We start from the raw sequence: 55,912 nt of genomic DNA, 5'->3' as shown, positions 1-55,912 counted from the left end.
GGTCGCCTGAGGACATCCAGCGGCTCGTGCGCGAGGCTGCCCAGGAGGACGTCGCGGACGGCTCGGGGTGGCTGGAGATCCAGGTCGACCCCACCTCGTACGCCCCGCTGCTGGGCGGGCTGATTCCGGCGATCGAGATCATCCTCGACGCCGTGGACTCCGCGGCGCGGGACACCGGGCTCGGCATCCGGGTCGTGATCGCGGCCAACCGCATGAAGCATCCGCTGGACGCGCGGACGCTGGCGCGGCTGGCCGTGCGGTACGCGGACCGAGGCGTCGTCGGCTTCGGGCTCTCCAACGACGAACGCCGCGGCATGGCCCGTGACTTCGACCGGGCCTTCGCCATCGCCCGCGAGGGCGGGCTGCTCGCGACCCCGCACGGCGGCGAACTCTCCGGGCCTTCGAGCGTGCGGGACTGCCTGGACGACCTCGAAGCGTCCCGTATCGGGCACGGCGTGCGGGCCGCCGAGGATCCGCGGCTGCTGCGCAAGCTGGCGGAGAGCGGGGTGACCTGCGAGGTCTGCCCGGCCTCCAATGTGGCGCTCGGGGTCTACGAGAAGCCGATGGACGTCCCCATTCGGACCCTGTTCGAAGCGGGGGTGCCGATGGCGCTCGGCGCGGACGACCCGCTGCTCTTCGGCTCCCGGCTGGCCGCCCAGTACGACCTCGTACGGCGGCACCACGCCTTCACCGACGAGGAGCTGGCCGAGCTGGCGCGGCAGTCCGTACGGGGGTCGGCGGCGCCGGCGGACGTACGGGAGAAGCTGCTCGGCGGGATCGACGACTGGCTCAGCTGATTCCGCGCAGCAGGGTACGGGCGAGCGAGGCGGCGAATGCGTCCAGCGGCTGCGGTGGTGTGCCGCCGGGGGCCATGTCGTAGGCGAAGGCGCGCTGGGAGCAGGCCCCGATGAGCAGGGACGCGGCCGCGTAGGTGTCCGCTTCGGCGTGGATGCGGCCCGCCTTCTGCTCGGCGCGGAGGTAGGCGTCGACGCCCTGGATCGGCTTGTGCGGGCCCGTGTCCATCTCGCGCATGGCGGCTTCGTGGCGGCGCTTGAGCTGGGGTTCGGCGTACAGGGACGCGGCCATCGGGAACGTCTGCTCGTAGAAGAGTGCGGCCCGGCGGGCGATCTCGGTCAGATTCTCCTCGACGGTGCCCTCGCCCGGCTCGGCGGTGAGGTGGCTCAGGAGGGTGCCGAGCCTGGGGAGCCGCTCGGCGAGCACGGTCACGAAGAGCTCTTCCTTGCTGCTGAAGTACTTGTACAGCGCCGCCTCGGAGCAGCCCGCCGCCTTCGCGATCTCCTTGGTCGTCGCGCGTGCGAGACCGATGCCGAGCATGAGCTCGTGGGCGGCCTCGACGATGCGGACGCGGGCCGGCTTCTGCTCCATGCGTGCTCCAACCAACCTTGACGAGCGGTGAGTGTCCACTCACTCTAGAGGTGAGTGAATACTTACCCACCCACACCCATCTGGAAGGCGTGCCATGAGACTCACAGTGTTCGGGGCCACGGGAGCCATCGGCCGGCAGCTCGTGCGGCAGGCGTCGGAGGCGGGGCACGAGGTGACGGCCGTGGTCCGAGACCCCGCCCGGCTGCCGGAGGGGCTGAGCGCGGCGGACCTCCACGCGGTTGTGCGGCTCGACGACGCGGAGGCGGTACGCGGGGCGGTGGCGGGACGGGACGCCGTGCTCTCGGGCCTCGGCTCGCGCGGCCGGAAGGCCGACGGGGTCGCCGAGCGGCTGACCGGGCAGGTGCTGCGGGCCATGGAGGCCGAGGGCGTACGGCGGCTGCTGGTGGTGAGCGCGGCGCCGGTCGGCCCGGAGGCGGCGGACGAACCGCTGCTGGACCGGGCGATGCGCAAGGCGATCGGGGCGGTCCTCAAGGAGGTGTACGCCGATCTGACGCTGATGGAGGCCGCGTTGGCGCGCAGTGCGACGGACTGGACGTCCGTACGTCCGCCGAAACTGACCGAGGGGCCGCGCACGGGGACGTACCGGACGGTCGTGGGCGGTACGCCCCGCAGTGGCCGGTCCATCTCGCGGGCCGATGTGGCGCACGCGATGCTGGCGCTGATCGACGATCCGGCGGCGGTGAAGCAGGGCGTGGGCGTGGCCTATTGAGCGAGCCGCGCCCTACAGGCTGACGCCGACCGTCACGGGCTCGTTGACGAGCGTGACACCGAACGCCTCGTGGACGCCGGCCACGACGTCGCGGGCGAGGGCCAGGAGGTCTTCGGTGGTCGCGTCGCCCCGGTTGGTGAGGGCGAGCGTGTGCTTGGTGGAGATACGGGCCGGTCCCACGCCGTACCCCTTGGTGAAGCCGGCCTTGTCGATCAGCCAGGCCGCGGAGGTCTTGGTGCCGCCGTCGGCCGCAGGAAAGGCGGGCGGCGTCACGGCGTCGCCCAGGCGGTCCTTGGCGCGGGCGAGGAACGCCTCGTACTGCGCCGGGCCGAGGATGGGGTTGGTGAAGAAGGACCCGGCCGACCAGGTGTCGTGGTCCTCGGGGTCGAGGACCATGCCCTTGCCCGCGCGGAGCCGGAGGACCGTTTCCCGGGCAGCCGTCGCGGGAACGCGCTCGCCCTGCTCCACGCCCATGGCGCGTGCCGTCTCGGGGTACCGCAGGGGGGCGGACAGGCCGCCGGCGTCCTCCAGCTCGAAGCGGACGCGGAGCACCACGTAGCGGTCGGGTTCGGCCTTGAAGCGGCTGTGCCGGTACGAGAAGGCGCACTCGGCGTTCGCGATGGTGACCGTTTCGCGGGTGCGGCGGTCGTAGGCGACGACCTCCGAGATGGTGGAGGACACCTCCTGGCCGTACGCACCGACGTTCTGGATCGGTGTCGCGCCGGCGGAGCCCGGAATTCCGGCGAGGCACTCGATGCCCGCGAGGCCCGCCTCGACCGTGCGGGTGACGGCGTCGGTCCAGACCTCACCGGCGGCCAGCTCCAGCGTCGTACCGGACAGGGCGAAGCCCTTCGTCGCGATACGCAGCGCGGTGCCCTCGAAGCCCTTGTCGCCGATGACCAGATTGGAGCCGCCGCCGATCACCAGGAGCGGGGTGGCCGTCTCGTCGGCCTCGCGCACGGCGGTGACCACCTCGGCGTCGGTGGTGGCCGTGAGGAGGCGGGTCGCGGGTCCGCCGAGCCGGAAGGTGGTCAGGGGGGCGAGGGGGGCGTCGTGGAGTTCCTGCACGGGGACAAGAGTACGGTCCGCGGCCCCACCGCTCGGGCGGGGCCACGGACCGTACAGGCGGAGCGGCCGGTCAGGCGGCGACAGGGGTCCGGTCCTCGGCCGGCTCGGGGTCCGGGGTCGCGGCGGTGCGGCGGCCGGGGATCAGCAGGGCGACGAGCGCGGCCAGGGCCACCGCTCCGGCGCCGATCCAGAGGGCCGGAACGGTCCCGTCCGAGAACCCCTGGGGGGATTCGTACCCGCCCTGGGCGGCGAAGACGGACCCGAGCACGGCGACGCCGAGCGCGCCTCCGACCTCCCGCAGCGCATTGTTGGCCCCGGAGGCGATGCCCTGCTCGCCGCTCCGGACGCTGGACATCACGAGGCTGGCGGCGGGCGCGAAGTACATCGCCATGCCGATGCCGCCGATGATCAGGCCCGGCAGCTGGGCTGCGTAACTCACATCGGGGGCGAGGACCGTCGCGAAGAGCCCGAGGCCGAGTGCCTGGAGGGCGAGCCCGGTCACGACGACGGGGCGGCCGCCGTAGCGGTCGGAGAGATATCCGGCTATCGGGGCGACCAGCATCGGCATCCCGGTCCACGGAAGCATCCGGAGACCGGCCTCGGTGGGCGAGTAGCCGAGCGCGCTCTGCAGGAACTGGCTGAGCAGGAAGATCGACCCGAACATCCCCAGGAACATCAGCAGGCTGGCGATATTGATCCCGAAGAAGGCGCGGTCGCGGAACAGCCGCATGGGGAGCATCGGGTTCTTCGCCGTGAAGCCGTGGTGCACGAACCCGGCCAGGAGTGCGGTCCCCACGAGCAGGCCGGTCAGGACGGTGGGGCTGGTCCAGCCGTCTCCGGTGGCGCTGACCAGCGCGTAGACGATGCCGAAGAGTCCGCCGCTGACGAGAAGGGTGCCGGGGACGTCGAGCCGGGAGTTCGGGGCGTACGACTCACGGAGGCGCAGCCGGGCCACCGGGAGCAGGATCAGTCCGATCGGGACGTTCAGCCAGAAGATCCACTGCCAGGAGATGTGCTCCGTGAGGCTGCCGCCGATGAGCGGCCCGCTGGCGACGGCGAGGCCGGTGACGGCGCCGAAGATGCCGAGGGCCATGCCACGCCGGGCGGCCGGGACGGCGGCGGTGAGCAGGGTGAGGGTCAGCGGCATCATGATCGCCGCGCCGATGCCCTGGACCGCGCGGAAGGCGATGAGTTCGTTGATCCCCGGTGAGAGGGCGGCCGCGGCGGAGGCGCCGGTGAAGACGGCGAGGCCCACCAGGAAGAGCCGGCGGCGGCCGAACCGGTCGCCGAGTGCGGCGCCGGTCATCAGCAGGACGGCGAAGGTGAGTGTGTAGGCGTTCACCGTCCATTCGAGCTCTTCGAGTCCGCCGCCGAGGCTGTCGCGGATGGACGGCAGCGCGGTGGTCACGACGAGGTTGTCCAGAGCGGCCATGAAACTGGCGACACTGGTGATGACGAGGGCCCAGACCGCTCGCGAGCGGTCTGATCTGTGCTGGTCCACTGCTCCCCCTGAGGATTAGTTATCAATGACTAACTTTTCTGGGCAGGAAACCGGGCAGAGCCCCGGGCCGCACTGTTCAGGCGATCGGCCTGGTGTCGCCGTAGAACCCCGACCAGACCCGGTGCTCGGCCGGGAAGCCGAGCGAGGCCAGTGTGTTGATGAGCATCCCGTACGCGAAGAACGACGTCGTCTCCTCGATGTCGGCACCGAGAGCGAGGTGGACCTCGTCCCACATCCCGACCCAGGCGGTGCGCACCGCGTCCCCGAACCCGTGATCCCCCGCAGCCCTGGCACTCGCCACGGCCGCGTACGTCTGCATCTGCATCTGGAGCTTGTCGGGGTCGCTGACGATGAGCCGCTGGTACGCGGCGCCCATCGCCGAGACCGCCGCCTCGCCCTCCAGCCCCTCGGCGGCATCCATGAACACCCTCCGGGTGTCCTCCAGGCAGCGCTCGGAAGCGGCGAGGAACATGGCCTGCTTGTTCGGGAAGAGGCGGAAGAGGTACGGCTGCGAGACGCCCACCCGCTTGGCGATCGCCTCCGTGGAGGTGCCGTTGTAACCCCCGCGGGCGAACTCGGTGATCGCCGCCCGCACGACGCTCTCGCGCCGGTCCTCCGCACTCATCCTTGCCATGAAGCTAAGTTATTGCTCAATCACTAACTTGGCAAGTGGGTACCCGGAACGCAGTAAGGGGCGCCCCTCCAGGAGGGACGCCCCTTACTCACAGCTACGAGACTCAGGCGAGCCGGACCACGGCGCGGGACATGCCCAGCACCTTCTTGCCGTCGCTCATGGCCGTCAGATCGACCCGCACCTGGTTGTCGCCCAGCAGAGCGGCCACCTTGCCACTGACCTCGACCAGCGCACCCTTGTCGTCGTTGGGGACGACGACCGGCTTGGTGAAGCGCACCCCGTACTCGACGACGGCTCCGGGGTCGCCGACCCAGTCCGTGACCACGCGAATCGCCTCGGCCATGGTGAACATGCCGTGCGCGATCACATCCGGCAGGCCGACCTCGCGCGCGAACTTCTCGTTCCAGTGGATCGGGTTGAAGTCACCGGAGGCGCCCGCGTACTGCACCAGCGTCGCGCGGGTGACCGGGAAGGACTGCGCCGGCAGCTCCGTACCGACCTCGACCGACTCGTAAGAGACCTTGGCCGTCATCACGCCTCCTCGGCGGCGCGGGCCACCAGCTTCGTCCAGGCGGTCACCACGTGCTCGCCGGCCTCGTCGTGGACCTCGCCGCGGATGTCCACGATGTCGTTGCCCGCGAGGGACTTGATGCCCTCGATCGTCGAGGTGACCGTCAGCCGGTCCCCCGCCCGCACCGGACGCACGTACGCGAACTTCTGGTCCCCGTGCACCACACGGCTGTAGTCCAGCCCCAACTGCGGGTCCCTGACAACATCTCCCGCGGCCTTGAACGTGATGGAAAAGACGAAAGTCGGCGGGGCGATCACATCGGCGTGACCGAGCTCTGCCGCGGCCTGCGGATCGGTGTACGCGGGATTCGCGTCGCCCACTGCCTCGGCGAACTCACGGATCTTCTCGCGGCCGACCTCGTACGGCGCGGTGGGCGGATAGGTCCGCCCCACGAAGGTCTGGTCGAGCGCCATGGGCTCGCTCCCTCCTGGTGTAAAGACGAATGGGCCGCAGTGCGGCCCTCGCAAACGACACGAGGCCGCCCCCAATGGGGACGGCCTCGTGTACGAGCCTGTTTAGCGGGTTTCGCGGTGCGCGGTGTGCGAGTTGCAGCGCGGGCAGTGCTTCTTCATCTCAAGACGGTCCGGGTTGTTACGCCGGTTCTTCTTGGTGATGTAGTTCCGCTCCTTGCACTCCACGCAGGCCAGCGTGATCTTCGGGCGGACGTCGGTGGCAGCCACGTGAGTGCTCCTTGGACGGACGGATGGACGGATGAACGCAAAAAAGAGTAGCCGATCGAAGGACCGACCCCACAATCGGCTACCGTAAGTAGCGGTGACCGGACTTGAACCGGTGACACAGCGATTATGAGCCGCTTGCTCTACCGACTGAGCTACACCGCTTTGATGACGAGTTCCCCCGCCGAAGCAGGGTTTCCCGATCACCAGAGCCCCAATGCGGAATCGAACCGCAGACCTTCTCCTTACCATGGAGACGCTCTACCGACTGAGCTATTGGGGCGAGCGATGAAGACATTACACGGTCTGTCGCCGTCGCCCAAATCCGTTTCCATGGCCTTCTTCCCGGCGCCGACCGGACCCGCGTCCGACCCCTTGATCAGGCCCCTGACCAGGGCCTTGAGCAGGCTCTTGATCGGACAGTCGTACAAGGCGTCGACCCGTGTGACGGACAGCGTCCCGACCGGCACACGGACCACTCCGCTCCCTGCCGTTCACATCGGCCCCGTACGCCCCACCAGGCCACGCCGGTACGACTATTTCGCTCCTCATCGAAGCGAACCGGCCACCGCCCTAGGCTCGACTCACTCTGTGTGATCTTGACCCGTCTTCAGGAGCGCGATGCCCGACAGCCAGCCGCGGCGGCCCGACGACAGCGCTGCCGACGGCGCCGGCGCGGCCGGCCCCGCGAGCAGCCCCGACGCCGGCGCGACTCCCGACGCAGCGCTCGTGCTGTGCGGCGCCAGGCTCACCGACGGCCGCATCGTGGACGTACGGCTCAGTGGCGGCCGTATCGAAGCCGTCGGCACCGCGGGCAGCCTGACCGCCCGGGGCCCCCGTGTGGACCTGCGTGGCTACCTGCTGCTGCCGGCACCCGCCGAGCCTCACGCGCACAGCGACACGGCGCTCACCGCCGACAGCGCCGGGCCGGACAGCCCGGGCCCCGCGTCCCATCTCGCCGAGGACATCCAGCGCCGCGCCACCGAGGCGGCCCTGCTCCAGGTCGGCCACGGCGCGACCGCACTGCGCTCCCACGTACGCATCGGGGACGTCCAGGGGCTCGCCCCGCTCGAAGCCGTCCTCCAGGCCCGGCGCGCACTGCGCGGGCTCGCCGACCTCACTCCAGTCGCCGTACCCCGCCTGCTCACCGGCATCGCGGGCGCCGGCAACCTCGCCATGCTGCGCGACGCCGTGAAGATGGGCGCGGGCGTGGTCGGCGGCTGCCCCGACCTCGATCCCGACCCGGCCGGTTACGCCGAAGCCGTCCTGGAGATCGCCGCCCAGCACGGCTGCCCCGTCGATCTGCACACGGACAGTGACGATCCGGCGCGGCTGGCCCGGCTCGCCGCCATGGCCGGCGGGCTGCGTCCCGGCGTCTCCATCGGTCCCTGCGGGGGCCTGTCGCAGCTGCCCCTCGAAGCCGCCGTCCGTGCCGCCGACCAGCTGGCGGCCACCGGAGTGACCGTCATCTGCCTCCCCCAGGGCGGCTGTTCCGGTGCCGAGCGCCGGGGCGCCGCGCCCGTACGGCTGCTGCGGGCCGCCGGAGTCCGGGTCGCGGCGGGCAGCGGGGCGCTGCGGGACGTCGCCAACCCCGTAGGCCGCGGCGACCCCCTCGAAGCCGCGTACCTCCTGGCCTCCCAGCACGGCCTGCGCGCCGAGCACGCCTACGAGGCCGTCTCCGCGGCCGCCAGGGCGGCCATGGGGCTGCCCGAGGTACGCGTCGAGGCGGGCTTCCCCGCCGAGCTGCTGGCGGTGCGCGGGGAACGGCTCTCGGGCGTGCTCTCCCTCGCGTACAGCAGGATCGTGATCCACCGGGGCCGGGTGGTCGCGCGGACCAGCGCGGTGCGCGAGTACTGCGACTCGGAAGCGGCCGTCGCGCTCGACCTCCCCCGCCAGGGCCGTGTCGAGAAGGGCCCACCTTCGGGTGGTGCCCGCACACCGGATGACGGGCCCGGCAGGGGTCCCGGCAGCGGCTCGTGAGCACGGCCGCCCGGCGCGGCGTACGGTCGGGAGCATGCGCATTGTCATCGCAGGTGGACATGGTCAGATCGCGCTGCGGCTGGAGCGGCTGCTCGCTGCGCGCGGAGACGAAGCGGTCGGAATCATCCGCAATCCCCAACAAGCCGACGACCTCCGCGAAGCGGGTGCCGAACCGGTCGTCCTCGATCTGGAATCGGCTTCCGTAGAGGAGACCGCGGAGGTGCTGCGCGGCGCGGATGCCGTGGTCTTCGCCGCGGGGGCGGGCCCGGACAGCGGCAGCGCCCGCAAGGACACCGTCGACCGGGGAGCGGCGGTGCTCTTCGCCGACGCCGCGGAACGGGCGGGCGTGCGGCGCTACGTGGTGGTTTCGTCCATGGGTGCCGATGCCGGCCACCCGGGCGACGAGGTGTTCGACATCTATCTGCGCGCCAAGGGTGCCGCCGACGACTACGTACGTTCCCGGCCCTCACTGGACTGGACGATCCTGCGCCCCGGCATGCTCACGAACGACGCAGGCACCGGCCAGATCCTGCTGGCGGCCTCGACCGGCCGCGGCCCCGTCCCGCGCGACGACGTGGCGGCCTCGCTCCTGGAGCTCCTGGACACTCCGGCCAGCGCGGGCCTCACGCTGGAGCTCATCTCCGGGAACGTGCCGCTGACGGTCGCGGTGAAGGACATCGCGGGCAACTGACGGGCCACTGAGCACGCAAGGCGTGGACGTCCGTTCGGTAGTCGCTTACTCGCCCATGGCGGAGATGCGCGTAAAGGTCCTCTGCGAGCCCGGAGAACGCTTCGACGCAGCGGTCGGCCCCGTTCACTCAGCGGTGCCGGTGACTGAGACGTAAGACCGGAATAGAGTTGTAAAAGGTAGCAGGAACGACATCTGGGAGGCCGTCGTGAAGGCTCTCCGCTTTGTAGTCGAACCGGACGAGGGCAAGTCGATCTGGCTCGGAGGCATCGGGGTCGATTTCAAGATTTGGGCTGAGGAGACCGGTAACCAGTTCTCGATCGTCGAGCACCCGATCGAGCCGGGCCGTCTCGTACCGCCGCATCTGCACAGCCGTGAAGACGAGTTCTCATACGTCCTGCAGGGCCAGGTCGGTGCACGGGTGGGCGACCAGGAGGCCACGGCAGGTCCGGGCTCGTACATCCTCAAGCCGCGCGGGATCCTGCACACCTTCTGGAACGCCGGACCGGAACCGGCGAGGATCCTGGAAATCCTCTCCCCCGCAGGCTTTGAGCGATTCTTCGATGAGATGGGCACGATCGCCGAGACGGCGGCCGATCCTGCAGAGTTCGTCCAACGGCGCGCCGAGCTGGGCAAACAGTACGGTCTCGAGTTCTCGGACAAGTGGGTCGCTGAACTGACCGACAGGTACCAACTCAAGCTCATCGGTGAGTAACCGCTCCGATCCACCTTGAAGCGCCGGAGAAGCAGGGCAACACGCTCAACCGGTGCGCCTTCAAGGTGGGGCGCTTCGTGCGTGGGGCGACCTTGCCCGGCACGAGGTGGAAGCGGCCTTACAAAGGGCTGGAGAGGCCCGGGAACTCACCGCTACCGACTGACCGCGCCACCATCCGCAGCGCTCTGGACAGCTCCATCCGCAGCGTCCGGCCCCGGGAGACGGCACGTACTACGCGGCTGGGGCGTGCTGCGACTACGTGAGACCCCGGCCCCGATCAGGGTCCGCGTGGACAACAGCGGCGGCTCACGACCGGCGCGGGCTCAAGGCGACCGCCCCCGGAATGCGATACGCGCCGTGCCGATACCCCAGACCTGGTCGCCCTGCTCCGCTGACACATCGTCACCTACGGGGTGGCTCCCGATGGTCGGCCCTGACACCCGCCCAGCAGGTTCCTCGCCGGCCAAGGGCCCGTACGACCTATGTCACACAGCAGTCTCGACCTGGCTCAGTTCGGGCGTGGAACCTCAGGTGATGGCACAGTGCGCCGGTTCTCTTCCGGGTCTGCGCCACATGTCTGGACAGCTCTGCAGCGACGGCGAACGCCCGGATCGAAGCAACACTGCGGGGCGGGAGGTGGCCAACCCCTGAGCGCTGCCCCACGCCTGCCCCGTAGAGGCCTATCGGGTGCCCCGGCCATGCAAAGGGCCCGTGATCAGCATTTCTGCTGGTCACGGGCCCCTTCGTTCCTGTGGCGGCGCCAGGGTTCGAACCTGGGTAGGCTGAGCCGGCAGATTTACAGTCTGCTCCCTTTGGCCACTCGGGCACGCCGCCTAGAACAGCGCCTAGGCAGTCCGTGAGGACCCCCTTGGCGACGACGTAAACGATACCTGATGACTGGGGGTGCTCCGCTACCCAGTTGATCAGCACTTGTGACGGGCCGGGATGACTAGGCTTGGGCGAACCCAAGCATTCGACGCAAGGAGCCACACGTCATGGCCGACTCCAGTTTCGACATCGTCTCGAAGGTCGAGCGGCAGGAGGTCGACAACGCCCTCAACCAGGCCGCCAAGGAGATCTCCCAGCGCTACGACTTCAAGGGCACGGGCGCCACGATCTCGTGGTCCGGCGAGAAGATCCTGATGGAGGCGAACGGCGAGGAGCGGGTCAAGGCCATCCTCGACATCTTCCAGTCCAAGCTGGTCAAGCGCGGTATCTCGCTGAAGTCCCTGGACGCGGGCGAGCCGCAGCTCTCCGGCAAGGAGTACAAGATCTTCGCCACGATCGAGGAAGGCATCTCCCAGGAGAACGCCAAGAAGGTGGCGAAGATCATTCGCGACGAGGGCCCCAAGGGCGTCAAGGCGCTCGTCCAGGGCGACGAGCTGCGGGTCAGCTCGAAGAGCCGGGACGATCTGCAGGCCGTCCAGTCGCTGCTGAAGGAGAAGGACCTCGACTTCGCGGTGCAGTTCGCGAACTACCGGTAGTGCGGTGACTGCCGTGCGGCAGTCGCGGACGGGGCGGGCGTGCCGGTCGGCGCGGTCGCCCCGTATTCGTTTCGGGTCGCGGACTATTGGAAGGCGGGGGCGTCGGATGTCATGTCCGAATACCGCCGGTCGTGAGGCGGCGCGGGTCGCAGACTCGGCAGGGCAGGAAGCGATACGGGCAAGGGAGCGTGACGGTCATGACGATGTACGCGAGGGTCGGCAGCCCGCTGGGTGAGCTGCTGCTCGTCGGCGAGCGGCCGGCCGGGGCAGCCGGTGACGCCTCCGGTGTTGCCCTGGTGTCGTTGTCCCTGCCGGGCCAGAAGGGCGGTTCGGCGGTCCAGGACGGCTGGCTCCACGCCCCGGAGGCGTTCGCCGGGATCGCCGGTCAGCTGGCGGCGTACTTCGACGGGCGGCTGACCCGCTTCGACATCAAGTACGCCGACGGTGTGGGCACGGACTTCCAGCGGCGTGTCTGGAAAGCGCTGGACTCGATTCCGTACGGGGAGACGGTGTCGTACGGCCATGTGGCCGAGCAGGTCGGGTCCCCGGGACCGGGAGTACGGGCCGTGGGGACGGCGATCGGGCGCAACCCGCTGCTGATCGTGCGTCCCTGTCACCGGGTCATCGGTGCGGACGGTGCTCTGCGTGGCTACGCGGGCGGCCTGGAGCGCAAGAAGCAGTTGCTGGGGCTGGAGGGCGCTCCGGTGACCGGACGGTGAACACAGTGCGCAGGATGACTCTTCTGCGCCGGTGACGGGTGGTGTCGCGGTGTCAGGTCTCTTCCCGCGGCCTCGGACCGTCCTCGCCCCGGGTGCCGTCCATGTGCCCGAGTGGCTTTCGGTGGAGCGACAGCGGGAGTTGGTCGAGGCGTGCCGGGAGTGGGCCCGGGGGCCCGTGCCCCTGCGGCACACGGTGCTGCCGGGTGGTGGGGTGATGTCGGTCCGGACGGTGTGCCTGGGGTGGCACTGGCAGCCGTACCGCTATTCCCGTACCGCCGATGACGTGAACGGTGCCCGGGTCGCCCCGTTCCCCGACTGGCTCGGCGAGTTGGGACGGGCGGCGGTGGCCGAGGCGTACGGGGACGAGGGTGCGGCCGAGGCGTACACACCGGACACGGCGCTGATCAACTTCTATGACGATGCCGCACGGATGGGCATGCATCAGGACAAGGAGGAGCGCTCCGGGGCTCCTGTGGTGTCGCTGAGCATCGGCGACCGGTGCGTGTTCCGCTTCGGGAACACCGAGGACCGTGGACGTCCCTACACGGACGTGGAGTTGGCCTCGGGTGATCTGTTCGTGTTCGGCGGCCCGTCGCGCTACGCGTTCCACGGGGTGCCCAAGGTGTATGCCGGGACAGCCGATCCCGCGAGCGGGATGCGCGGCGGCCGGCTCAATCTGACCCTGCGCGAGACCGGGCTGTAGGCGCGCGGCGAGTGGCTTCTAGCGGGTGGCGAACGGCTGGTCCGACCGGACGATCTCCTTGCCGAGCGGCATCAGGGAGATGGGGATGAGCTTGAAGTTCGCGATACCCAGCGGGATGCCGATGATCGTGATGCACAGGACGATGCCCGTGAAGATGTGGCCGAGGGCGAGCCACCATCCGGCGAGGATCAGCCAGAGGACGTTCCCGACGCAGGAGGGGGCGCCCGCGTCCCGGCGGTCCACGACCGTGTAGCCGAAGGGCCAGAGGGCGTAGACGCCGATCCGGAACGCCGCCAGCCCGAACGGGATGCCGATGATCGTGATGCAGAGCAGGAGACCCGCGGCCAGGTAGCTGAGGAACATCCAGAAGCCGCAGAGAACCAGCCAAATGACGTTCAGAATTGTATTCACGGGCGATGACCTGCCATCTGCTCGAGTCGGGCGATACGTTCCGCCATCGGCGGGTGGGTCGAGAACATCTTGGACATGCCCCGGCCGGGGCCGAAAGGATTCGCGATCATCATGTGGCTCGCGGTCTCGATCTTCGGCTCGGGTGGCAGCGGAAGCTGCTTCGTCCCTGCATCGAGCTTACGCAGGGCGCTCGCCAGGGCAAGCGGGTCGCCGGTGAGCTGAGCTCCCGAGGCGTCCGCCTCGTACTCCCGGGAGCGGCTGACGGCGAGCTGGATCACCGTGGCCGCAAGCGGGCCGAGAATCATGATCAGCAGCATGCCGAAGAGCCCGGGGCCCTCGTCGTCGTTGGACCGGCCAATGGGAATCAGCCAGGCGAAGTTCACCAGGAACATGATGACGGAGGCGAGCGCTCCCGCGACGGAGGAGATCAGGATGTCGCGGTTGTAGACGTGGCTCAGCTCATGTCCCAGTACCCCTCGCAGCTCGCGTTCGTCGAGGATCTGGAGGATGCCCTCGGTGCAGCACACGGCCGCGTTGCGCGGATTGCGGCCCGTGGCGAACGCGTTGGGTGCCTGGGTCGGGGAGATGTAGAGCCTGGGCATGGGCTGTCGGGCGGCGGTCGAGAGCTCACGGACGATGCGATAGAGCTGTGGCGCCTCGAACTCGCTGACGGGCCTTGCCCGCATGGCGCGGAGCGAGAGCTTGTCGCTGTTCCAGTACGCGTAGGCGTTGGTGCCGATCGCGACGACAAGGGCCACGATCAGACCCGTACGCCCGAAGAAGCTGCCGATGACGATGATGAGTGCTGACAGGCCCCCGAGGAGTACGGCGGTTCTCAGCCCGTTGTGCCGGCGGTGCACGGTACGCCCTCCAGATGGTGCGGCAGGGGAACCCTTTGCCTGGTGGTGCTCCACTCCCCAGTGGAGCCTCCCGTACTGGTCAACGCCAGGCGAGGAGAGCTAGTTCCCTTGTGCGCGCGGGCGCAGGCATAGGCCGTCCGGGTGCCGGGGCGCTGCCTGTGCCGTGTTCGGAGGGCGTCGTCGCGACTGTCTCAGCGCTGGGCGGGAAGACCCGCGAGCGCCAGGGCCTCCTGGTCGGGCTCGACCTCGCTGGTGCAGTGACCGCAGCGGGAGGCGACGGCCGGGATCTCCGAGAAGCAGCGGGGGCAGTCACGCAGAGCGGCCTTGATGTCGGCCTTCGCCTCTTCCTCCTTGGCCGTGAAGCGGTTCTGGACCTTGGCCATGGGGAGGACGACGAGGAAGTAGAGGACCGCGGCGGTGATGAGGAAGGCGATGGCGGCGCTGATGAAGAGGCCGTACGGGAACTTCACACCGTCGGCGGTGAAGGTGGCCTTGCTGAAGTCTCCGGTCCCGCGGGTGAAGAGGCCGATCAGCGGGACGATGAAGGCGTTGCTGAAGCCGGTGACGACGGCCGTGAACGCCGCTCCGACGGCCAGGCCGATGGCCATCGAGATGACGTTCCCGCGCAGGATGAAGTCCTTGAACCCGTTCAGCACCGCTTTGCTCCTCTTGCTCAATACGTGACGTATGCAGGCAAGACCATGCCGTGTGCCGGCTGCTCCGGGCAAACCGATCTTGGACGGGCCGGAGGAGGGCGGGTCAGAAGAGGTTGACGGCGGCGAACCTGAGGACCAGCTGCGGGGCGCCGGAGAGGACGATGCCGACGACGGTGGTGAGGACGAGCGCGGTGGTGAGGGGGGCCGGGGCGCGGAGTCCCGGTTCGGCGGGGGCCTCTGTGCTGTCCTCGGTGGCCTCCGGGGCCCTGAAGAGGGTCGCGGTCCACTGGAGGTAGTAGTAGAGGGCGATCACGACGTTGATCGCCATCACGACCGCGAGCCAGCCGAGCCCCGCGTCCACGGCCGCCGAGAACACGGTGACCTTGGCGAAGAGGCCGATGATGCCGGGTGGCAGACCGGCCAGGCAGAGCAGGAAGAAGCCCATCGCGAGTGCGGCGAGGGGGCGGGTGGCGTACAGGCCGCGGTAGTCGGAGATCCGGTTGCCCGGGTGCGTACGGGCCACCAGGGCGGCCACCGCGAAGGCGCCGAGGTTCACGACGGCGTACATCAGGGCGTACGCGACGGTCGAGCCGATCTGTTCGTCGCTGGAGTACGCGGCGGCGGCGATCGGGACCAGGAGGTAGCCGGCCTGGGCGACGGACGACCAGGCGAGCAGGCGTACGGCGCTGCGGGCGCGGGTTGCGCTCTGGCGGAGGGCGGCGACGTTGCCGATCGTCATGGTGAGCGCGGCGAGGACGGCGACGGCCGGTCCCCAGACGTCGGCGTACGACGGGAACGCGATCACGGTGACGAGGATGAGGCCGGAGAAGCCGACCGCCTTGCCGACGACGGAGAGATACGCGGCGATGGGCAGCGGGGCGCCCACATAGGTATCGGGCACCCAGAAGTGGAACGGGGCGGCGGCCGTCTTGAACGCGAATCCGACGAGGGTGAGGACGACACCGGCCTTGGCGAGGGTGTCGAACTGGCCCGGCACGTCGTCGAGGCGGGCCGCGATCTCGGTGAGGTACATGGTGCCGGTCGTCGCGTACACGAAGCTGACGCCGAGGAGCATGACGGCGGTGGCGACGACGGAGGACAGGAAGAACTTCAGCGCCGCTTCGGAGGAACGCCGGTCGCCTCGCTTGATGCCGACGAGCGCGAACGCGGGGAGCGAGGCGACTTCGAGGGCGACGACGAGCGTGGCGAGGTCGCGGGCGGCGGGCAGGAGCGCGGCGCCGGCCGCGGAGGAGAGCAGGAGGAACCAGTACTCGCCCGCGGGGAGTTTGCGGGTGTCGTCGAGGGAGAGCAGCGCGGTGAGCAGGGCGCCGCCGAGTACGAGGGCCTGGATGACCAGGGCGAAGTGATCGGCGGTGTAGCTGCACGCGTCGTTGGGGCCGGTGACGCAGAACGTGGAACGGTCGCCGGCGCGCAGCGGTACGAGGAAGGCGAGAGCTGCGACGAGTCCCGCGATGGACGCGTACCCGAGGAGCGGCTTGTGCCGTTCACTGATGAAGAGGTCGGCGACGAGCACCCCGAGGGCCACCGTGGCGACGATGACGGGGGGCGCGATCGCGAGCCAGTCGACGGACTGGACGAGGCTTGTGGTGCTCTCGGCCGCGGTGGTGACGACGGCTGCGGTCACGACTTGCCTCCTGCGAGGAGCTTCTGCACGGCCGGGTCGGTGAGGCCAAGGAGGACGGCGGGCCAGAGTCCGGCGAGGACGGTGAGGGCGACGAGCGGGGTCCAGGCGGCGAATTCGTAGGTCTGGATGTCCGCGACATGCGGCTGCTGCTGGTGCTTGGCGGGCTCGCCCATGCAGACGCGGCGTACGACGAGCAGCATGTACGCGGCGGTGAGCAGGGTGCCGAGGGCGCCGATCGCCATGAAGGTGAGGAAGGCGGGGCGGCTGAGCCCGTCGGCGGGGTCGAACGCGCCGAACAGGGTGAGCATCTCGCCCCAGAATCCGGCGAGTCCGGGGAGACCGAGCGAGGCGACCGCGGCGAAGGCGAGAAGGGCGCCGAGGCGGGGGGCCCGGCCGTAGAGCGCGGCTCCGGTCGCACCGGCGAGGGTGTCGAGATCGGCGGTGCCGTACCGGTCCTTGACCGCGCCGACCAGGAAGAACAGCAGGCCGGTGATGAGGCCGTGGGCGATGTTGGCGAACAGCGCCCCGTTGACGCCGGTGGGCGTCATGGTCGCGATGCCGAGCAGCACGAAGCCCATGTGGCCGACGGAGGAGTACGCGATCAGGCGCTTTAGGTCGCCCTTGGCGCCGGTGCGGACGAGGGCGAGGCAGGCGAGCGATCCGTAGATGATGCCGACCACCGCGAACGCGGCGAGGTAGGGCGCGAAGGTGCGCATCCCGTCGGGGGTGATGGGGAGCAGGATGCGTACGAACCCGTACGTGCCCATCTTCAGCAGGACGCCCGCGAGCAGGACCGAGCCGACGGTCGGGGCGGCGGTGTGGGCGTCGGGGAGCCAGCTGTGCAGCGGCCACATCGGGGTCTTCACGGCGAGGCCGATCCCGATGGCCAGTACGGCGATGACCTGCACGGACGAGGTGAGCCCACGGCCGTTGTCAGTGGCGAGTGCCACCATGTCGAAAGTGCCGCTCTTCAGACCGATGAGGAGCAGGCCCAGCAGCATGATCACCGAGCCGAGCAGTGTGTAGAGGATGAACTTCCAGGCAGCGGCCTGCTTCCTCTCGCCGCCCCAGCGGGCGATGAGGAAGTACATCGGGATGAGCACCATCTCGAACGCCAGGAAGAACAGCAGCAGGTCGAGGACGGCGAAGGTCGCGAGGGTGCCGGACTCGAGCACGAGGATCAGTGCGACGAATGCCTTCGGGGACGGGCCGGCGGGCATTTTGAAGTAGCTGTACAGCGCGCAGAGGAAGGTCAGCAGCGCGGTCAGTACGAGAAGGGGGAGCGAAATGCCGTCCACACCGAGGTGGATGCGGACGTCGAGCGCCGGAATCCAGCTGATATCGGTACTGGCCTGCATCTTCGACGGCTGGTCGTGGTCGAAGCCGATGGCCAGGACGATCGCCGCGAGGAGGATCGCGCCGGTGACGGTCACGCCGTGGCGGAGCACGGCCTGGTCCGGGTTCCTGCCCTTCAGTCCGGGCGGGGCGGGGAGCAGAGCCGCGGCGGCACCGAGGAGCGGGGCGACGACGATGAACGCGAGAAGGAACTGCATCACGGATTCGCTGATATCGAACACGGTCACGACCCGGCGTTGACGTTGGCAAAAACGACGGCGGCGATCGCCAGGACAAGTGAACCGGCCAGCAGTGCGCTGAGGTAGGTCTGCACGTTGCCGGTCTGGGCGCGGCGGACGGCGGTGCCGAGCCAGCGTGCGCCGGTGCCGGAGCCGCGTACATAGGTGTCGACCACTTCCCGGTCCAGGAAGCGGACGAGGCGGGCGGCGGCCTCGACGGGCCGGACGAACAGCGTCGTGTACAGCGCGTCGAGGTGGAAGCCGGTGGCGGCGTGGTGGTGGAGCGGTCCGAGCAGCAGTCGGCCGGGGTCCGCGGGGTCGGGGGCGTCACCGTTGGTGCCGTAGGCCGCCGTGTGCGCGGTCAGTGCCTCGATCTCGACGAGTGCCGGTTCGGCGTCGGGGTGGGCGACGACCATGCCGGCCGGGGTGCGGGCGGCGAGGGCGGTGGTGTGACGCCAGGCGCCGTACGTGACGAGGCCGCCGACGAGACCGACGCCCGTGGAGAGGACGGCGGTGGTGACGGACGGGGTGAGGCTGTGGCCGTCGAACCAGTCGGTGATCACGCCGACGGTCAGTCCGAAGCCGATGGTGGGGACGGCGAGGAGCCAGAGGACGGATGTCATCGCGACGGGCTGCTTGCCGTGGTCGGGCGCCTCGGCGCCCCGCCCCTTGAAGGCGAGGAGCCAGAGGCGGGTGGCGTACGCGGCGGTCAGGACCGCCGCCAGCAGTCCGGCGACGAGGATCGTCCAGCCGGCGGCAGCCGGAGCGACATCACGGTCGCCGAGTGCGGTGTGCTCGGCGGCGACGAGGACGGCTTCCTTGGAGAAGAAGCCGGCGAACGGCGGGATGGCGGCCAGGGCCAGGAGGGCGACGGTCATCGTCCAGTAGGCGTCCGGGATGCGCTTCCTCAGGCCGCCCATGCGGGACATGGCGGCCAGTGAATTGGTCCCGGCGGCGTGGATGACGACGCCTGCGGCGAGGAAGAGGACGGCCTTGAACGCACCGTGCGAGATGAGGTGGAAGACGGCGGCACCGCGGTCGGCGACGGCCAGGGCGCCCGCCATGTAGCCGAGCTGGCCGATGGTCGAGTAGGCGAGGACGCGCTTGATGTCGTCCTGCGCGAGGGCGGCGAGTCCGGAGCCGATCATCGTGACGGCGGCCATCACGGCGAGGACGACCAGCGCCGCGCCGGACGCGGCGAAGACGGGGAGCAGCCGGGCCACGAAGTAGATACCGGCGGCGACCATCGTCGCCGCGTGGATGAGCGCGGAGACGGGGGTGGGGCCGGCCATCGCGTCGGGCAGCCAGGTGTGCAGGGGGAACTGCGCGGACTTGCCCGCGACGCCTGCGAGGAGCAGCAGGGCGATGACGGTGGGGTGGTCGAGGCCGCCGTTCGCGACGGCACCGAGGATGCCGGTGATGCGGAACGTGCCGGTGTCGGCGGCGAGCGCGAACAGACCGATGAGGAAGGGGACGTCGCCGAGCTTGGTGACCAGGAAGGCCTTGAGGGAGGCGGCGCGGGCTTCCGGGGTCTCCCAGTAGTGGCCGACGAGGAAGTACGAGCAGATGCCCATGATCTCCCAGCCGACCAGGAGCACCATCAGGTCGCCCGAGTAGACGACGAGCAGCATCGCGGAGGTGAAGAGGGAGACCAGGGCCGCGTACGAGGGGTAGCGGGGGTCGTCGCGCAGGTAGGCGGTCGAGTAGATCTGCACGCAGGTGGCGACGAGTCCGACGAGCACGGCCACGAGGACCGCGAAGCCGTCGAGGTGCAGGGCGAGATCGATCGGTACGGAGCCGGTGGGCGTCAGTTGGGTAGCGGCGTCGATGGCCCGGCCACCGCCCTGACGTGCGGCGACGACGACGGCGATCACGGCTGCGGCGAACGTGGGCAGCACGGCGAGGGGGCGTACGAACCCGGGGGCCGTGCGGCCAAGCAGCAGGCCCGCCGCGGCACCGAGGAACGGCAGGAGGGGGACGAGGACGGCCAGGGTCGTGGTGGTCACGCGGTGGCCTCAGCCTTCTTTGCCTTCCCTGCCGGAGCAGTGGCCTGGTCTTCGGTGCCGTGGATGTCCTCGTCACCGGGGAGCGTCTCGGCCGCGTCGGTCTCGGCGGTGTCGCGGAGACGGTCGACGTCGGAGCTGCCGCGGTTGCGGTAGACGGCGAGGACGATCGCCATGCCGATGCCGATCTCGGCTGCGGCGATGGCGATGGTGAAGAGCGTGAGGGCCTGGCCGGAGTGGAGCGCGTCGCGCAGCCACACGTCGAAGGCGACCAGGTTGAGGTTGACGGCGTTGAGCATCAGCTCGACGGACATCAGGACCAGGATCGCGTTGCGGCGGGCGAGGACTCCGTACAGCCCGGTGCAGAAGAGGAGGGCGGCGAGCACGGCGGGATAGGCGAGGTGCATCAGCTCTTGTCCTCTCGGTGGCTCTTGCCCTCTCGGTCCTTGCGGGACAGGACGATCGCGCCGATGAGGGCGGCGAGCAGCAGGACGGAGAGTGCTTCGAAGGGCAGCACCCAGTGCCGGAAGAGGAACTCCCCGGTGGCGTCGGTAGAACCTTGGGCCGGGCCGTCGAGGTCGATCCAGGTGGTGCGGAAGGCGTCCACCACCACCCAGACGAGCGCGGCGGCAGCGGCTGCGGCCACGGCCAGGGCGACCCACCGGTTGCCCGAGTCGGCGTCCGGGGAGTGGCCGATGGGGGCCTTGGTGAGCATCAGTCCGAAGAGGAGGAGCACGACGACGGAACCGACGTAGATCAGTACCTGCACCCAGGCGATGAACTCGGCGGTGAGCAGGAGGTACTCGACGGCGATGCCGCCGAGCGCCACGACGAGCCAGAGTGCGGCGTGCACGAGCTGCTTGGTCGTGACGGTGATGACGGCTGCGCCGAATGTGGCGAGGCCGACCAGGAGGAAGGCGATCTCCACACCGGTCGGGGAAAGGAAGCCGGGGTGGGCCGCGGCGGCTGCGAGGGTCACTCCTGGCCCTCCTGTCCGGGTTCCTTGGGCTGCTGGGTGTCCTCGGCCTGTTGGGCCTGTTGGGCCTGTTGGGCCTGCTCGGCTTCCTGGGCCTTCAGCTTGTCCGCCGTCTTGCGGGCGGCAGCGAGCTCCTTCGGCTCCTCGGCTCCCGGGTCGAGCGCCGGCGGTTCCGGCACGGTCCACATCCACTCGCGGAGCTTGTCGCGCTCATGGGTGAGTTCGAGGATGTCCGTCTCCGCGTACTCGAACTCCGGTGACCAGAACAGCGCGTCGAAAGGACACACCTCGATGCAGATACCGCAGTACATGCAGAGGGCGAAGTCGATCGCGAAGCGGTCGAGGACGTTACGGCTGCGCTCGCGGCCACCCGGAGCGGCGGCGGGCACCGTCTCCTTGTGGGAGTCGATGTAGATGCACCAGTCGGGGCACTCACGGGCGCAGAGCATGCAGACCGTGCAGTTCTCCTCGAACAGTCCGATGACGCCTCGGCTGCGGGGCGGCAGTTCGGGCTGGACATCGGGGTACTGCGCGGTGACCGTGCGCTTCGTCATGGTCCGCAGGGTGACGGCGAGGCCCTTGGCCAGCCCGGCGCCGGGGATCGGGGCCATTAGTTGATCGCCACCTTCACGATGCCGGTGAGCGCGATCTGCGCGAGGGCGAGCGGGATGAGCGTGGTCCAGGCGAGCTTCTGCAACTGGTCCTCGCGGAGACGGGGATAGGTGACGCGGAGCCAGATGACGACGAAGGCGAGGACCGCGATCTTGAGGAGCGTCCAGACCCAGCCGAGTCCGTCGGCGCCGAGCGGGCCGTGCCAGCCGCCGAGGAAAAGGACTGTGGTCAGTCCGCACAGCACGACGATGCCCGCGTACTCGGCGAGCAGGAACAGCGCGAAGCGCAGGCCGGTGTACTCGGTGTAGGCACCGAAGATGATCTCCGAGTCGGCGACCGGCATGTCGAACGGGGGGCGCTGGAGTTCGGCGAGGCCGGCCACGAAGAAGACCAGGGCTCCGACGATCTGCCAGGGCAGCCACCACCACTCGAAGGCGTTGAGGATGCCGGGGAGGGAGACCGTGCCCGCCGCCATGGCCACGGAGGCGGCGGCGAGCAGCATCGGCAGCTCGTACGCGAGCAGTTGCGCGGCGGTGCGCAGTCCGCCGAGGAGGGAGAACTTGTTGGCCGATGCCCAGCCCGCCATGAGCGAGCCGAGCACGCCGACGCCCATCACGGCGAGCACGAAGAAGATGCCCGCGTCGACGACCTGGCCGACCGCGCCCTCGCTGGGGCCGATGGGGATGGCGACGAGCACGAGGAGGTACGGGAGGAGGGCGACGGCGGGGGCGAGCTGGAAGACGCGCCGGTCGGCTTCCGCCGGGACGATGTCCTCCTTCTGCACGAACTTCACGCCGTCCGCGGCGAGCTGGGCCCAGCCGTGGAAGCCACCCGCGTACATGGGGCCCAGGCGGCCCTGCATGTGGGCCATCACCTTGTGTTCGGTCTGGCCCACGATGAGGGGGGCGACCATGAAGACCGCGAAGACGATGAGGAGCCGGAGGGCGACGTCGAGTACGTCGTTCACGCGGTATCGCCTCCGGCGGGGTGGTCGGGGTCGGGAGTGGCCTCGGCCTCGGGGGGCGGGGCGGGGGTTTCGGTGTCGGGCTGCGCGGTGGTGTCGGCGGGCTCGGCGGCGTTGGTGGGCTCGGCGGCGTTGGTGGGCTCAGCGGCGTTGGTGGGCTCAGCCTCGGGGGTGGCGCTGCGCTGGGCTTCTCCCCTACCCGCCCCTTCCCGAACCGGGGGCTCCGCCCCCGGGCCCGGTGCGGGGGCGGCGTCGTGCCACGGGGCGTCCGGGGTGCGCGGCGTCGGTTCCGGGGCCGTGGTCGGTTCCGGGGCCGTGGTCGGTTCCGGTTGCTGACTCGCCGAGCCCTCGGACACGCTGCGGGTGCGGCGCGCGGGGGTGGCCGGGGGCGTGGTTCCAGCCGGGGTCGTGGGTTCGGCCCCTGTTGCGGGGGCGGTCCGGCGGGCCGGGCGGTCGCCTGCGGGGCGGGCCGCTCTGGCCGGGCGGGCCGGGGCAGGGGGGAGCTGGCCCTTCAGGGGGCCCCACTCGTTCGGGTCGGGGACTCCCGGCGGGAGCATGGTGCGCCGCTTGGGGCCGCCGTGTTCGGACTCGCCCGGCTCCTTCGCGCCCGGCCAGGCCTTGGCGACGCGAGCGGCCAGGACGAAGTCCTTGCGCAGCGGGTGGCCCTCGAAGTTCTCGGGCAGCAGCAGCGGGACCAGATGCGGGTGGCCCTCGAAGGCGATGCCGAACATCTCGTGCGTCTCGCGCTCGTGCCAGTCTGCACCCGCGTAGACGCCGCGGGCGGTGGGAAGGGAGGGGGCGTCGTGCGGGACGGTCGTACGGACCAGGAGGCGCCGCACCCTTCCGGTCCCGGGTGCCGCGACATGGACGCAGACCCGGAAGCCCGTGTCCGCCTCGTCGACGGCGCTGAGCCAGTCGAAGTAGCTGAGGCCCAGCTCGTCGCGAGCCGTTTCGAGCGCGGCGGTCCACGAGGCCGCCGGAACATCGACGGTCAGCAGGTCGTAGGCGTACTCGGCCGTGGCCTCCGCACCGAAGATCTCGGTGACGGCGTCCGGGAGACGGTCGTACGTGTCGGAAGCGTTCGTGTTCGCGTTCACTTCTTCCCCTCCCCCGGCGTCGTCGGGGGCGCGACCAGGCCGCTGCGGAGTGCGGCGGCGGAGAGGCGGCCCGCTTCGGGCGCGCCGTACCGCTCGGCGAGCGACTCGCGGGCGATCTTCTCCTGGAGCTTGATGATCCCCTGGAGCAGGGCCTCCGGCCGGGGCGGGCAGCCCGGTACGTACACATCGACCGGGATGATCTGGTCGACGCCCTTCGTCACGGAGTACGAGTCCCAGTAGGGGCCGCCGCAGTTGGAGCAGGCCCCGAAGGAGATGACGTACTTCGGCTCGGGCATCTGCTCGTAGAGCCGCTTCACGGCCGGGGCCATCTTGTCCGTCACCGTGCCGGACACGACCATGAGGTCGGCCTGGCGGGGGCCCGGGGCGAACGGGATCACACCGAGCCGGATGAAGTCGTGCCGCGCCATGGACGCGGCGATGAACTCGATGGCGCAGCAGGCGAGCCCGAAGTTGAAGACCCAGAGGCTGTAGCGGCGGCCCCAGTTCAGGACCACCTTCATGGGTTCGGGCGCGAGCCGGGACAGCACGCCGAGCTTCTTCGGCTCCAGCAGCGTCGGGTCCGGCAGCGCGACGGGTCCGGGCTGCGGTTCGCTCGTCACGCCCATTCGAGGACGCCCTTCTTCCATGCGTAGAGCAGTCCTACGGCCAGGAAGCCGAGGAAGATGAACATTTCCACCAGCGTCGTCGCCCCATATCCGGGTGCGGCAAATACGGTCGCCCACGGGAATAGGAAGATCGAATCGACGGCGAAGATCACGTACAGGAAGGCATAGACGTAATAACGGATTTGGGTGTGCGCCCAGCCTTCTCCGACAGGGTCGACACCGCACTCGTAGGTGAGGAGTTTCTCCGGCGTCGGGACCACGGGCCTGAGCAGTCGGCCGGCCCCGAAGGCGACGGCAACGAACAGCACGCCGATGACGGCGAGCAGTCCGACCACTGAATAGCTCTCGAAGTACTCCGCCGCGAGAACGGTCGATTCCGGCACGCTCCGCACGTCCGCCACGTCCGCCCCTCGCTCCCTCGAACCTGTTCGACGATCTGTACGCACGGGAGTCTAGGCCCTGCTAAAGGGACGGTAAGCAGCCGCGTCGGACAACGGTGGGGTTATCCCTACGTCACCCCACCCACGTACCCCATGGCGTGCGCAGGTCCGGCCCGGCAGGCTGGGCGTATGACCATGAGCCCTTCCGCACCGGACAACGACCGGCCGCCGCCCGCCCACTTCGCCCTGGGTCCGTGGGCCTGGAAGGAGATCGCCTACCTGCTGGCGAATCTCCCCATGGCGATTGCCGGTTTTGTTTACACAGTGTTCATGATCGGTGTCGGCGTGGGGCTTTCGGTCACCGTCGTCGGCCTGCCGCTCCTGGTGGCAGGGCTCTTGGGCGCCCGCTGGATCGGCCGGGTGGAGCGGGCCCGGGCGCGGGCGATGCTCGGGGTCCGGATCGAGGAGCCGAGCGCGATCACGCGCGGCCGTCGCGAGACGGGGTTCTTCTCCTGGCTGTGGGCGGGGCTGAAGGACCCGGTGGGGTGGCGTTCCCTGCTGTACGCGTTCATCCGGCTGCCCTGGGGCGTACTGACGTTCACGGTGGCGCTGGTCAGCCTCTTCGTCCTGTGGCCGGTACTCCCCTTCATCGCCCGCGGTCTGACCAATGCCGACCGGGCCATGGTGCGGGGGCTCCTCTCCCCCTCCGACGAACTGGAGCGCAGGATCGCGGAGCTGGAGTCGGACCGGGGTGTCGTCGTCGACACGGCCGCCGCCGACCTGCGCCGCATCGAGCGCGATCTGCACGACGGCGCCCAGGCGCGCCTCGTCGCCCTCGCCATGGGGCTCGGTCTGGCGAAGGAGAAGCTGACCGACGACCCCGAGGCCGCGGCCCGCATGGTCGACGAAGCCCACGGTGAGGTCAAGGTCGCCCTTCAGGAACTGCGCGACCTCGCCCGCGGCATCCACCCCGCCGTCCTCACCGACCGCGGCCTCGACGCCGCACTCTCCGCCATCGCCTCCCGCTGCACCGTCCCCGTGAAGGTAGGGGTCGAACTGCCCGGGCGGCCGGCGGAGGCGATCGAGGGGATCGCGTACTTCACGGTCTCGGAGCTGCTGCAGAACGTCAGCAAGCACAGCCGCGCCCGGTCGGCGTCCGTCAATGTGTGGCGTTCCGGGGACCGGCTGCTGATCCAGGTGCAGGACGACGGGAACGGTGGCGCACGGATGGACGGCGGTACGGGCATGGCCGGGCTCGCGGAGCGGCTCGGGGCGGTCGACGGGGTGTTCGTCCTCGACTCCCCGGTGGGCGGTCCGACGACGGTCACGGCGGAGCTGCCGTGGCGGGACCGCGTGGGCACGGCGCAGAAGCCGTAGACCCCCCCTGGGGGTGGGGAAAACCCCCGCTCCGATACGGCGACCGCCCTCATGGTGCGGGACCTTCCGGCACAGCACTCTTGAGACATAGAACAGCCCCGGTGAGATGACCGCTGAGAAGAAACGGACGGCACCCATGGCCACGGCATACGGACCGGACACCCGGGACCACCAGAGGTACGGGTCCGGCTCCGGGGACCTTCCCCCGGCGAAGCACTTCTTCCCGGCGGCCCTGCGCGCGCCGTTCGAGGCGCGGACCTGGCGCGAGTTCGGCTATCTGATGCTGAGCCTGCCGATCAGCGCGGTGCTGTTCAGCTTCGCGATTGCCATGACCTCGCTGGGCATCGGTCTGCTGATCACCTTCCTCGGGATTCCGGTACTCGCCGCCGGCCTCGCCATGTGCCGCGGCTTCGGCGCGATGGAGCGCACCCGGGCGCGCTCGCTGCTGAACCTGGACGTGGCGGACCCCGCGCCGGTGCGCGGCCAAAAGAGCGGCCTCATGTCCTGGGTCGGCGCGGTCCTGAAGAGCGGCGTGTCCTGGCGGCACCTGCTGTATGCGCTGCTGCACTTCCCGTGGGCGGTGTTCGCCTTCTCCGTCTCGCTGACGCTCTGGGCGTACGGGTGGAGTGCGCTCACCTATCCGCTGTGGCACTGGGTCTTCCCGGTGTACGCCGGGGTCGACGGCATTCAGCTCTACGGGGACAGGGGCCATCGCGTCTACCTCGACTCCCCCTTCGAACTGGCGGTGACCAGCGCCGTGGGGCTGTTCCTCGTCGTGATCACGCCGTGGATCATCCGCGGTCTGACGTCCGTGGACCGCGTGATGGTCCTCGGTCTGCTGAGCCCGTCCCGGCTGGCGACCCGGGTCTCCGAGCTGGAATCGGACCGGGGTGTCGTCGTCGACACGGCCGCCGCCGACCTGCGCCGCATCGAGCGCGATCTGCACGACGGCGCCCAGGCCCGCCTCGTCGCCCTCGCCATGGATCTGGGCCTCGCGAAGGAGAAACTGACCAAGGACCCCGAGGCCGCGGCCGCGGCCCGCATGGTCGACGAAGCCCACGGCGAAGTGAAGGTCGCCCTCCAGGAACTCCGCGACCTCGCCCGCGGCATCCACCCCGCCGTCCTCACCGACCGCGGCCTCGACGCCGCACTCTCCGCCATCGCCTCCCGCTGCACCGTCCCCGTGAAGGTCGATGTGGACCTGGAATCCCGGCCCGCGCAGGCAATCGAGGGCATCGCGTACTTCACGGTGTCGGAGCTGTTGCAGAACGTCAGCAAGCACGCGCACGCGACCCGCGCCTCGGTGGACGTCTGGCGCGCGTCGAACCGGCTGATGCTCCAGGTCACCGACAACGGCCGGGGCGGCGCCGATGTGGCGGGCGGCAGCGGTCTTGCCGGTCTGACCGAGCGGCTGGACGCGGTGGACGGCATCCTCGTCGTCGACTCCCCGGCCGGCGGCCCGACGAAGGTCACGGCCGAGCTGCCCTGGCGGGGCTGAACCGGCCATTTTCCCGCGTACCTCCCCCACCTCCTCCCGTGTACACGGCCCGAAAGTGTCCCGGCCCGGCCCATAGGGGCGCCGATGCTGGGATGCTGGAACCCGCAAGGGGCGGGGCGTGCGTCAGCGGACGCATGCCCGCGTGTACACATCAGCACGCGCACACATCAACAGTGGGGGGACACAGCGTCGTGGAGGACAGGGTGCGGGTGGTCATCGCCGAGGATTCGGTGCTGCTCAGGGAAGGACTCACCCGGCTTCTGACCGATCTCGGGCACGACGTCGTCGCGGGGGTGGGAGACGCCGAGGCACTGATCAAGACCGTGGCGGATCTCGCCGCGCAGGACACGCTGCCCGATGTCGTGGTCGCCGATGTACGGATGCCTCCGACCCACACGGACGAAGGGGTGCGGGCCGCCGTACGGCTGCGCAAGGACTACCCGGAGATCGGGGTGCTCGTCCTGTCGCAGTACGTCGAGGAGCAGTACGCCACCGAGCTGCTCGCCGGCAGCACCCGGGGCGTGGGCTATCTGCTGAAGGACCGGGTCGCCGAGGTCCGGGAGTTCGTGGACGCCGTGGTCCGGGTGGCGCAGGGCGGTACGGCGCTGGACCCCGAGGTCGTGGCGCAGTTGCTGGGGCGGAGCCGTAAGCAGGACGTGCTGGCGGGGCTGACGCCGCGCGAGCGGGAGGTCCTCGGTCTGATGGCGGAGGGCCGGACGAATTCGGCGGTCGCCAAGCAGCTGGTGGTCAGCGACGGGGCCGTGGAGAAGCACGTCAGCAATATCTTCCAGAAGCTGGGCCTGTCACCCAGTGACGGAGATCACCGGCGCGTTCTCGCCGTCCTGACCTACTTGAAATCGTAAAAAGCTGATACTCCGTCAGATAGCGACGGAGGGCGGGAGACCTAGACCCAAAGAATGAGCGCACGGCGTCTTCGATGAACGGCCGGGGGGCCTGTTAACTATGACGAACCAGGACAAACGCGCGTCTCAAAAAGACGTCCACCATGTGAGCGGTCCAGGGAAGGCGACCCTTACCGACGTAGGGTGGGTTGCGGGACCGCCGGTGGGCCGGCCGATCCCGAGCCGCCGCCCCGAGGGAGGTCCAGTTCAGTGACCCAGGTCAGTAGCCCAGCCGACGAGGCCAGTGAGGCTGTCGTCGGGGAACAACGAGTCCCCGTGTCCGGCAGTCCGGGCGGCACCGGCGAGAAAGAGGTCCGCCGCCTGGACCGGGTGATCATCCGGTTCGCGGGCGACTCCGGCGACGGTATGCAGCTCACCGGCGACCGCTTCACCTCCGAGACGGCCTCCTTCGGGAACGACCTCTCGACGCTGCCCAACTTCCCCGCCGAGATCCGGGCCCCCGCAGGCACCCTGCCGGGCGTCTCCTCCTTCCAGCTGCACTTCGCCGACCACGACATCCTCACGCCGGGTGATGCGCCGAACGTGCTGGTCGCGATGAACCCGGCCGCGCTCAGGGCCAATATCGAGGACGTACCGCGCGGCGCCGAAATCATCGTGAACACCGATGAGTTCACCAAGCGTCCGATGGCGAAGGTCGGTTACGAGACGAGTCCGCTGGAAGACGGGTCGCTGGAGGCGTACAACGTCCATCCGGTGCCGCTCACCACGCTGACCGTCGAGGCGCTGAAGGAGTACGGGCTCTCCCGCAAGGAGGCCGAGCGCTCGAAGAACATGTTCGCGCTCGGGCTGCTGTCGTGGATGTACCACCGGCCGACCGAGGGAACCGAGAAGTTCCTGCGGCAGAAGTTCGCCAAGAAGCCGCAGATCGCCGAGGCGAACGTGGCGGCCTTCCGGGCCGGGTGGAACTTCGGCGAGACCACCGAGGACTTCGCGGTGAGCTACGAGGTGGCGCCCGCCTCGAAGGCGTTCCCCACGGGCACGTACCGCAATATCTCCGGCAACCTCGCCCTCTCCTACGGGCTCGTCGCCGCAGGTCAGCAGGCCGATCTGCCGCTGTATCTGGGGTCGTACCCGATCACCCCGGCCTCGGACATCCTGCACGAGCTCAGCAAGCACAAGAACTTCGGCGTGCGGACCTTCCAGGCCGAGGACGAGATCGCGGGCATCGGCGCCGCGATCGGCGCCGCGTTCGGCGGTTCGCTCGCGGTGACGACCACGTCCGGTCCGGGTGTGGCGCTCAAGTCGGAGGCCATCGGGCTCGCGGTCTCGCTCGAACTGCCGCTGCTCATCGTCGACATCCAGCGCGGCGGCCCCTCCACGGGTCTGCCCACCAAGACCGAACAGGCCGACCTGCTCCAGGCCATGTTCGGGCGCAACGGCGAGGCCCCGGTGCCGATCGTCGCGCCGATGACCCCGGCCGACTGCTTCGACGCCGCGATCGACGCCGCGCGGATCGCGCTGCGCTACCGCACCCCGGTATTCCTGCTCTCCGACGGCTACCTGGCCAACGGTTCCGAGCCGTGGCGCATCCCCGAGGTCGACCAGCTCCCCGACCTGCGGGTGCAGTTCGCCACCGGGCCGAACCACGAACTGGCCGACGGCACCGAGGTTTTCTGGCCGTACAAGCGCGACCCGGAGACCCTGGCCCGCCCGTGGGCCGTACCCGGCACGCCCGGTCTCGAACACCGCATCGGCGGCATCGAGAAGCAGGACGGCACGGGCAACATCTCCTACGACCCGGCCAACCACGACTTCATGGTCCGCACCCGCCAGGCCAAGATCGACGGCATCGAGGTCCCCGACCTGGAGGTCGACGACCCCTCGGGCGCCAGGACCCTGGTGCTGGGCTGGGGTTCGACGTACGGCCCGATCACCGCCGCCGTACGCCGGCTGAGGGCGGCCGGGGAGCCGATCGCCCAGGCCCATCTGCGTCACCTCAACCCCTTCCCGAGGAATCTCGGTGAGGTGCTGAAGCGTTACGACAAGGTGGTCGTCCCGGAGATGAACCTCGGTCAGCTGGCGATGCTGCTCCGGGCGAAGTATCTGGTGGACGCCCACAGTTACAACCAGGTCAACGGAATGCCGTTCAAGGCCGAGCAGCTCGCCACAGCTCTCAAGGAGGCCATCGATGCCTGACACCAACGAGCTTCTCCAGCTGGTGCCCAAGGCCGAGGCAAAGCAGTCCATGAAGGACTTCAAGTCCGACCAGGAAGTGCGCTGGTGCCCGGGCTGCGGTGACTACGCCGTCCTCGCCGCCGTCCAGGGCTTCATGCCCGAGCTGGGCCTGGCGAAGGAGAACATCACCTTCGTCTCCGGCATCGGCTGCTCCTCCCGCTTCCCGTACTACATGAACACGTACGGGATGCACTCCATCCACGGCCGCGCCCCCTCCATCGCGACCGGGCTCGCCACCTCGCGCCGCGACCTGTCGGTCTGGGTCGTCACCGGTGACGGCGACGCGCTGTCCATCGGCGGCAACCACCTGATCCACGCGCTGCGGCGCAACGTCAACCTGAAGATCCTGCTGTTCAACAACCGGATCTACGGGCTGACGAAGGGCCAGTACAGCCCCACGTCCGAGGTCGGCAAGATCACCAAGTCGACGCCGATGGGCTCGCTGGACGCGCCCTTCAACCCGGTGTCGCTGGCGATCGGCGCAGAGGCGACCTTCGTCGCGCGCACCGTCGACTCCGACCGCAAGCACCTCACGAGCGTGCTGCGCGCGGCGGCGGACCACCCCGGCACGGCCCTGGTGGAGATCTACCAGAACTGCAACATCTTCAACGACGGCGCCTTCGAGGTCCTGAAGGACAAGGACCAGGCGCAGGAGGCCGTGATCCGGCTGGAGCACGGCGAGCCGATCCGCTTCGGCGGAGGGGGCACCTCCCGCTCGAGCGAAGCCGAGAGTGGGGGAGGTTCGAAGGGCGTCGTAAGGGACACGGTCACCGGCGATCTGAAGGTGGTCGCGGTCACCGAGGAGAACCAGTCGCAGATCCTGGTCCACGACGCGCACGCCGCCTCACCGGCCACGGCCTTCGCCCTCTCCCGGCTCGCCGACCCGGACACCCTGCACCACACCCCCATCGGGGTGCTGCGCAGTGTCGTCAGGCCGGTCTACGACACCCTGATGTCCGAGCAGCTGGACACCGCCATCGAGCGGGACGGCAAGGGCGACCTGAGCGCGCTGCTCGCGGGCAACGACACCTGGACGGTGGTCGGCTGACCGGCCGCCACCTGCCGTACCACCGAGGCCCGGAGCCGACCCGAACGGTCAGCTCCGGGCCTCGTCGTATGTCGCACGCGCGGCCTGTACGTCCGGGACGTGCCGCTCCGTCCAGCGCGCCAGCGCCCACACCTGCTCGCCGGCCTCCCTGCCGAGCGCGGTGAGCGTGTAGTCCACCCTCGGCGGGATCACCGGCTTGGCGTCCCGGACGACGAAGCCGTCGCGCTCCAGTGTCCGGAGGGTCTGGGCGAGCATCTTCTCGCTGACGCCGTTGACCGTACGGCGCAGCTCACTGAAGCGGTACGAGCGCTCCAGCAGTGCAGCGAGCACGAGGACGCCCCAGCGGCTCGTGACGTGTTCCAGCACCAGGCGGGAGGGGCACATCGCCTGGTTGACGTCGGGTACTCGGTCCAGCGCGCTCTCGGTCATGCAAGTACCTTACTTCAAAGTGGGTACTTTCGCTGAGTTAGTACCCCCCGTACGGTGAGGAGCGGAAGCCGGATACGGAACACGCACCACCATGAAGGAGCAGGACCCCATGAGCATCGTTGTCACCGGAGCCACCGGAGAGCTCGGCCGCCTCGTCATCGACCAGCTGCTCGCCACCGTCCCCGCCGGGTCGGTCGCCGCCGTCGTCCGTAACAAGGAGAAGGCCGCCGACCTCGCCGCGCGGGGAGTCGAGCTGCGCATCGCCGACTACGACCACCCCGAGACGCTGGCCGAGGCCTTCCGGGCCGGTGACCGGGTGCTGCTCATCTCCGGCAGCGAGGTGGGCCGGCGGGTACCGCAGCACACCGCCGTGATCGACGCGGCGAAGGCCGCGGGCGTCGCGCAGCTCGCGTACACCGGAGTGCTGGGCGGTCCGGACGCCGACTTCCAACTGGCCGCCGAGCACAAGGTCACCGAGCAGCTGATCCTCGACTCGGGGCTGCCGTACACATTCCTGCGCAACGGCTGGTACACGGAGAACTACACCGGAAATCTGGCGCCCGTCCTGGAGCACGGCGCCGTGGTCGCCAACGCGGGCGAAGGCCGCGTCGCCTCCGCCGCGCGCGCCGACTACGCGGCAGCCGCCACTGCCGTGCTCACGGGCGAGGGCCACCTGGGCGCCGCGTACGAGCTGAGCGGCGATGTCGCCTGGTCGCTCGCCGAGTACGCGTCGACGATCGCCGCGGCCACCGGCAAGGAGATCGCGTACAAGAACGTCCCGGCCGCCGTGCACCAGGAGATCCTGGTCGGCGCCGGGCTGCCCGAGGGCCTCGCGGCGATCCTCGCCGATGTCGACGAGGCGATCGGACGCGGGCTGCTCGCGGGGACCGGCGGCGACCTGTCCCGGCTGATCGGCCGCCCGACGACCCCGCTCGCGGAGACGGTGAAGGCAGCGGTCGCGGGCGCCTGACCCGCCTCATCGGGTGCGGCGGCGCCGAGGCTCAGGCCCGGACGGACCGGGCGACGCGGAATCCCACGTCGTCGATCCGGAAGGTCGGGTGGCTGCGGCGCCGCACCGACGCACGGCAGCTCCAGGGCTCGTCGAACCAGCCGCCGCCCCGCAGCACCCGGTAGGTGCCGTAGACCTCGGCGTCGTAGACGTCCCAGCACCACTCCCAGACGTTGCCGAGCATGTCGTACAGGCCCCACGGGTTGGGCTCCTTGCCGCCCACGTCGTGGATGCTCTCCTGCGAGTTGCCGCGGTGCCACGCGATGTCGTCGAGCTGCCCGTACCTCGCCCCCTCCGTGCCGGCGCGGCACGCGTGCTCCCACTCGGCCTCGGTCGGCAGCCGGTATCCGTCAGCCGTCGTGTCCCATACGACGGCCTCGGGCCGGGCCGGTTCGAGGCCGCCGAGGCCGCCGAGGCCATCGATGCCTTCGAGGCCGTACGCGGGCGTGTGCCCCTCCTGCCGCGACAGGGCGTTGCAGAACGCGACGGCGTCCAGCCACGAAACACCCTCGACGGGCACGCGGTCGCCCTTCGCCGTGCCGGGCCGGAGGCCGGTGACCTCCGCGTACCGGCCCTGGGTCACGGGGTACGCGGCGAGGCGGTAGGGCGCGAGCTCCACCGGCCAACTGCGCTGCGTACGCCGGTCGGACAGCGTCACGCGTCCCGGGGGGACGGCGACCATCTCGTTCTCAGCGCTCAGCTCCATGGGCCGGAGAGCCTACCAACCGCCCCCACCCCTGCGCGTCACGACCGTTTCCCTGAGACGGCCATGACACGGAACCCCTCGCGACGCTACCTTCGTGAGGTCGGCCCTACCGTCGACGCGGACGCCGGGAGGGCCCGTGCAGGGAAAGAACGAACAGCGGGCAGGACTGCTGTACGGAATCGGCGCATACGGAATGTGGGGCCTCGTCCCCCTCTTCTGGCCGCTGATGAAACCCTCCGGGGCGGTCGAGATCCTCGCCCACCGGATGGTCTGGTCGCTGGGTGTCGTCGGTATCGCCCTGCTCCTCGTACGCCGTTGGGCCTGGGTCGGCGAACTGCTGAAGCAGCCCCGCAAGCTGGGCCTGATCGCGATAGCGGCGGCCGTCATCACGGTCAACTGGGGCCTCTACATCTGGGCCGTCAACAACGGCCAGGTCGTCGAGGCCTCGCTCGGCTACTTCATCAACCCGCTGGTCACCATCGCCATGGGCGTCCTGCTCCTCGGCGAACGGCTGCGGCCCGCGCAGTGGGTGGCGGTCGGGACGGGGTTCGCGGCGGTGCTGGTGCTGGCGATCGGGTACGGGCGTCCGCCCTGGATCTCGCTGACGCTGGCGTTCTCCTTCGCCACCTACGGCCTGGTGAAGAAGAAGGTCAACATGGGCGGCCTGGAATCGCTGGCCGCCGAGACCGCGGTGCTCTTCCTGCCCGCACTCGGATTCCTGCTGTGGCTGGGGGCGACGGGCGAGGCGACGTTCACCGCCGGAGGCGCCTGGCACGGGGTGCTGCTCGCCGCGACGGGCATCGTCACGGCGATCCCGCTGGTCTGCTTCGGCGCGGCGGCGATCCGCGTACCGCTGTCCACGCTGGGGCTGTTGCAGTATCTGGCGCCGGTCTTCCAGTTCATGCTCGGCATCCTCTACTTCCACGAGTCGATGCCGCCCGAGCGCTGGGCCGGATTCGCGCTGGTGTGGCTGGCGTTGACGCTGCTGACCTGGGACGCGTTGCGGACGGCGCGACGGACGAGGGCGCAGGCGGCACGGCTGACCGCGGCGGCGGCAGCCGCTTCCACCGGGGTCCCGGAGCGGGCCCCGACGTCCTGAAGCGGGCGGTACGGGTTCCCGTATGCCCCCTATGGGAGCCATTCCGCCGGGGCATGCGATGACGACTTGGCCAAGCCCGCACACCCAGCACTCAGCACCCGACAGCGGGCCCCGGATGATCCGGGGCCCGCTGTCGCGTCATGTGTCTTCTTCGGCGGTTTCCGTTGCCGTACGGCGGGCCCGGTGGGCCCGCACCTTGTGGCGGTTTCCGCAGCGCTCCATCGCGCACCAGCGCCGTCTGCCGGGGCGCGAGGTGTCGACGAAGAGCAGCGCGCAGTTATGGGCCTCGCAGACCCGCACCCGTTCGGCGAACGGACCGGTGAAGAGGTCCACGGCATCGCGGGCGACCGTCGACAGCAGCGCGGTGCCGGTCGCTCCCGGCGCCCACGCGCGGCGGCCGTCGGCACCGATCCGGGCCACCAGCGGCGGGGCGGCGGCCACGGCGTTGACCACCTCCAGGTCCTCCGGAGCCGGCTCCCGCCCCTCCACACGACTCCCGGTCAGCCTCCAGAGTGCGGCGCGCAGTTCGCGTCCGAGCTCCAGCTCCCCCGCGCTCACCGAGAGCGCCAGCCCTGCGGGCAGCCTGCTCTCCCCCGCCCAGCGGACCAGATCGGCGGGCTCGTGCAGGACCTCGTACGCCGCGTACCGCCCGAGTCCGCCGGTGGGCAGCAACTCCAGGCACAGGGCACCCGGATCGAAGCGGAACGGGCGCCCCTCCCGTGTACGGAGCACCAGTCCCGGCGTGTCCCTTGCCGACTCGGTCATGTAACCACTATAAACGGTTTCCATGACTCTGGACTGGAAAGTTGTCATCGACGCAGCCGATCCGCACGCCCAGGCCGGCTTCTGGGCCGAGGCCCTGGGATACCTGGTAGAGGACAACAGCCCCCTGATCGAGGAGTTGCTCGGCCTAGGGGCCGTGCCCGAGGCGGCGACCGTCGAGGCACATGGACGTCGCGCCTGGCGCGACCTCGCGGCGGCGCGGCACCCTGACGATCCGTACGAGAAGAAGTCCGGCACGGGTCTCGGGCGCCGGCTGCTGTTCCAGCGCGTACCGGAGCCCAAGACGGTGAAGAACCGTGTCCATCTGGACCTGCACGCCGGCCCCGAGCGCCGGGAGGCCGAGGCGGCACGGCTGGTGGGGCTGGGGGCGAGCGTCCTGCGCAGCGTCGAGGAACCAGGTGGGACCTGGATCGTGCTCGCCGATCCGGAGGGCAACGAATTCTGCGTGCAGTGAAGTGCTCTCCCGGCTGAGGCCGGGAGATTCCTGCTTACCTTGCGGTAGCGGGCTTGACGCGCTTCGCGCGCCTGACGACTGCCCTCCCGGCAGCCGGGATGAGCGCGAGGCCCATCCGGTACAGATGCAACACGTTCCGGGCTGCGTTGTGGTCGGCGTTGCCCGACCAGCCGCAGTCCGGGTTCTTGCACACGAACACGGCCTGGGACTCCCGGCTGCCGGGCGTGATGAGACCACATGCGGAGCAGCGTCGGTCCCGGGCGGCGCCCCGCAGCTCGGCGCGCTGATCGATCCGCCGAGCGGCGTGTGCATCACACTTCCCGAGGTCGCCCCCGAGTGGACGCCACCGGCCCACACCCCGCGCAACTACACGGACTCGACCGCCACGGTCTTCGCCGACGCCGACTGCGAGGGCCCCTACTTCAGCCTCCGCCCGCACGGCGGGCACGCCTCCGAGCGGCTCAAGGTCCGCTCCGTGGTCTTCAGCTGACCTGAAGCCGGCCTGACCGGCACGTCCTGCTCAGCGAGCCCCGGTACGCACCGCGACAGCGGTCGTACCGGGGCTCCGCGCACTCCATAGGGTGGCCCTCATGCCCACCCCACCCGCACCCGCATTCACTCTGGTCGCCACGGATCTGGACGGCACACTGCTGCGCCCGGGCGACCTCGTCAGCCCCCGCTCCCGCGCCGCGCTCGCCCTCGCCGCATCGGCCGGCGCCCGGCATCTCGTCGTCACCGGCCGCCCGGTGCCCGGCATACGGGGCCTGCACGCCGCGCTGGGCTCCGACGGCCCGGTCGTCTGCGGGCAGGGAACCCAGCTGTACGACGCCGGGACCGGCCGCCTGCTGCGCTCCGTGACGCTCGACCGCGAACTGGCCGAGACCGCGCTGGGCAAGATCGAGGCGGAGGTCGGCGCGGTCTTCGCGGCCGTGGACCAGGACGGTGCCGAGGGCCGGACGCTGATCGAGCCGGGCTATCTGATGCCCCATCCGACGCTGCCCGCCGTACGGACGCGGAACCGTGCGGCCCTGTGGGCGAGCCCGATCATCAAAGTGCTGGTGCGCCACCCGGAGCTCTCGGACGACGCACTGGCGGCCGCCGCCCGTGCGGTCGTGGGCGATCTGGCCACCGTCACCATGGCGGGCCCCGGCACGGTCGAACTGGCGCCGTACGGCGTCGACAAGGGCACCGGCCTCGCCCTCGCGGCCGAGGCGCTCGGCCTGGACCCGGCCGGCGCGATCGCCTTCGGTGACATGCCCAACGACCTGCCGATGTTCCGCCGTGCCGGGCACGGGGTGGCGATGGCCAACGCGCACCCCGAATTGAGGGCGGCGGCGGACGAGGTGACGTCGTCGAACGAGGAGGACGGGGTCGCCGAGGTCCTGGAGCGGGTGTTCGGCCGGGGCTGAGTCGCAGCTAGGGTCTTTCGTTTGGATCAGGCCGGATCAGGGAGCGGGGTCTGGTGCGTGCAGCTGCAAGGCGGAGGATTGAGGCAACGCGATGGGGTCTCCCCTGCTCGAACGAAGTTGAGAGCTTGGGGAAGAAGCCGAGAGCTTGGGGGAGCGCGTGCCAGACCCCGCGAGCCCGGCATGATCCAAACGAGAGGCCCTAGTGCTCAGGGACCGGCGGCGTCCGGGTCCTCGGCCCTTTTCACGTCCTGCTCGGTCCACAGCGCCTTGCCGTCGCGGCTGAACCTCGTACCCCAGTGGCTGGCCAGCTGCGACACGATGAACAGCCCGCGTCCGCCCTCGTCGACCGTGCGGGCATGCCGCAGATGCGGTGCCACCGAGCTGCTGTCGTGGACCTCGCAGGTGAGGGTGCGGTCCAGCAGAAGCCGCAGCTGGAGCGGCGGAGTGCCGTACCGGACAGCGTTGGTGATCAGTTCGCTCACGATGAGCTCGGTGGCGTAGACCGTCTCCTCGTCGAGCTTCCAGGCTTCGAGCTGTTCGCGCACCAGCTCCCGGGCCACGCTCGGAGTCGTACGGTCGTGCGCCAGTTGCCACGTCGCGACGTGTTCGGCCGGAACGGTGCCGGTGCGGGCCAGCAGGAGGGCGGCGCCGTCCGGGTGGGAGTCGGCGGGCAGTGCGTAGACGACGCGGTCGCACAGTTCCTTGAGCGGTGCGTCCGGGTGGGCGAGCGCGTCCTGGATACCGGTGGACGACCCGGCGCCGGACAGGAACGATCCGGTGAAGAAGGCGAGGATGCTGCCCTCTTCGAGAGCCACGACGGCAGGGGCGAAGGGCGCGGCGTCGGCCGAGAAGAGTCCGGGGCCCTCGGGGACGTCAATGTCCAGCGGGGTGCCGTCGGGGCCGATGACGACGGGCTCGGGGTGGCCGGCCCTGGTGATGGTGCAGGTACGGGAGAACGGGTCGTAGACGCCGTACATGCAGGTCGCCGTCAGCGTCTCCTGCTGGAGGGAGTCGCCGGGCGGCAGCGCGGCCCGTTCCTCGGCGAGACGGTCGGCGGTGTCCTTGAACCGGGCCAGCACCTCGTCGGGTTCCAGGTCGAGATCTGCCAGCGCCTGGATGACCATGCGCAACTGCCCCATGACGATGGCCGTCTGGAGGCCGCGTCCGGCGACCGTGCCGATGACCAGGGCGGTGCGGCCGCCGGACAGCGCGATGGTGTCGAACCAGGAACCGCTGTTGCGCCCGGCCAGCAGGACGTGCGCGGTTTCGACGGCGGTACGGGGGCCATGGTCCTGCGGGAGCAGCCTGCGCTGGACCGTCGAGGCGATCACGTGGTCGCGCTCGTAGCGGCGGGCGTTGTCGATGCTCAGCGCGACACGGGCGGCGGCGGCACGGGCGAGACCGGTGTCGTCCTCGTCGAAGGGCTCCGCACCCTCGCACCGGTAGAGGCTCAGCAGCCCGAGGACCGTGCCGCGCAGGGTCAGCGGGACGACCATCAGGGAGTGGGCGCAGGTCGCCTCGATCAGCCGGGCCGCGTCGGGGTCGGAGTCCAGCCACGGGGTGTCGTGGTCGAGCAGGACGACACGGACGCCGAGGTCCGAGGCGGCCAGGGCGTACGGGGTCCGGGGGGCCAGCCGCCGCGTCTCGGGGACGTGCATCGCCCCGCCGTCGCCCCCGTTCTCCTCGCCTTCCTCGGCACCGAGGCCCCGGAACCCCGTACCGGCGGCCCGCCGCAGCGGGACGTCGGGGTCCAGCGGCCCCAGGGGCGGATCGGCACCGCGCAGCACGTCGTCCACCACCTCGATGACCGCGAAGTCGACGAAGTCCGGCACCACGGCGTCGACGAACCCCTGGCAGATGGCCGCCACGTCCAGGGAACTGCCCACACCCTCGCGGACCGCGGTCAGGCACCGCTCCCGGGCCTGCACCTTCTCCTGTTCGGTGACGTCCACGACCGCTGCCAGCAGGCCGATGGGCCGGCCCGCCGCATCGTCGAGCCGGTATACGGACACCGACAGGCTGTGCAGCGGGCCCTCCGTGTCCGTGACCCGCCCGCGGATCAGCCGCCCCCTCACGCAGACTCCGGTGCGCAGCACCTCCCGCAGCAGCTCCGCCGCCTCCTGCGGTGCGTCGACGTGGTAGACCTCGTCGAACCTGCGCCCCAGCAGCCGGTCCACCGGACCCATGTCGGTCAGGAGATTGACCCGCACCAGCCGGAGATCCGTGTCGAGCACATGGAGGCCGACCGCGGACTGGTCGAACAGCCTGTTCAGGAGTGCCGCGGCCAGGCCCTCGGGAGCCTCGTCCCATGTCCGGGACCCCGGCCCTCCCGTACCTGCGTCCGCCACGGATTCACCCCACGTCGATGGCTCCGGCGCACCTCTCGCGCCGGCCTGCCTCAGACCAGCATCGAGCCACCCCGCCCACTCCGCCACCGGATAGGGCGGTGGGGTCAGGCCTCCCACGCCCCCAGGGAACGCAGCACGTGCTCGACGAGCGCGGCGACCGTCGCCTCGTCCTGCGGCGGTTTGCGCAGCACATGGCGGTAGTAGACGGGGCCGTAGAGCATCTCGACCGCGAGCGGCAGATCCGCGTCCGCGGGGATCTGGCCCTGCTCCTGGGCCCGGCGCAAACGCGCCACCGCCTGCTCGAAGCGTGGTCCGACCAGGTCTTCCCTGACGGCCTTCGCGAGGGCGTCGTCGTGGTGGACCTCGGAGAGAATCCCGGCGTAGGCGGGACCGAAGGGCGAGGTGGACAGCAGTCGCACCGCCGCGCAGATGTGGGTCCGCAGATCGGCGGCGATGTCGCCGGTGTCGACGAACGGGGTGGCGTCGACGAGGCCCTCGGTGAACGCCTCCAGCATTACGGCGCCCTTCGACGGCCACCAGCGGTAGATCGTCTTCTTGCTCACGCCCGCGCGGGCGGCGATGGCCTCGACGGTGACGCGGGCGTAGCCCTTCTCCGCACAGAGGTCGAGTGCGGCCTCGAGCGTGGCTTTTCGTGATCGCTCGCTCCGGCGCTGAGAACTCGGCGATGTGATCATTCGGTGAGCATAGGTGGATTCGAGCCATTCCTTGTTGACAGCGTATCGTCAGAAGTCGAAGAATAACCAGGCGGAAACGGAACGTGCCGTGTCGTCATGTTCCTGCTGTTCGCACCGTTCGTGCCGTCGTGCCACGGCGAGCCGATCGGGGGACGGCTCGATCGGCCGACGGCACGAACGACCCTTCCCCGCGCGCTCATGTGGTGATGTCCTTCGCCGTGAACCGCGCCCAGGCGGCCGACCCGAACACCGCCGCGTACAGCCCCTGCAAGGTGAAGTTCTTGACCAGCCCGTCCCAGTGGACCGGCTCGCGCAAGAAGTCCGCGAAGGACAGCCAGTAGTGCGGGAAGAGATACGGATGGACCCCGTCGAGCTGCGGGATCGTATCCAGGATCTGCACGGCGATCAGCACCCCGACGGTGGCGGCCATCGCCGCGATACCACTGTTGGTCAGCGTCGAGACGAACAGGCCGAGCGCCGCGAATCCGATCAGTGACGCCGCCACCGCGAGGGCGATCAGCCCGGCGCGCACCAGCCCTTCCCCGAAGCCGATCCGGGTCCCCGAGATCGTCGTGACGTCGCCGACCGGGAACAGCAGCGCGCCCACGGCCAGCGCCGACGCCGCCACGACCAGCGTCGCGACCAGGCAGAACGCCAGCACTGACGCGTACTTCGCGAGCAACAGCCGGGTCCGGCCCGCAGGGGCGACCAGCAGATAGCGCAGGGTGCCGCCGCCGGCCTCGCCCGCGACCGAGTCCCCCGCGACGACGGCGACCGCCATCGGCAGAAAGACGGGAAGCGTGGCGGCGAGCGAGGCGAAGACCAGGAACAGGCCATTGTTGGTGACCTGGGCGAGGAAGGCCGGTCCCCCGCCGCCGTCGGGACCGCCCGGCGGACCGCCGCCGCCCGTCTCCATCCGCACCGCGATACCGATCAGTACGGGCACGGCGGCGAGCACCCCGAGCAGGGCGAAGGTGCGTCGGCGGCGCAGGGTCGTGGCCAGTTCGGAACGGAGGATTCCGAACGTCCACAGGGGGTTGCGGGGCGTGGTGACGGCAGTGAGTTCAGCCTGCGACATCGAATCCCTCTCCGGTGAGTGCGACGAAGGCGTCCTCCAGCGAGGCCCGTTCGACCCCGAAGGACCGTACGCGGACCCCGCCCCGTACCAGCGCCGCGTTGAGCTCGGCCGGGTCGGTGCCGGGCGGCGGGGCGTCGGCGGTCACCAGCTGCCCGTCGGCCACCAGGCCGGTGACCCCGTGCTCCTTGAGAATGCGGGCGGCGTCGCCCGGGTCGGGGGTGGTGACGGCGAGCCGGGCCCGGGAGCCCGCGGCGAGTTCGGCGACCGGGCCCTGGGTGAGGAGCCGGCCGCGCGCCATGACGGCGGCGTGCGTGCAGACCTGCTCGATCTCGTCGAGGAGGTGGGAGGAGAGGAAGACGGTGGTGCCCTCCGCCGCCAGCTCCCGGATCAGCGAACGGATCTCGCGCATGCCCTGCGGGTCCAGGCCGTTGGTCGGCTCGTCGAGGACGAGGAGGCGGCGCGGCTGGAGGAGGGCGGCGGCGAGCCCGAGGCGCTGCTTCATGCCCAGCGAGTACGCCTTGGCCTTCTTGCCGGCGGCCGCCGCGAGCCCGACCCGGTCCAGGGCGTCTTCGACCCGTGCCCGACGGGTGCGTGGATCGGCGGCCGGGTCGGCGGAGTCGAACCGCACCAGATTGTCCCGGCCCGTCAGGAAGCCGTACAGCGCGGGCCCCTCGATGAGCGCGCCGACCTGCGGAAGTACGGTACGGGCCCCGGCGGGCATCGGTCTGCCGAGGACCCGCGCGGTGCCGGAGGTCGGGTCGATGAGGCCCATGAGCATCCGGATCGTGGTGGTCTTCCCGGAGCCGTTGGGCCCCAGGAAGCCGAAGACGCTGCCCGCGGGGACGCGCAGGTCGAGCCCGTCGACGGCGAGCTGGCCGCCCCGGTACCGCTTGGTGAGACCCCGGGTCTCGATGACGGCCGCTTCTCCGGCCCCTGCGTCGGTCATACGTACTCCCAGTCACAGTCCCGGCGGCCCGTCCGCCGGGCCGCACGGATGGTCCCACCGTACGGAGCCGCCCCGCCGTACGGAGCGTACGGCGGGGCGGGTTCGTACAGCGGCGACTACCTGGCGGTGTCGGCTACCTGGCGGTGTCGGTTACTTGGCGGTGTCGGCCGCGCGCACCAGCGCGTCCTTGGTGACCGCGCCGACGTAGACCTTGCCGTCGTCCGTCATCAGCGCGTTCACCAGGCGGGTCTTGAAGACCGTGCCCGAACCGAACGAGCCGGTGACCCGGTCGCCCAGCGCGTCCAGGAACTGCTGCGCCTCGGCGGGGACGCCGTCGGTGCCCTTCGTGGGCAGCCCGGCGCCGCCCGGCACCTCGATCTCGGCGACGGAGGTCCAGCCCTCGCCGATCACGTTGAGCCCCTGGAAGCCCTCCAGCGCGCCGAGTTCCCCGGGGGCCTTGTCCGCCTTGCCGTTCTTCCCGGCCTCGGCCTCCAGATCCTCGGCCTCGGTCACCTTCGCACCCTTGGGCGGGGTGAAGGTGAAGGAGGACGCGTCCGGCTTCCCGAAGTCGACCTTGGTGAAACCGGCGTCGATCACGGCCTTGCCACCGCCGCTCGGGGCCAGGGTGAACTTCAGCGGTACGCCGTTCTCCGCGTCGACCGCGATCGTGACCGAGCCGATCGTCGAACCGGACTGCTTCGGCTTGATCAGCAGCTGGTACGCATCGCGCCCGGCCACCTGCGCCGTGCCGTCGACCGTGACCGACGTGGTGTCACCGGCGGCCGTGAGCGCCTCCTCGGCCAGCTCCTTGGGTGTGGTGGGCACACCCTCCGGTGCCTTGTGCTCCTTGCCCTTGGTGCCCCTGGCCCCGGTCTCGTCCGCCTCGGCGTGGTACACCTCGTCGGACTTGCTGTCGTACGCCCAGACCTCGCCCGCGTTGTGGATCAGGCTGTACTCGGCGGCGTCCCCGAGGATCGACAGACGCTGCTTGTCGGGGCCGTCGGCCGCCAGCCGCAGCGTGTGCGTACCGGAGGTGAGTTCCATCAGCTTGGCCTGCGGGTCGGCGGCGGAACCGTCGCTCCCCTTGTCCGCGCCGCCGCCCGGGGCGAAGGAGCCCGCGAGCCCGCCGATCGACGGGAGGCCGAGGTCGGCGGTGACCTTCAGCGTGCCGGACAGCTGCTGCTGGTCCGAGGCGGCAATCTTCTCGATGAGTTCCTGAGCGGTGATCTTCGGCAGCTCCGGGTCGCCGGAATCCGCCAGTGCCGGGACGAGTCCGATCGTCGCCGCCGCCACCCCCGCGACTGCGAACGGGACGATGTATCGCGCCGCCTTGCGACGGCCCACGACAGTGCCCGTGGCCTCGCTGGTGGTCTCCGCGCTGTCGTTCGGTGCCATGTGTGTGCCCTACCTCCGTGGTCGGCGGCTTCCATCCACGCTGGGCCACTCCCTGCCGCCCTGCTCACCCGATGTGGTCAGGAGTGGTTGTTCTCCATCTGACCAAATCGCGCGCCGACAAGCGTCAGCCCGCGGGATCAACTCCGCGTACTGCTCCGGTATGACACCGAGCCGCCCGGGGTCACCCTTCCAGTAAGGGTTGCCGTGCGGGGGCCGAGCCGAAACCCCGACAGGCTCTCAGCCCGCGCGGTGCACCACGGCGTCGCAGAGCTCTTCGAGCGCCGCCTTCGCGTAGCAGTCGGGCAGCGGTGCCAGCGCGGCCCGCGCCTCCTGGGCGTATCGGATGGTGTCCCGTCGCGCCTGGTCCAGCGCCGGGTGGGCGCGCAGCCTGCTCAGCGCCTCCGCCAGCCGGGCGTCGTCGCTCAGGTCGCCGTCCAGGAGCTCCACGAGCTCCAGGTCGTCCGGCTTGCCGTCGGCCGCGGCCTGCGCCCGCAGCAGGAGGACGGGCAGGGTCGGGATGCCCTCGCGCAGGTCGGTGCCGGGCGTCTTGCCGGACTCGTGGGAGTCGGAGGCGATGTCGAGTACGTCGTCGGCGAGCTGGAAGGCGACGCCGAGCCGCTCCCCGTACTGGGTGAGGATGTCCACGACCGATTCGTCGGCGCCGGACATCATCGCGCCGAACCGCCCGGACACGGCGATCAGCGAGCCGGTCTTGCCGGCGATGACGTCGAGGTAGTGGCCGACCGGGTCGCGGCCGTCGCGCGGGCCCGCGGTCTCCAGGATCTGACCGGTGACCAGACGCTCGAACGCCTCGGCCTGGATGCGTACGGCCTCCGGGCCGAGGTCGGCCAGGATGTGCGAGGCGCGGGCGAAAAGGAAGTCGCCGGTCAGGACGGCGACCGAGTTGCCCCAGCGGGTGTTGGCGCTGTCCACCCCGCGGCGTACGTCCGCCTCGTCCATCACGTCGTCGTGGTACAGCGTCGCCAGGTGGGTCAGTTCGACGACCACGGCCGAGGGCACGATACCCAGTGCGTCGGGGTCACCGAACTGGGAAGCCAGCATCACCAGCAGCGGACGGAACCGCTTGCCTCCTGCACGGACCAGGTGCTGCGCGGCCTCCGTGATGAAGGGCACCTCACTCTTGGTGGCTTCCAGCAGCCCCGCCTCGACAGCGGACAAACCGGCCTGGACATCGGCCTCAAGAGCCTGGTCCCGCACGCACAGTCCGAACGGCCCGACGACGGTCACGAGGGGATCTCCTGTCTGCTGACGATCACACGGAATGTCGATGTGTCGCTGTCTCCACTCAAGTCAGCGTATCCGGTCCCCTTTGGATCACCGTGGGCGGCTTCCCGCGACCGCCGGTATGTTCGGGATCAGCTCATACGATCAGGAGTTGTCCCTTTGTCCCACACCGCGAGCGCTACCGAGCCGACCCAGCCGCCGCCGGAGGACGACCGCGCCTTCTTCGGACAGCCGAGGGGTCTGATGACCAGCTCGTACCGTGCCGTCCTGTACGGCGGCATCCTCATCGCCTGCGGCCACTACTCGATGGCCGTGCCGACGGACACGATGACCTGGGTCGGCCTGGGCCTGATCAGCGCCGGAACGGGCCTCCTCAAGCCCAATGTCGCCACCATGGTCGGCAAGCTCTACCGCACCGACGACGACCGGCGCGACGCCGGCTTCGCCCTCTGCTACATGGCCATCAACATCGGCGCCTTCGCCGGTCCGCTGGTCACCGGCTGGCTCGGCGACCACGCGAGCTGGCACTGGGGCTTCTCGGCCGCCGCGGTCGGCATGACGTTCGGCCTCATCCAGTACGTGGCCGGCCGCCGTCACCTGGCCGGGCGTAAGCACGCGGCAGAGTTCGCCCTCGCGCCGGAGCCGATGCGGCGGGCCCTGCGGCTCATCGGTGCCGGCATCGTGGTGTTCGCCCTGGTCGCCACCGCGCTGGCCCTCGCGGGCTGGCTGACGATGGAACGCTTCGTCGACCTGCTCACCCTGATCTCGGTGATCATGCCGGTCGTCTACTTCGTCGTGATGTTCCGCAGCCCCCGGGTGACCACCGAGGAACGCGGGCGGCTGCGCCCGTACGTGCTCGGCGCCTTCGAGGTCGCGCTGGCGCCGATGGTGGCTGCCGTCCGAGCCCGGACGTGCACGTTGGCCGCCTAGTGGATCGTCGGCTCGCACTTCTTGCTCGGGCTCGGTGGCATCCGCCTTGAGACCTCCTGCATATCCGCCGCCACGAAGCTCGCGCCAGTTGTACGACGAGGTCTCCAACCGTTCCTGGGCAGTGAGCAGGAGTGAGTCCCGACTCGCCGGCCCGCCCCGAACGGTTTTGGACGCACTGGTCCTCCGCTTTCGCGTCCTGGGCGGCGACGCATATCCCGTATGCGGTCCGTCCCAGGTGGGCGGAATCCCTAACGCCCTGGCCATATGAGTGTGGCCAGAGGCGACGGGGAGGCCCCGGACCATCTCGCTGGTGGGACGGGGGCCCCGACTGCTGACACCACACCCGGCGTCCCAGATCGCTTTACGTACGTTACGCACGCACCGCCAGACATACCCACAGATCGTCACATCGTTCACTCATTCGTGCCAATGTTGGCCAAAACGATGTGCTAGCCCAGCAGTTGTGGATCCCGTCCACTGAGGTACAGCCATGCACATCCGCACCGAATTCCCGTACGAGACGACCCGCGAGGACCTGTACATCCCGCTGCCGGACGGCACGCGGCTGTACGCCCGGATCTGGCGGCCGGTCACCGAGGAACCCGTACCGGCGCTGCTGGAGTACCTGCCCTACCGGCTGAGCGACTGGACGGCTCCGCGGGACTGGCAGCGCCACCCCTGGTACGCGGGACACGGCTACGCCTCCGTACGTGTGGATGTGCGCGGGCACGGCAACAGCGAGGGCATCCCGGGCGACGAGTACGACGCGACGGAGCTGGCCGACGGGGTCGCCGTCATCCACTGGCTGGCCCAGCAGGAGTGGTGCTCGGGCAACGTGGGCATGTTCGGCATCTCCTGGGGCGGCTTCAACTCGCTCCAGCTCGCCGCGCTCGCACCCGAGCCGCTGAAGGCGATCGTCACGGTCTGTTCGACGGACGACCGCTACGACAACGACGTCCACTACATGGGCGGCTCGGTGCTCGCCGTCGATATGCACGCGTGGGCGGCCACCATGCTGGCCTTCGTCTCCCGGCCGCCGGACCCGGAGCAGGTCGGCGAGAAGTGGAAGGAGATGTGGCTGAACCGGCTGGAGGCGGTCGAACCGTTCATCCACACCTGGCTGGCCCACCAGACCCGCGACACGTACTGGAAGCACGGCAGCGTCTGCGAGGACTACGGCGCCATCAAGGCGTCCGTGCTCGCGGTCGGCGGCTGGCACGACCCGTACCGCGACACCGTGCTGCGGCTGGTCGAGCATCTGGCCCCGGCGAAGGTACGCGGTCTGATCGGCCCGTGGTCGCACCAGTACCCGGACCGCGAGCTGCCCCCGGGGCCCGGCATCGGCTTCCTCCAGGAAACGCTGCGCTGGTGGGACCACCATCTCAAGGGCGCGGACAACGGGGTGATGAACGAGCCCCTGCTGCGGTCCTGGATCAGCGGTTCGCACCCGCCCGCCACGGCCTACAAGACGCTCCCCGGCCGCTGGGTCGGCGACGCGAGCTGGCCGTCGGAGAACGTCGTCCCCGTCGTGTACGCCCTCCAGGGCGGTCCGCAGATCGTCCTGTCGCCGCAGCAGACCGGGGTGGACGCCGGCTGCTTCTTCCCCTTCGGCAACGACGGCGACCTGCCGCCCGACCAGCGCGACGAGGACGCGAAGTCCGTCTCGTTCGAATTCCCCGTCGAGGACGCCCCCATCGAGATCCTGGGCCGCCCGAAGGTGAAACTCCACATCCGGATGGCCGTGCCGCGCGGCCAGGTCATCGCCCGGCTCTGCGACGTGGCACCCGACGGCTCCTCCACGCTGGTCACCCGCGGTGTCCTCAACCTTTCCGCGCGGCACGGCCGCGACCGGGCCGAGGACTGGCCGGTCGGAGAGACGGAGGACGTGACCTTCGAGCTGAACGGCATCGGGCACACCTTCCCGCGCGGCCACCGGATCAGGCTCGCGGTCTCGTCCTCGTACTGGCCGTGGATCTGGCCGCAGGCCGGTTCGGCGGGCTTCACCCTGGACGCGGTCGGCAGCTTCGTCGAACTTCCGGTGCGCCGCCACACCGAGGACAACGGCATCTCGTTCGGCGAACCGGAGCAGTCCGAACCGCTCGGCGTCGTGTACCCGGCGACGCTCGACGAAGAGCGCCCGGAGCGCCTGGTGGTCCGGGACGTCACCAAGGGCGAGTGGCGCATGGAGGTCGACCCGCGCTACGGCGGCACCCGCGTCTACCCGGACGGGCTCGAATTCACCGAGGACGCAGTGGAGACGTACACGATCCAGGAAAAGGACCCGCTCTCCGCCCGCACCCGCTCGGACTGGACGATCCGGCTGCACCGTCCCGAGATGGCCTGGGACGTGGAGATCGAGACCCGTTCCGAAATCGGCGCGGACGCGGAGGACTTCATCACCTCCAACGAAGTGATCTGCAAGGACGGCGGAGAGGTCGTCTTCCACCGGACCTGGGAGAAGCGCATTCCGCGCACGGCAGGCTGATCCGGACATGTTCTTCCGTGGGGTCCCCGGCTTTCCGGGGACCCCACGGAACTTTCCGGGCATTAGGCCCAGTTGAGACACTGCCGCTGAGTAGCAACACCGACGTAACGTGTCCTTCAAGTGACCTGGAAAGCGAGGCAGCAACACATGCCCGAGCAGAGCAGCCCGCTCGATCTGGCCGAGGGCGACCCCTTCGGTCCGCACAACCTTCCGTACGGTGTCTTCTCCACCCCCGACCACGCCGGCCACCGCAGGGTCGGTGTCCGCATCGGCAACCACGTGCTGGACGCCGGGGCCGCGGCCCACGCGCTCGGCTCGCCCTACGCGCAACTGCTCGCCCAGCCCAGCCTGAGGCCGCTGCTCGCGGCCGGCCGCACCGCCTGGCGCGATGTGCGGCGCGCGCTGACGGCCTGGGTGACGGTCCCGGCGCACCGCGCGGACATCGAGCCCCTGCTGTACCCGGTCGATTCGGTGACTCTCCATCTGCCGTACGAGGTCGCGGACTACGTCGACTTCTACGCCAGCGAGCACCACGCCACCAACGTCGGCAAGATCTTCCGGCCCGACGGTGACGCGCTGACCCCCAACTGGAAGCACCTGCCCATCGGTTACCACGGGCGGGCCGGAACGGTCGTCGTCTCGGGCACGGATGTGGTGCGTCCCTCGGGCCAGCGCAAGGCCCCTTCGGACCCGGCGCCCGTCTTCGGGCCGTCCGTGAAGCTGGACATCGAGGCCGAGGTCGGCTTCGTCGTGGGCGTTCCCTCGGAGCAGGGCACCTCGGTGCCGCTCGGCGACTTCCGCGAGCACGTCTTCGGGCTCTGCCTGCTCAACGACTGGTCGGCGCGCGACATCCAGGCGTGGGAGTACGTGCCGCTGGGTCCGTTCCTCGGCAAGTCCTTCGCCACGTCCGTCTCGGCGTGGGTGACACCGCTGGAGGCACTGGACGCGGCCCGTACGCAGCCGCCCGCCCGTGACGTCCCGCTGCTCCCCTACCTGGACGACGCGGACGAGGAGGAGCACGGCGGCATCGATCTGCGGATCTCGGTCGCGATCAACGGCCACCTCGTCTCCGAGCCGCCGTTCGCGTCCATGTACTGGACCGCGGCCCAGCAGCTCGCCCAGATGACGGTGAACGGCGCCTCGCTGCGTACCGGCGATCTGTACGGCTCCGGCACCGTCAGCGGCGCCGAAACGGCCCAGCGCGGCTCCCTCCTGGAGCTCACCTGGAACGGCCGCGACCCGCTGGATCTCCCCGAAGGCAAGCGCACGTTCCTGGAGGACGGCGACACGGTCACCCTGACCGCATGGGCCCCGGGACCGCACGGCACGCGCGTCGGCCTCGGCGAAGTGACCGGCCGGATCGTTCCCTCGTAGCTGTGCGGCCGACGGCCACGCCGGCGCTCCTGGCGCCGGCGTGGGCCGCGGTCACGGCTCACTCGTACTCGGGCGGTTCCTCGTCCCAGCCGAACTCCGGGTCCGGGGCCGCGGCGTGGACGGGGCGCCCGGGGGCTTCCCTGGTCGCCGGTACGGCAGGTCGCTCGGCCGGCTGGGGTGTTTCCACCGCCACCGTTCCGGTTCCGGTTCCGGTTCCGGTTCCGGTCTCGGTCTCGGTCTCGGTCTCGGTGTCGGCGTCGGTGTCGGTGTCGGTGTCGGTGTCGGCCTCGCCGAACGTCGCGAGCACCTCCAGCACCCCTTCGCCGTACGTGGCGAGCTTCTTCTCGCCCAGGCCGCTGATCCCGCCCAGCTCGGCCGCAGAGCCGGGACGCAGTGCGGCGATCTCCCGCAGGGTGGCGTCGTGGAAGATGACGTACGCCGGGAGCCCCAGCTCCTTCGCCTGGGCGCCGCGCCAGGCGCGCAGTGCCTCGAAGACCGGGACGGCCGACTCCGGGAGCTCGGCGACGGCGGCTGCCGCCTTGCCCCTGCGCTCGCTCTTCGAGGAGGACGAGGACCGGGACGTGGGCTTCTTCGGCTCCTTGCGCAGCAGCACCTCCCGCTCACGTCCGAGGACGGAGGCACTGTCGTCGGTCAGCACCAGCGTGCCGTACTCGCCCTCGACGGCGAGGAGGCCCTGGGCCAGCAGCTGGCGCACCACGCCCCGCCATTCGGCCTCGGCCAGCTCCTCGCCGATGCCGAAGACCGAGAGCTGGTCGTGATCGAACTGGATGATCTTCGCGGTCTTCCGGCCGAGCAGGATGTCGATGATCTGGCCCGCGCCGAACTTCTGGCCGCGCTCCCGCTTCAGCCGCACCACCGTGGACAGCAGTTTCTGCGCGACCACCGTGCCGTCCCAGGTCTCGGGCGGGGTGAGGCAGGTGTCGCAGTTGCCGCAGGTCTCCCCTCCGGGCTCCTGGCCGAAGTACGTCAGGAGCTGGGCGCGGCGGCACTGGACCGTCTCGCACAGGGCCAGCATCGAGTCGAGGTGGGAGGCCGCGCGGCGCCGGAACGCCTCGTCGCCCTCGCCGCCCTGGATCAGCTTGCGCTGCTGGACGACGTCCTGGAGCCCGTACGCCATCCAGGCCGTGGACGGTGCGCCGTCACGGCCGGCACGGCCGGTCTCCTGGTAGTACCCCTCGACCGACTTGGGCAGGTCGAGGTGGGCGACGAAGCGGACGTCGGGCTTGTCGATGCCCATACCGAAGGCGATGGTCGCGACGACGACCAGGCCCTCCTCGCGCAGGAAGCGCGACTGGTGCAGGGCGCGCGTCCCGGAGTCCAGGCCCGCGTGGTACGGCACGGCCTCGATGCCGTTGCGGCAGAGGTATTCGGCGGTCTTCTCGGTCGAGTTGCGCGAGAGGCAGTAGACGATGCCCGCGTCCCCGGCGTGCTCCTCCTCGAGGAAGGTCAGCAGCTGCTTCTTCGGGTCGGCCTTCGGCACGACGCGGTACTGGATGTTGGGCCGGTCGAAGCTCGCCACGAAGTGCTTGGCGTCCGGCATTCCCAGACGCTGGGTGATCTCCTGGTGCGTGGCGTCCGTCGCGGTCGCGGTGAGCGCGATGCGGGGTACGTCGGGCCAGCGCTCGCCCAGCACGGAGAGGGCCAGATAGTCGGGGCGGAAGTCGTGGCCCCACTGCGCGACGCAGTGCGCCTCGTCGATGGCGAAGACGGAGATCTCGCCGCGGGCGAGCAGCGCGAGGGTGGAGTCCAGGCGCAGCCGCTCGGGGGCGAGGTAGAGCAGGTCGAGCTCGCCCGCGAGGAACTGGGACTCCATCGAGCGGCGCTCGTCGAAGTCCTGCGTGGAATTGACGAACCCGGCCCGCACGCCCAGCGCCCGCAGGGCGTCCACCTGGTCCTGCATGAGGGCGATGAGCGGCGAGATCACGATGCCGGTGCCGGGCCTGACCAGGGCCGGGATCTGGTAGCAGAGGGACTTGCCGCCACCGGTCGGCATGAGCACGACGGCGTCGCCGCCCGCCACCACATGGTCGATGACGGCGCCCTGCTCACCGCGGAACGCCTCGTACCCGAACACCCGGTGAAGCGTCTGCTGCGCTTCGCTCTCGGCCACACTCATGGTCACGCCCGTCCCGCTCATCTGCTCTGTCCCCCGTGGTCCGCCCTGTCCGACCTGTCCCGTCCCCCACCACGATAGGCGGCGCCTACGACAACGCCGGACGGGCTCGAAGACCGAGCCCGTCCGGCGTGGAGGACAGTGCGTGCTTCCCCGGCTACCGCACGAACACTCCGGCCTGACTCGCCAGGTCCAGGAAGTACTGCGGGGCCAGGCCCAGCACCAGTGTCACGGCCACTCCGACCGCGATCGTCGTCATCGTCAGCGGGGACGGGACGGCGACCGTGGGGCCGTCCGCCTTCGGCTCGCTGAAGAACATCAGGACGATGACCCTGATGTAGAAGAACGCGGCGATGGCCGAGGAGATCACACCGACCACGACCAGGCCGCCCGCGCCGCCCTCCGCCGCCGCCTTGAACACGGCGAACTTCCCGGAGAAGCCGGAGGTGAGCGGAATGCCGGCGAAGGCCAGCAGGAACACCGCGAAGACCGCGGCGACCAGCGGCGAGCGCCGGCCGAGCCCGGCCCACTTCGACAGGTGCGTCGCCTCGCCGCCCGCGTCGCGCACCAGGGTGACGACGGCGAAGGCGCCGACCGTCACGAAGGAGTACGCGACCAGGTAGAAGAGGACCGAGGAGATCCCCTGCGGCGTGGTGGCGATGACACCCGCGAGGATGAAGCCCGCGTGCGCGATGGAGGAGTAGGCGAGCAGCCGCTTGATGTCGGTCTGGGTGATCGCGACGATCGCGCCACCCAGCATCGTGACGATGGCGACCGCCCACATGACCGGGCGCCAGTCCCAGGCGAGGCCCGGCAGCACCACGTACAGCAGGCGCAGCAGCGCACCGAAGGCGGCGACCTTCGTGGCGGCTGCCATGAACCCGGTGACCGGGGTCGGGGCGCCCTGGTAGACGTCGGGCGTCCACATGTGGAACGGGACGGCACCGACCTTGAAGAGCAGACCGGTCACGACCATCGCGCCGCCGATGAGCAGCAGTGCGTCGTTGCCCATGGTGTCGGCGAGCGCCGGGTCGATGCCCTGGACGGAGCCGTCCACCACGTTGGCGATGGTGGCGTACGAGACGGAGCCCGCGTACCCGTAGAGCAGGGCGATCCCGAAGAGCAGGAACGCCGAGGAGAAGGCGCCGAGCAGGAAGTACTTCACCGCGGCCTCCTGCGACATCAGCCGCTTGCGGCGGGCGACGGCGCACAGGAGGTAGAGCGGGAGGGAGAAGACTTCCAGCGCGATGAAGAGCGTCAGCAGATCATTGGCGGCCGGGAAGACCAGCATGCCCGCGATGGCGAAGAGCACCAGCGGGTAGACCTCGGTCGTGGTGAATCCGGCCCGGACCGCGGCCTTCTCGCTGTCGCTGCCCGGCACGGAGCCGGCCTGTGCGGCGAAGGAGTCGACGTGGTTGCCGTGCGTCTCCGGGTCCAGGCGCCGTTCCGCGAAGGTGAACACGGCGACCATGGAGACCAGGAGAATGGTGCCTTGCAGGAACAGCGCGGGGCCGTCCACGGCGATGGCGCCCATCGCCGCGATGTGGGCCTTCGTCGTGCCGTACCCGCCGGCCGCCAGGCCGATGACGGCGGCGAAGGCGGCGGCGAGCGCGACGACGGTCAGGAACACCTGCGTGTAGTACCGGCCCCTGCGCGGGACGAACGCCTCCGCCAGCACGCCGAGGACGGCGGCGCCGACGACGATCAGGACGGGCGCCAGTTGGGCGTACTCGATGGTCGGCGCCGTGAACTTCTCGTCCGGAGCGGCCGATGTCACCCCGCCCACCGTTGTCCACAGGCTGTGGACAGCTGTTGCGCTCACTTGGCGGCCTCCACCTCGGGCTGGGGGTCCTGCTTCTGTACGTCCTGCATGGTGTGCTGGACCGCGGGGTTGACGACCTCGGTCAGCGGCTTCGGGAAGACCCCGAGGAAGATCAGCACCGCGATCAGCGGAAGAGCGACCGCCAGCTCCCGGACCTTGAGGTCGGGCATGCCCTGGACCTCCGCCTTGACCGGTCCCGTCATCGTCCGCTGGTAGAGGACGAGGACATAGAGGGCGGCCAGCACGATGCCGGAAGTGGCGATGATGCCCGCCGCCGGATACACGCTGAACGTGCCGACCAGGACCAGGAACTCACTGACGAACGGCGCGAGCCCCGGCAGGGAGAGCGTGGCCAGACCGCCGATCAGGAAGGTCCCGGCCAGGACCGGTGCCACCTTCTGCACCCCGCCGTAGTCGGCGATGAGCCGGGAGCCGCGCCGTGTGATCAGGAATCCGGCGACCAGCATCAGCGCGGCCGTCGAGATCCCGTGGTTGACCATGTAGAGCGTGGCGCCGGACTGGCCCTGGCTCGTCATCGCGAAGATGCCGAGGATGATGAAGCCGAAGTGCGAGATCGAGGCGTACGCGATCAGCCTCTTGATATCGCGCTGGCCGACCGCGACCAGCGCCCCGTACACGATGGAGATCAGCGCCAGCACGATGATCACCGGGGTCGCCCACTTGCTGGCCTCCGGGAACAGCTGGAGGCAGAAGCGGAGCATCGCGAAGGTGCCGACCTTGTCGACGATCGCGGTGATCAGCACGGCGACCGGCGCCGTGGCCTCGCCCATGGCGTTGGGCAGCCAGGTGTGCAGCGGCCACAGGGGCGCCTTCACCGCGAAGGCGAAGAAGAACCCGAGGAACAGCCACCGCTCGGTGCTGGTCGCCATGTCCAGCGAGCCATTGGCCCGGGCCTCGGCGATCTCGGAGAGCGAGAAGCTCCCCGCGACGACGTACAGACCGATGACCGCGGCCAGCATGATGAGTCCGCCGACCAGGTTGTAGAGGAGGAACTTCACCGCGGCGTACGAGCGTTGGGCCGCGGCGTTCTCGTCGCTGCCGGAGTGCGCCCGGTCCCCGAAGCCGCCGATGAGGAAGTACATCGGGATGAGCATGGCTTCGAAGAGGATGTAGAAGAGGAAGACGTCGGTGGCCTCGAAGGAGAGGATCACCATCGCTTCGACCATCAGGATCAGGGCGAAGAAGCCCTGAGTGGGGCGCCACCGCGAGGACTTGGTCTCCAGGGGGTCGGCGTCGTGCCAGCCCGCCAGGATCACGAACGGGATCAGCAGGGCGGTGAGCGCGAGGAGCGCCACCCCGATGCCGTCCACGCCCAGCTCGTACCGCACACCGAAGTCCGCGATCCAGGCGTGGGATTCGGTCAGCTGGTACCGGTCACCGCCGGGCTCGAAGCGGGCGAACACGAGGCCCGCCAGGACGAGGGTGCCGAGCGAGACCAGCAGGGCCAGCCATTTGGCGGCGGTGCGCCGCGCGGCCGGGACGGCGGCGGTGGCGATCGCTCCGATCGCCGGAAGCGCCGCCGTCGCTGTCAGGAGGGGAAAGGACATGGTGATCAGACCGCCCTCATCAGCAGGGTCGCGGCGATGACAACCGCCGCACCGCCGAACATCGAGACCGCGTAGGTGCGGGCGTAGCCGTTCTGCAGCTTGCGCAGCCGGCCGGAGAGCCCGCCGACCGAAGCGGCCGTACCGTTGACGACGCCGTCGACCAGACTGTGGTCGACGTAGACCAGCGAGCGGGTGAGGTGCTCGCCGCCACGGACCAGGACCACGTGGTTGAAGTCGTCCTGGAGGAGATCGCGGCGGGCGGCCCGGGTGAGCAGCGAACCGCGCGGGGCGACGACCGGGACCGACCTGCGCCCGTACATCG

General features: G+C 70.1%; 53 protein-coding genes, 3 tRNA genes and 2 pseudogenes (2 of these 58 cut by a window edge). 21 read left to right on the top strand and 37 right to left on the bottom strand.

Annotated features, from left to right (window positions below):
- Positions 1–797, top strand: the 3' portion of a protein-coding gene (locus ACFT7S_RS22775; protein ID WP_382734730.1) for an adenosine deaminase. It extends 214 nt beyond the left edge of the window; the window shows 797 of its 1,011 coding nt (coding positions 215–1,011); its start codon lies off the left edge, out of view; its stop codon occupies positions 795–797.
- Here the strand turns inward: ACFT7S_RS22775 and ACFT7S_RS22770 are convergent.
- Complete coding sequence (locus tag ACFT7S_RS22770) at positions 790–1,386, bottom strand: TetR/AcrR family transcriptional regulator (protein WP_382734728.1); 597 nt, start codon at positions 1,384–1,386, stop codon at positions 790–792. The two genes, ACFT7S_RS22775 and ACFT7S_RS22770, sit on opposite strands and share 8 nt — an antisense overlap.
- A gap of 94 nt (positions 1,387–1,480) precedes the next feature.
- Between ACFT7S_RS22770 and ACFT7S_RS22765 the strand changes: the two genes are divergently transcribed.
- Positions 1,481–2,116 carry an NAD(P)-dependent oxidoreductase gene (locus tag ACFT7S_RS22765; protein WP_382734726.1) on the top strand — a complete coding sequence of 212 codons (636 nt, stop codon included), beginning with the start codon at positions 1,481–1,483 and terminating at the stop codon, positions 2,114–2,116.
- Positions 2,117–2,128: 12 nt separating this feature from the next.
- Here ACFT7S_RS22765 and ACFT7S_RS22760 read toward each other — a convergent pair whose 3' ends face one another.
- The 8 genes from ACFT7S_RS22760 to ACFT7S_RS22725 form a co-directional block, all read right to left on the bottom strand.
- The gene (locus ACFT7S_RS22760) at positions 2,129–3,184 is read right to left on the bottom strand and encodes a UDP-N-acetylmuramate dehydrogenase (RefSeq protein WP_382734724.1); all 1,056 of its coding nucleotides are present in this window, start codon (positions 3,182–3,184) and stop codon (positions 2,129–2,131) included.
- A gap of 70 nt (positions 3,185–3,254) precedes the next feature.
- On the bottom strand, positions 3,255–4,685 hold the full coding sequence (locus ACFT7S_RS22755; protein ID WP_382734722.1) for an MFS transporter: 1,431 nt from the start codon (positions 4,683–4,685) through the stop codon (positions 3,255–3,257).
- A gap of 76 nt (positions 4,686–4,761) precedes the next feature.
- A complete protein-coding gene (locus ACFT7S_RS22750; protein ID WP_382734779.1) occupies positions 4,762–5,310 on the bottom strand; it encodes a TetR/AcrR family transcriptional regulator in 549 nt (182 codons plus the stop codon).
- 112 nt (positions 5,311–5,422) lie between these two features.
- Positions 5,423–5,851: a MaoC family dehydratase gene (locus tag ACFT7S_RS22745; protein ID WP_382734720.1), complete on the bottom strand. Its 429-nt coding sequence runs from the start codon at positions 5,849–5,851 to the stop codon at positions 5,423–5,425.
- The gene (locus tag ACFT7S_RS22740) at positions 5,851–6,303 is read right to left on the bottom strand and encodes a MaoC family dehydratase N-terminal domain-containing protein (RefSeq protein ID WP_382734718.1); all 453 of its coding nucleotides are present in this window, start codon (positions 6,301–6,303) and stop codon (positions 5,851–5,853) included. The genes ACFT7S_RS22745 and ACFT7S_RS22740 overlap by 1 nt, the downstream gene beginning before the upstream one ends.
- A gap of 102 nt (positions 6,304–6,405) precedes the next feature.
- The gene (gene rpmG, locus ACFT7S_RS22735) at positions 6,406–6,570 is read right to left on the bottom strand and encodes a 50S ribosomal protein L33 (protein ID WP_003956487.1); all 165 of its coding nucleotides are present in this window, start codon (positions 6,568–6,570) and stop codon (positions 6,406–6,408) included.
- A gap of 89 nt (positions 6,571–6,659) precedes the next feature.
- Positions 6,660–6,732: transfer RNA gene (locus ACFT7S_RS22730), tRNA-Met, on the bottom strand.
- Positions 6,733–6,777: 45 nt separating this feature from the next.
- A tRNA-Thr gene (locus ACFT7S_RS22725) sits at positions 6,778–6,850 on the bottom strand.
- A gap of 338 nt (positions 6,851–7,188) precedes the next feature.
- On the opposite strand from ACFT7S_RS22725, the gene ACFT7S_RS22720 reads away from it, so the two are divergent.
- From ACFT7S_RS22720 to ACFT7S_RS22710, 3 genes are all read left to right on the top strand, one after another.
- Positions 7,189–8,547 carry an amidohydrolase family protein gene (locus ACFT7S_RS22720; protein ID WP_382734716.1) on the top strand — a complete coding sequence of 453 codons (1,359 nt, stop codon included), beginning with the start codon at positions 7,189–7,191 and terminating at the stop codon, positions 8,545–8,547.
- Between the two features lie 34 nt (positions 8,548–8,581).
- Positions 8,582–9,238 carry an SDR family oxidoreductase gene (locus ACFT7S_RS22715; protein WP_382734714.1) on the top strand — a complete coding sequence of 219 codons (657 nt, stop codon included), beginning with the start codon at positions 8,582–8,584 and terminating at the stop codon, positions 9,236–9,238.
- Between the two features lie 205 nt (positions 9,239–9,443).
- Positions 9,444–9,950, top strand: coding sequence for a cupin domain-containing protein (locus tag ACFT7S_RS22710; RefSeq protein ID WP_382734712.1), 507 nt, complete (start codon positions 9,444–9,446; stop codon positions 9,948–9,950).
- Positions 9,951–10,702: 752 nt separating this feature from the next.
- Here ACFT7S_RS22710 and ACFT7S_RS22705 read toward each other — a convergent pair.
- Positions 10,703–10,784 (bottom strand) — tRNA-Tyr (locus tag ACFT7S_RS22705).
- A 161-nt stretch (positions 10,785–10,945) separates the two neighbouring features.
- On the opposite strand from ACFT7S_RS22705, the gene ACFT7S_RS22700 reads away from it, so the two are divergent.
- From ACFT7S_RS22700 to ACFT7S_RS22690, 3 genes are all read left to right on the top strand, one after another.
- Positions 10,946–11,434, top strand: a complete 489-nt coding sequence (locus tag ACFT7S_RS22700) for a YajQ family cyclic di-GMP-binding protein (protein WP_382734710.1) — start codon at positions 10,946–10,948, stop codon at positions 11,432–11,434.
- 197 nt (positions 11,435–11,631) lie between these two features.
- A complete protein-coding gene (locus ACFT7S_RS22695) occupies positions 11,632–12,153 on the top strand; it encodes a methylated-DNA--[protein]-cysteine S-methyltransferase (protein WP_382734708.1) in 522 nt (173 codons plus the stop codon).
- Positions 12,154–12,202: 49 nt separating this feature from the next.
- The gene (locus ACFT7S_RS22690; protein WP_382734706.1) at positions 12,203–12,856 is read left to right on the top strand and encodes an alpha-ketoglutarate-dependent dioxygenase AlkB family protein; all 654 of its coding nucleotides are present in this window, start codon (positions 12,203–12,205) and stop codon (positions 12,854–12,856) included.
- Positions 12,857–12,874: 18 nt separating this feature from the next.
- Here the strand turns inward: ACFT7S_RS22690 and ACFT7S_RS22685 are convergent, their stop codons facing one another.
- The 13 genes from ACFT7S_RS22685 to ACFT7S_RS22625 form a co-directional block, all read right to left on the bottom strand.
- Positions 12,875–13,267, bottom strand: coding sequence for a YccF domain-containing protein (locus ACFT7S_RS22685; RefSeq protein ID WP_382734704.1), 393 nt, complete (start codon positions 13,265–13,267; stop codon positions 12,875–12,877).
- A complete protein-coding gene (htpX, locus tag ACFT7S_RS22680) occupies positions 13,264–14,127 on the bottom strand; it encodes a zinc metalloprotease HtpX (RefSeq protein ID WP_382734702.1) in 864 nt (287 codons plus the stop codon). The genes ACFT7S_RS22685 and htpX overlap by 4 nt, the downstream gene beginning before the upstream one ends.
- 191 nt (positions 14,128–14,318) lie before the next feature.
- Complete coding sequence (mscL, locus tag ACFT7S_RS22675; RefSeq protein WP_382734700.1) at positions 14,319–14,783, bottom strand: large conductance mechanosensitive channel protein MscL; 465 nt, start codon at positions 14,781–14,783, stop codon at positions 14,319–14,321.
- Positions 14,784–14,886: 103 nt separating this feature from the next.
- Positions 14,887–16,428, bottom strand: coding sequence for an NADH-quinone oxidoreductase subunit N (locus tag ACFT7S_RS22670; RefSeq protein ID WP_382734698.1), 1,542 nt, complete (start codon positions 16,426–16,428; stop codon positions 14,887–14,889).
- On the bottom strand, positions 16,425–18,011 hold the full coding sequence (locus ACFT7S_RS22665; protein WP_382734696.1) for an NADH-quinone oxidoreductase subunit M: 1,587 nt from the start codon (positions 18,009–18,011) through the stop codon (positions 16,425–16,427). Before ACFT7S_RS22665 ends, ACFT7S_RS22670 begins: the two co-directional genes overlap by 4 nt.
- Positions 18,008–20,008 (bottom strand): NADH-quinone oxidoreductase subunit L, encoded by a 2,001-nt coding sequence (locus ACFT7S_RS22660; RefSeq protein ID WP_382734694.1) that lies wholly within the window; start codon positions 20,006–20,008, stop codon positions 18,008–18,010. Before ACFT7S_RS22660 ends, ACFT7S_RS22665 begins: the two co-directional genes overlap by 4 nt.
- Positions 20,005–20,412 carry an NADH-quinone oxidoreductase subunit NuoK gene (nuoK, locus tag ACFT7S_RS22655; protein ID WP_382734692.1) on the bottom strand — a complete coding sequence of 136 codons (408 nt, stop codon included), beginning with the start codon at positions 20,410–20,412 and terminating at the stop codon, positions 20,005–20,007. The genes ACFT7S_RS22660 and nuoK overlap by 4 nt, the downstream gene beginning before the upstream one ends.
- Complete coding sequence (locus ACFT7S_RS22650; protein WP_382734690.1) at positions 20,412–20,984, bottom strand: NADH-quinone oxidoreductase subunit J; 573 nt, start codon at positions 20,982–20,984, stop codon at positions 20,412–20,414. Before ACFT7S_RS22650 ends, nuoK begins: the two co-directional genes overlap by 1 nt.
- Positions 20,981–21,592, bottom strand: coding sequence for a NuoI/complex I 23 kDa subunit family protein (locus tag ACFT7S_RS22645; RefSeq protein WP_382734688.1), 612 nt, complete (start codon positions 21,590–21,592; stop codon positions 20,981–20,983). Before ACFT7S_RS22645 ends, ACFT7S_RS22650 begins: the two co-directional genes overlap by 4 nt.
- Positions 21,592–22,560, bottom strand: a complete 969-nt coding sequence (locus ACFT7S_RS22640; RefSeq protein WP_382734686.1) for an NADH-quinone oxidoreductase subunit H — start codon at positions 22,558–22,560, stop codon at positions 21,592–21,594. The genes ACFT7S_RS22645 and ACFT7S_RS22640 overlap by 1 nt, the downstream gene beginning before the upstream one ends.
- On the bottom strand, positions 22,557–23,654 hold the full coding sequence (locus ACFT7S_RS22635) for an NADH-quinone oxidoreductase subunit C (protein ID WP_382734684.1): 1,098 nt from the start codon (positions 23,652–23,654) through the stop codon (positions 22,557–22,559). The genes ACFT7S_RS22640 and ACFT7S_RS22635 overlap by 4 nt, the downstream gene beginning before the upstream one ends.
- Positions 23,651–24,280 carry an NADH-quinone oxidoreductase subunit B gene (locus ACFT7S_RS22630; protein WP_382734682.1) on the bottom strand — a complete coding sequence of 210 codons (630 nt, stop codon included), beginning with the start codon at positions 24,278–24,280 and terminating at the stop codon, positions 23,651–23,653. The genes ACFT7S_RS22635 and ACFT7S_RS22630 overlap by 4 nt, the downstream gene beginning before the upstream one ends.
- Positions 24,271–24,672, bottom strand: a complete 402-nt coding sequence (locus tag ACFT7S_RS22625; RefSeq protein ID WP_382734777.1) for an NADH-quinone oxidoreductase subunit A — start codon at positions 24,670–24,672, stop codon at positions 24,271–24,273. The genes ACFT7S_RS22630 and ACFT7S_RS22625 overlap by 10 nt, the downstream gene beginning before the upstream one ends.
- A gap of 177 nt (positions 24,673–24,849) precedes the next feature.
- Between ACFT7S_RS22625 and ACFT7S_RS22620 the strand changes: the two genes are divergently transcribed.
- From ACFT7S_RS22620 to ACFT7S_RS22600, 5 genes are all read left to right on the top strand, one after another.
- Positions 24,850–26,037, top strand: a complete 1,188-nt coding sequence (locus tag ACFT7S_RS22620; protein WP_382734680.1) for a sensor histidine kinase — start codon at positions 24,850–24,852, stop codon at positions 26,035–26,037.
- 136 nt (positions 26,038–26,173) lie between these two features.
- On the top strand, positions 26,174–27,535 hold the full coding sequence (locus tag ACFT7S_RS22615; RefSeq protein ID WP_382734678.1) for a sensor histidine kinase: 1,362 nt from the start codon (positions 26,174–26,176) through the stop codon (positions 27,533–27,535).
- A 203-nt stretch (positions 27,536–27,738) separates the two neighbouring features.
- Positions 27,739–28,398 carry a LuxR C-terminal-related transcriptional regulator gene (locus ACFT7S_RS22610; protein WP_382734775.1) on the top strand — a complete coding sequence of 220 codons (660 nt, stop codon included), beginning with the start codon at positions 27,739–27,741 and terminating at the stop codon, positions 28,396–28,398.
- 249 nt (positions 28,399–28,647) lie between these two features.
- Positions 28,648–30,594, top strand: coding sequence for a 2-oxoacid:acceptor oxidoreductase subunit alpha (locus ACFT7S_RS22605; protein ID WP_382734676.1), 1,947 nt, complete (start codon positions 28,648–28,650; stop codon positions 30,592–30,594).
- Positions 30,587–31,681: a 2-oxoacid:ferredoxin oxidoreductase subunit beta gene (locus ACFT7S_RS22600; RefSeq protein WP_382734674.1), complete on the top strand. Its 1,095-nt coding sequence runs from the start codon at positions 30,587–30,589 to the stop codon at positions 31,679–31,681. Before ACFT7S_RS22605 ends, ACFT7S_RS22600 begins: the two co-directional genes overlap by 8 nt.
- Positions 31,682–31,729: 48 nt before the next feature.
- On the opposite strand, the gene ACFT7S_RS22595 is transcribed toward ACFT7S_RS22600, so the two are convergent.
- On the bottom strand, positions 31,730–32,110 hold the full coding sequence (locus ACFT7S_RS22595) for a winged helix-turn-helix transcriptional regulator (protein WP_382734672.1): 381 nt from the start codon (positions 32,108–32,110) through the stop codon (positions 31,730–31,732).
- Positions 32,111–32,219: 109 nt separating this feature from the next.
- Here ACFT7S_RS22595 and ACFT7S_RS22590 point away from each other — a divergent pair, with 109 nt between their 5' ends.
- Positions 32,220–33,080: an SDR family oxidoreductase gene (locus ACFT7S_RS22590; RefSeq protein ID WP_382734670.1), complete on the top strand. Its 861-nt coding sequence runs from the start codon at positions 32,220–32,222 to the stop codon at positions 33,078–33,080.
- A 31-nt stretch (positions 33,081–33,111) separates the two neighbouring features.
- On the opposite strand, the gene ACFT7S_RS22585 is transcribed toward ACFT7S_RS22590, so the two are convergent.
- On the bottom strand, positions 33,112–33,825 hold the full coding sequence (locus ACFT7S_RS22585; RefSeq protein ID WP_382734668.1) for a formylglycine-generating enzyme family protein: 714 nt from the start codon (positions 33,823–33,825) through the stop codon (positions 33,112–33,114).
- Positions 33,826–33,961: 136 nt separating this feature from the next.
- Between ACFT7S_RS22585 and rarD the strand changes: the two genes are divergently transcribed.
- Positions 33,962–34,924 (top strand): EamA family transporter RarD, encoded by a 963-nt coding sequence (gene rarD / locus ACFT7S_RS22580; RefSeq protein WP_382734666.1) that lies wholly within the window; start codon positions 33,962–33,964, stop codon positions 34,922–34,924.
- A 138-nt stretch (positions 34,925–35,062) separates the two neighbouring features.
- Here rarD and ACFT7S_RS22575 read toward each other — a convergent pair whose 3' ends face one another.
- Positions 35,063–35,689 (bottom strand): CGNR zinc finger domain-containing protein, encoded by a 627-nt coding sequence (locus tag ACFT7S_RS22575; RefSeq protein ID WP_382734664.1) that lies wholly within the window; start codon positions 35,687–35,689, stop codon positions 35,063–35,065.
- Between the two features lie 22 nt (positions 35,690–35,711).
- Here ACFT7S_RS22575 and ACFT7S_RS22570 point away from each other — a divergent pair, with 22 nt between their 5' ends.
- Positions 35,712–36,161 (top strand): VOC family protein, encoded by a 450-nt coding sequence (locus ACFT7S_RS22570; protein WP_382734662.1) that lies wholly within the window; start codon positions 35,712–35,714, stop codon positions 36,159–36,161.
- Between the two features lie 34 nt (positions 36,162–36,195).
- Here ACFT7S_RS22570 and ACFT7S_RS22565 read toward each other — a convergent pair.
- Positions 36,196–36,414: pseudogene (locus tag ACFT7S_RS22565) on the bottom strand (zinc ribbon domain-containing protein); the annotation flags it as partial.
- Between the two features lie 51 nt (positions 36,415–36,465).
- Here ACFT7S_RS22565 and ACFT7S_RS22560 point away from each other — a divergent pair.
- Positions 36,466–36,651, top strand: coding sequence for a hypothetical protein (locus ACFT7S_RS22560; RefSeq protein ID WP_382734781.1), 186 nt, complete (start codon positions 36,466–36,468; stop codon positions 36,649–36,651).
- A gap of 100 nt (positions 36,652–36,751) precedes the next feature.
- The gene (locus ACFT7S_RS22555; protein ID WP_382734660.1) at positions 36,752–37,570 is read left to right on the top strand and encodes an HAD family hydrolase; all 819 of its coding nucleotides are present in this window, start codon (positions 36,752–36,754) and stop codon (positions 37,568–37,570) included.
- Between the two features lie 206 nt (positions 37,571–37,776).
- On the opposite strand, the gene ACFT7S_RS22550 is transcribed toward ACFT7S_RS22555, so the two are convergent.
- From ACFT7S_RS22550 to ACFT7S_RS22525, 6 genes are all read right to left on the bottom strand, one after another.
- Positions 37,777–39,918 (bottom strand): SpoIIE family protein phosphatase, encoded by a 2,142-nt coding sequence (locus ACFT7S_RS22550; protein WP_382734658.1) that lies wholly within the window; start codon positions 39,916–39,918, stop codon positions 37,777–37,779.
- Positions 39,919–40,022: 104 nt separating this feature from the next.
- Positions 40,023–40,613, bottom strand: coding sequence for a TetR/AcrR family transcriptional regulator (locus ACFT7S_RS22545; RefSeq protein ID WP_382734656.1), 591 nt, complete (start codon positions 40,611–40,613; stop codon positions 40,023–40,025).
- Positions 40,614–40,809: 196 nt separating this feature from the next.
- Positions 40,810–41,691, bottom strand: a complete 882-nt coding sequence (locus ACFT7S_RS22540; RefSeq protein ID WP_382734654.1) for an ABC transporter permease — start codon at positions 41,689–41,691, stop codon at positions 40,810–40,812.
- The gene (locus ACFT7S_RS22535; RefSeq protein WP_382734652.1) at positions 41,678–42,637 is read right to left on the bottom strand and encodes an ABC transporter ATP-binding protein; all 960 of its coding nucleotides are present in this window, start codon (positions 42,635–42,637) and stop codon (positions 41,678–41,680) included. The genes ACFT7S_RS22540 and ACFT7S_RS22535 overlap by 14 nt, the downstream gene beginning before the upstream one ends.
- A gap of 150 nt (positions 42,638–42,787) precedes the next feature.
- Positions 42,788–44,032, bottom strand: coding sequence for an outer membrane lipoprotein carrier protein LolA (locus ACFT7S_RS22530; protein WP_382734650.1), 1,245 nt, complete (start codon positions 44,030–44,032; stop codon positions 42,788–42,790).
- Between the two features lie 237 nt (positions 44,033–44,269).
- On the bottom strand, positions 44,270–45,280 hold the full coding sequence (locus ACFT7S_RS22525) for a polyprenyl synthetase family protein (RefSeq protein WP_382734648.1): 1,011 nt from the start codon (positions 45,278–45,280) through the stop codon (positions 44,270–44,272).
- Positions 45,281–45,436: 156 nt separating this feature from the next.
- Here ACFT7S_RS22525 and ACFT7S_RS22520 point away from each other — a divergent pair.
- The 3 genes and pseudogenes from ACFT7S_RS22520 to fahA form a co-directional block, all read left to right on the top strand.
- Positions 45,437–46,294: pseudogene (locus ACFT7S_RS22520) on the top strand (oligopeptide:H+ symporter); the annotation flags it as partial.
- Between the two features lie 403 nt (positions 46,295–46,697).
- A complete protein-coding gene (locus ACFT7S_RS22515) occupies positions 46,698–48,692 on the top strand; it encodes a CocE/NonD family hydrolase (RefSeq protein WP_382734646.1) in 1,995 nt (664 codons plus the stop codon).
- Between the two features lie 147 nt (positions 48,693–48,839).
- The gene (gene fahA, locus ACFT7S_RS22510; protein ID WP_382734644.1) at positions 48,840–50,066 is read left to right on the top strand and encodes a fumarylacetoacetase; all 1,227 of its coding nucleotides are present in this window, start codon (positions 48,840–48,842) and stop codon (positions 50,064–50,066) included.
- A 58-nt stretch (positions 50,067–50,124) separates the two neighbouring features.
- On the opposite strand, the gene recQ is transcribed toward fahA, so the two are convergent.
- From recQ to nuoL, 4 genes are all read right to left on the bottom strand, one after another.
- A complete protein-coding gene (recQ, locus tag ACFT7S_RS22505; RefSeq protein WP_382734773.1) occupies positions 50,125–52,203 on the bottom strand; it encodes a DNA helicase RecQ in 2,079 nt (692 codons plus the stop codon).
- Between the two features lie 154 nt (positions 52,204–52,357).
- Entirely contained in the window at positions 52,358–54,022 is a 1,665-nt protein-coding gene (gene nuoN / locus ACFT7S_RS22500; RefSeq protein ID WP_382734642.1) for an NADH-quinone oxidoreductase subunit NuoN, read from the bottom strand.
- Complete coding sequence (locus tag ACFT7S_RS22495) at positions 54,019–55,590, bottom strand: NADH-quinone oxidoreductase subunit M (RefSeq protein WP_382734640.1); 1,572 nt, start codon at positions 55,588–55,590, stop codon at positions 54,019–54,021. The genes nuoN and ACFT7S_RS22495 overlap by 4 nt, the downstream gene beginning before the upstream one ends.
- Before the next feature lie 5 nt (positions 55,591–55,595).
- Positions 55,596–55,912: the final stretch of an NADH-quinone oxidoreductase subunit L gene (gene nuoL, locus ACFT7S_RS22490; RefSeq protein ID WP_382734638.1), read on the bottom strand. It continues 1,579 nt past the right edge of the window; 317 of the gene's 1,896 nt are visible here — the last part of the coding sequence; its start codon lies off the right edge, out of view — the gene reads right to left on this strand; the stop codon is at positions 55,596–55,598.

This window comes from Streptomyces sp. NPDC057136 (genome assembly GCF_042670885.1).
Classification (GTDB): domain Bacteria; phylum Actinomycetota; class Actinomycetes; order Streptomycetales; family Streptomycetaceae; genus Streptomyces.
This window is presented reverse-complemented; position numbering and strand designations above follow the sequence as displayed.

Coding starts and splice junctions, on each gene's coding strand:
- ACFT7S_RS22770 (WP_382734728.1), bottom strand. CDS start 1,386: ATGGAGCAGAAGCCGGCCCGCGTCCGCATCGTCGAGGCCGCCCACGAG.
- ACFT7S_RS22765 (WP_382734726.1), top strand. CDS start 1,481: ATGAGACTCACAGTGTTCGGGGCCACGGGAGCCATCGGCCGGCAGCTC.
- ACFT7S_RS22750 (WP_382734779.1), bottom strand. CDS start 5,310: ATGAGTGCGGAGGACCGGCGCGAGAGCGTCGTGCGGGCGGCGATCACC.
- ACFT7S_RS22745 (WP_382734720.1), bottom strand. CDS start 5,851: ATGACGGCCAAGGTCTCTTACGAGTCGGTCGAGGTCGGTACGGAGCTG.
- ACFT7S_RS22740 (WP_382734718.1), bottom strand. CDS start 6,303: ATGGCGCTCGACCAGACCTTCGTGGGGCGGACCTATCCGCCCACCGCG.
- ACFT7S_RS22720 (WP_382734716.1), top strand. CDS start 7,189: ATGCCCGACAGCCAGCCGCGGCGGCCCGACGACAGCGCTGCCGACGGC.
- ACFT7S_RS22715 (WP_382734714.1), top strand. CDS start 8,582: ATGCGCATTGTCATCGCAGGTGGACATGGTCAGATCGCGCTGCGGCTG.
- ACFT7S_RS22700 (WP_382734710.1), top strand. CDS start 10,946: ATGGCCGACTCCAGTTTCGACATCGTCTCGAAGGTCGAGCGGCAGGAG.
- ACFT7S_RS22695 (WP_382734708.1), top strand. CDS start 11,632: ATGACGATGTACGCGAGGGTCGGCAGCCCGCTGGGTGAGCTGCTGCTC.
- nuoK (WP_382734692.1), bottom strand. CDS start 20,412: ATGCACCTCGCCTATCCCGCCGTGCTCGCCGCCCTCCTCTTCTGCACC.
- ACFT7S_RS22645 (WP_382734688.1), bottom strand. CDS start 21,592: ATGGCCCCGATCCCCGGCGCCGGGCTGGCCAAGGGCCTCGCCGTCACC.
- ACFT7S_RS22630 (WP_382734682.1), bottom strand. CDS start 24,280: ATGGGCGTGACGAGCGAACCGCAGCCCGGACCCGTCGCGCTGCCGGAC.
- ACFT7S_RS22620 (WP_382734680.1), top strand. CDS start 24,850: ATGACCATGAGCCCTTCCGCACCGGACAACGACCGGCCGCCGCCCGCC.
- ACFT7S_RS22615 (WP_382734678.1), top strand. CDS start 26,174: ATGGCCACGGCATACGGACCGGACACCCGGGACCACCAGAGGTACGGG.
- ACFT7S_RS22600 (WP_382734674.1), top strand. CDS start 30,587: ATGCCTGACACCAACGAGCTTCTCCAGCTGGTGCCCAAGGCCGAGGCA.
- ACFT7S_RS22595 (WP_382734672.1), bottom strand. CDS start 32,110: ATGACCGAGAGCGCGCTGGACCGAGTACCCGACGTCAACCAGGCGATG.
- ACFT7S_RS22590 (WP_382734670.1), top strand. CDS start 32,220: ATGAGCATCGTTGTCACCGGAGCCACCGGAGAGCTCGGCCGCCTCGTC.
- ACFT7S_RS22585 (WP_382734668.1), bottom strand. CDS start 33,825: ATGGAGCTGAGCGCTGAGAACGAGATGGTCGCCGTCCCCCCGGGACGC.
- ACFT7S_RS22575 (WP_382734664.1), bottom strand. CDS start 35,689: ATGACCGAGTCGGCAAGGGACACGCCGGGACTGGTGCTCCGTACACGG.
- ACFT7S_RS22570 (WP_382734662.1), top strand. CDS start 35,712: ATGACTCTGGACTGGAAAGTTGTCATCGACGCAGCCGATCCGCACGCC.
- ACFT7S_RS22555 (WP_382734660.1), top strand. CDS start 36,752: ATGCCCACCCCACCCGCACCCGCATTCACTCTGGTCGCCACGGATCTG.
- ACFT7S_RS22545 (WP_382734656.1), bottom strand. CDS start 40,613: ATGATCACATCGCCGAGTTCTCAGCGCCGGAGCGAGCGATCACGAAAA.
- ACFT7S_RS22540 (WP_382734654.1), bottom strand. CDS start 41,691: ATGTCGCAGGCTGAACTCACTGCCGTCACCACGCCCCGCAACCCCCTG.
- ACFT7S_RS22535 (WP_382734652.1), bottom strand. CDS start 42,637: ATGACCGACGCAGGGGCCGGAGAAGCGGCCGTCATCGAGACCCGGGGT.
- ACFT7S_RS22530 (WP_382734650.1), bottom strand. CDS start 44,032: ATGGCACCGAACGACAGCGCGGAGACCACCAGCGAGGCCACGGGCACT.
- ACFT7S_RS22515 (WP_382734646.1), top strand. CDS start 46,698: ATGCACATCCGCACCGAATTCCCGTACGAGACGACCCGCGAGGACCTG.
- fahA (WP_382734644.1), top strand. CDS start 48,840: ATGCCCGAGCAGAGCAGCCCGCTCGATCTGGCCGAGGGCGACCCCTTC.
- recQ (WP_382734773.1), bottom strand. CDS start 52,203: ATGAGTGTGGCCGAGAGCGAAGCGCAGCAGACGCTTCACCGGGTGTTC.
- ACFT7S_RS22495 (WP_382734640.1), bottom strand. CDS start 55,590: ATGTCCTTTCCCCTCCTGACAGCGACGGCGGCGCTTCCGGCGATCGGA.